This is a genomic window from Streptomyces sp. CNP082 (assembly GCF_059570535.1).
In genome coordinates this window covers 115,343-172,323 of the sequence record NZ_JCANSZ010000002.1, presented here as the reverse complement: position 1 = coordinate 172,323, position 56,981 = coordinate 115,343, and the positions used below count along the sequence as shown (strand labels likewise).

Sequence of the window (56,981 nt, the reverse complement as noted above, 5' to 3'; positions counted from 1 at the left end):
GCCGGGACCCGGGGTCGCCGCAGCGCGGCGCGAGCGCGCGGCCGGGCGGCGGCTCTCCCGTCACGGCAGACGCCGCGGCGCCGGCCGAGACGGCGCCGCCCGAGGCGGGGGCGGCGGGTGCGACAGGTGAGAGGACGAGGGCTGCGGCGGCGGACATGAGGGCGAGTGCGGAGCGCGGTCCCATGCTCGCGACCGTGCCACGGCCTCCGTGCCGGCGATCGGCGAGGCGGCTCCGAACGGCGCAAGGCCCGCGCGCAGAACGCCCGTCCGGCGGAACCGGCCCGTACGGCGCCTGCCGGTCACCACCCGCCCGCCCCCGCCCCGCCGTGGCCCGTGTGGTTGAGTGACGGCCATGGATGGCACCCCTGGCACCCCCCTGCGCGTCGGTCTCTTCGGCTACGGACTCGCCGGGGCCGTCTTCCACGCCCCGCTCGTCGCGGCCACGGACGGGCTCGTCCTCGACACCGTCGTCACCGGCGACCCCGAGCGGCAGCGGCAGGTGCGTGCCGCGTACCCGGGCGCCACCGCCGTCGCCACCGCCGACGACCTCCTCGCCCGCGCCGACCGCCTCGACCTCGCCGTCGTCGCCTCCCCCAACCGCACCCACGTGCCGCTGGCCACCGCCGCGCTGGAGGCCGGGCTGCCGGTCGTCGTGGACAAGCCGCTGGCCGCCACCGCCGCCGAGACCGACGAGCTGGCCGCCCTCGCCGACGCCCGCGGGCTGCTGCTCTCCGCCTTCCACAACCGCCGCTGGGACAACGACTTCCGTACGCTCGCCGCACTGCTCGCCGACGGCGCCCTCGGCGACGTCCACCGCTTCGAGTCCCGCTTCGAGCGCTGGCGCCCCGCGCTGCGCGGCGGCTGGCGCGACTCGGCCGACCCGGCGGACGCCGGCGGGCTGCTGTACGACCTGGGCAGCCACCTCGTGGACCAGGCGCTGACCCTCTTCGGCCCGGTGACCTCCGTCTACGCCGAGTCCGCCGCGCGGCGGGCGGGCTCGCAGGTGGACGACGACGACTTCGTCGCGCTGGAGCATGCCGGGGGAGTCCGCTCGCACCTGTGGATGACCGCGATGGCCCCGCAGCTCGGGCCGCGCTTCCGGGTGCTCGGCAACCGCGCCGGGTACGTGAAGTACGGGCTCGACCCGCAGGAGGCGGCGCTGCGCGACGGCCGCCGCCCCGGGGACGGCGCGGGCGGGACCTGGGGCGCGGAGCCGGACGACGCCTGGGGCCGCCTCGGTGCCGGGGAATCCCCGCTCACCGGCGGCGGCGAGCCGGTCCCCACCCTCCCCGGCGACTACCCCGCGTACTACGCCGGCATCGCCGAGGCCCTGCGCACCGGCACGCCCCCGCCCGTCACCGCCGCCGAGGCCGCGGCGACGCTGCGGGTGCTCGAGGCGGCCCGCCGCTCGGCGGCGGAGGGCCGGGTCGTACGGCTCACGGAGGGTGACTGAGCACGCCGGGGGAGCCGGTATGATTGACAACGTCGTCCGAGACGGCACCTGCGCCGCTAGCTCAGTTGGTCAGAGCAGCTGACTCTTAATCAGCGGGTCCGGGGTTCGAGTCCCTGGCGGCGCACACATCCCGAAGAGCCCGGGCCGGTGTACACCGGCCCGGGCTCTTCGCCTGTCTGCGCTAGCCGAGCCGGTACGTACCGGCCGCGACCGCCTCGCGCACGGCCGCGGCCGTCGCCTCGGGCGGCTGGCCGCCGGTGTCCAGCGCGTGGGTCTCGTACGGGCCGAGGTCGGCGAACTCCCGGTGCATCGCCCGTACGGGCCCGGGGTCGGTCAGCGCGTCGGGGCCGGTGCGGGCGGTGGCGCGGGCCAGGGTCGTCTGCTCGTCGGGGCGGAGGACGACGTAGTGCAGGGGGACGCCGGCGGCGCGGGCGGCGGCGCGGTAGGCGTCGACGAACCAGGGGCCGACGACGCCGTCGAGTACGACGCGGTAGCCTCCGGCGGCGTACCGGGCGGCGGCACCGGCGGCGACGGCGACGACGGTCTCGTTCTGGCGCTGCGCGGCGGGGAGGTAGGGAGCGATGCCGCCGCGGGTGATGAAGGCCCAGAAGTCGTCGGTGTGGAGGTGGACGCCGGGGTCGTGCTCCCGGGCGAGTAGACGGGCGACGGTGGTCTTGCCGGCACCGGGCGGGCCGCTGAGGACGAGGACGTCCCCGTGGCCGCCGACGGCGGTGTCCGGGGTCTTCTCCTCTCCGGGGCCCTCGAACGCCACCACCCGGTCGCACCGGCCCCGCGATGCCTTCACCACGTCCGCGTTGGGCGCGTCGTTCGCGTCTATCCAGGCGCGGGAGGCGGCTGCCGTACGGCCGAAGCCCACGTGCCGCGCCATCAGCCGCGCGTCGCGCACCGCGTCGGGGGCGTCCACGTACCAGACCTGCGCCATCAGCTCCCGCGCCGTGCGCCAGCCCGGCAGGTCGCAGGCGAGGTAGTTGCCCTCGGTGACGATCAGCCGGGTGCCGGGCGGGACGTGGTGCCGGGCGGCGACGGGCTCGTCCAGCGCGCGGTCGAAGTCCGGTACGTACACCTCCGCGCCGGGCTCCTCCGCCAGCCGGCGCAGCAGCGCCGCGTAGCCGCCGGCGTCGAAGCTCGGCTCGGAGCCCTTGCGGTCGCGCAGGCCGAGGCGGTCGAGCTGGGCGTTGGAGAGGTGGAAGCCGTCGAGCGGCACATACGCGGCGGCGCCGTCCCCGTGCCGTGCGCGCAGCGCGGCGACGAGCGCGCGGGCCAGCGTCGACTTCCCGGCCCCCGGCGCCCCCGCGAGCCCCAGCACGGCCCGGCGGCCCCCGCGAAGGAGCGCCCACGCCTCGTCGGCCAGCAGATCGGTACGCATTGCCGCACCCTACGACGCGACGGCCCCCGCGGGACGGCCGGGCCCAACACGCCGTATCCGGGCCGTGATCCGGGGCCGGGTAACATGCCGGGCGAGCGGCGGTGGCGCAATGGCTGACGCAGCAGACTTAGGATCTGTGGCCCCTGACAGGGCTTGAGGGTTCGAATCCCTCCCGCCGCACGCGTGTCCGCTGCGCGGGGCGCGGCGGGTGGGGCGGCGCCGTGGTACGGGGCTACGCGGTGCCCGCGGCGCGGGGCAGGGGTGAAGTGGGCGGACCGCCCGGGGTGTTTTGGGTGGGAGGGCCCGGGGCCGTCGTCGCCGCCGCGCGGCGAAGCCCGGCGGCGGGCGGGATCGGTGGCGGAAGGCGCCGGTGTCCGCGTGTCCGTGCGGCGGGTGGGGCGGCGCCGTGGGGCGCGGCGCCTGCGGCGCGGGCGCGGGGTCTGAAGCGGGCTGCGCGGTGCCTGCTGTGCGGAGTGCCGGGCGAGGGCGGGCCCGGGCGGTCCACGCCGCCGGCACCGGGCCTGCGCGGCCCCGCGGTGCGATCCGCGGCCTCGTCTCGCGGTGTCCGCGGGCTCGTTCCGGCGGTTCCCGCAGCCGCGTCCCCCGGCCCTCGCGGAGCGGTCCCCCGGCCCTCGCGGAGCGGTCCCGCGGCGCCCGCGGGCCCGGTCCGGCGGTCCTTGCTTTCCCTCCCCGGCCCCGCGGAGCGGTCCCGCGGCACACCCCCTACAGCGACAGCGCCAGCAGGAGGCTGCCCGCCTCGGTGTTCAGTCTGTCCGCCGCCGCGCGGAGGCGGTGCGTCTGGTGGGCCGGGAGCGACAGCGCCACGCAGCCCACCTTGCGGCCCGCCGTGAGGGGGACCGCCGCGCAGACCGTGCCCACCGCGTACTCCCCCAGGTCCAGGGTCGGGACCGTGGCCACCTGGCGGTCCAGCGCCGCCAGCACCGCCTTCTCGCTGGTGATCGTGCGGGACGTCAGGCGGGCCGCGCGGTGGCGGGAGAGGTGTTCGCGGCGGGCGTCGTGGTCCAGCTGGGTCAGCAGGCACTTGCCCAGCGCCGTCGCGTGCGCCGCCGAGCGGAAGTCCACCCACTCGTTCACCCGCGGCGTCCCCGGCGCGTCCGCGACCTGGGTGACGCGGACCTCCCCGTCCTCGTAGCGGCCCAGATAGATCGCCGCCCGCGTCGCCTTCCGCAGCTCGTTCATCCCCCGCTGCAGCTTGTCGTGGACCGCCCGCGTGCGGCTCTCGCCCGCGCTGAGCAGCGCCACGGCCTCGCCGATCGTGTACGAGCCGTCCTCCAGCCGCTCCACGTAGCGCTGCTTGCGCAGCGTCAGCAGCAGGTGCGCCAAGTGCCCCGGCGGCAGGCCGGTCTCGCGGGCGAGCCTGGCGACGGGCACCCCCTCGCGGTGCCGGGCGGCGGACTCCAGGACGCGGAAGGCGTGCTGTACGGAGTGGAAGGGCGCCGCGGGTCCGTCCGTCGGCTCGGGTCGCCGGCCCGGGGGCTGGTCCCCCGGAGGCGGGCGCAGGACCGCCACGTGGTCTCCCTGACAGGTCTTCCGGGCTTCCCCCGACAGCCGCCCGTAGTCGGGCCGTCACCCACCATAGCGGGCCAACGCTCCGCCGCCCCCCGTACGTTCATACGCCGGCGGGCGCCCTCCGGTTTCGGAGGGCGCCCGCCCGATGGCCGTCGGCGCCGGCGTACGGCGTCGGCCGCGCCGTCAGAGGATCGCGTTCAGGAACTGCTGCGTCCGCTCGTGCTCCGGCTCGCTGAAGATCTTCTCCGGCGGCCCGGACTCGATGATCTTTCCGGCGTCGAACATCAGCACGTCGTCGGAGATGTCCCGCGCGAAGTTCATCTCGTGGGTGACGCACAGCATCGTGATGTCCGTCGTCCGCGCGATGTCCCGCAGCAGGTCCAGCACGCCCGCCACCAGCTCCGGGTCCAGCGCCGAGGTGACCTCGTCCAGCAGCAGTATCTGCGGTCGCATCGCCAGCGCGCGGGCGATCGCCACGCGCTGCTGCTGGCCGCCGGAGAGCTGGCTCGGGTACTTGTCGATGTGCTCGGTGAGCCCCACCAGCTCCAGCAGCTCCCGCGCCCGGGTCTCCGCCTCCTCCTTGCCCAGGCCCAGCACGTGCACCGGGGCCTCGGTGATGTTCCGCATCACCTTCATGTTCGGGAAGAGGTTGAACTGCTGGAACACCATGCCGATGTTCTTGCGCACCTCGCGGACGTGGTTCTCGCCCGCCGGCTCCAGCTTGCCGCCCCGCTCCTCGTGGAAGAGGTAGTCGCCGCTGACCTTGATGGTGCCGCTGTCCGGCTTCACCAGGGTCATCAGCAGCCGCAGGATCGTGGTCTTGCCGGAGCCGGAGGGTCCGATGAGCGTCACGTGCTTGCCCGACGAGACGTCGAAGCACAGGTTGTCCAGGACGACGTTGTCGCCGAACCGCTTGGTGACGTTGTCGAAGCGGATCAGCTCGCTGCCGTCCACGGGCGGGTTCTCGGGGGTGGGGTCAGTCGTTGACAAGGCGACGCTCCAGGACTCGGATCAGAAGGGAAGCGGGGTAGGCGATCACGATGAACGCCACGCCTACGACGGTGATGGCCTCGGTGGTGAAGGTCTCGTTGCTGAACATCCGGGCCTCGCCGAGCATGTCCAGCGCGCCGATGACCGCGATCATCGGCGAGTCCTTGAGCATCGCGACCACGTAGTTGCCCAGCGCGGGCACCACCCGGCGGATGGCCTGCGGCAGGATCACGGACGTCCAGGTCCGGCCGCGCGACAGGCTCAGCGCCTTCGACGCCTCCCACTGGCCGACCGGCACGCCGTCGATGCCCGCGCGGTACACCTCGGCGGTGTACGTCGAGTAGTGCAGGCCCAGGCCGACGATGCCGGTGGTGAGCGGAGACATGGACGGGCCCCACTCGGGGACCACGTAGAACAGGAAGAACAACTGCACCAGCAGCGGGGTGTTCCGGATGAACTCGGTGACCGCGGTCACCGGCCAGCGGACCCACCGCTGCGGCGCGCGCTGCGCCATGGCCCAGACCAGGCCCAGCGCGAAGGCGATCAGCGTGCCGAGGGCCAGGGCCTGGAGCGTGACGAGCACGCCGTCCCAGAACCGCGGCATGAACTCGTCGACGACATCCCAGTCGAACGTCATCCCACACCTCCGGCGGCTTGGGCGCTCGCCTGCACGGCCTCGCCGCGGCCGGAGAGCTTACGGGTGAAGAGACCGCTCTTCTTCTCCGGAGCCCGGCCCACCCCCGCTTTGGCCCGGCGCTCCAGCATCCGCATGAGGCGGGTGAGGATGAACGCGAGAACGAAGTACAGCACCAGCAGCAGCGTGTAGATCGGCGCGCTCTCGTTCTTCGCCAGCCGCAGCAGGTTCCCGGCGAACGTCATGTCGGCGACGGCGATGACCGACACCAGCGACGTGCCCTTCAACAGCTCGATCAGCAGGTTGTTGAACGGCGGGATCATCTCGGGCCACGCCTGCGGCAGCTCTATACGGCGCAGCCGCTGCATGCGGGTGAAGCTGAGCGCGATGCCCGCCTCCCGCTGCGCCGCGGGCACCGCCGCCAGCGCGCCGCGCACGATCTCGGAGCCGTACGCGCCGTAGGTCAGGCCGAGCGCCAGGGTGCCGGACCACAGCGGCACGAACTGCCAGCCGAGCATCAGCGGCACCGCGAAGGCCATCCAGAACATGAAGATCAGCGCGGACATGCCGCGGAAGATCTCGAAGTACGTGCCGGCCAGGAACCGCACGATCCAGAACCGCGAGGTCCGCAGCGTGCCGACGACGAACGCCACGACGGCGGCCAGCACCGTGCTGTAGACCAGCACCTGGATCGTGACCCAGATGCCCGGGAGGAACCACTCCCGGAAGAACTCCCAGCTCATCATCAGGGGCACAGCTCCTTCACCGTCATGTCCGTCATCTCGTTCTCGGTGAAGCCGAAGGGCTTGACGAGACGGAGCAGCTCGCCGCTCTCCTTGAGCTTGTGCAGCTCCGCGTTGAAGGCGTCGCGCAGGTTCTTCTCCGAGAGCCGGAAGGCGAAGCCGCCGGCGCCGTACTGCGGCTCGCCGTCGACCATCGGCTGGAAGGGCTCGGACGACTCGGCCCGCTTGGAGCCCTTGACCGCGTTCTGGACGGTGACGTTGGTGCCGGCGAAGGCGTCCACGCGGCCCTGCTCGACCGCTTCGAGCCCCGCCACCTGGTCCGGCAGGACCAGGACCTCCTTCACGCCGTTGGCCTTGGCGTAGTCGATCTCGGCGTACGCGGTGCCGCTCGCGAGCTTCAGACCCTGCTCGGAGATGTCCTTGTAGCCCCTGATGTTGTGGGGATTGCCCTTCTTGACAATGAACGCGTCCAACATCAGATAGTCGGGGTCGGCAAAGAGTACCTGCGCACATCTGTCCGCGTTGATGTACATTCCCGCGGACACGACGTCGAACAGCGCCACCTTCAGGCCGGGGATCAGCGCCCCGAACTCCACGGGCACCGGTTCGATCTTCGGGATCCCCAGCCTCTTGAACACCACCTCGGCGATGGCGGGTGCCTCGCCGACCGCGTCGCCGTCCTCGTTGATATAGCCGAAGGGCACCTCGCCGGCGATGCCGACCTTGACGACACCCCGGTCCCGAAGCTGTTCGAGCAGGTCACCCCCTTCGACGGTGCCCTCCGCCTCGGCGGTCCGGCTGCAGCCGGCGGCGCCGCCGACCGCGCCGGCCGCGCCGGCGGCGGCGGCCGATGCGAGCAGCGTGCGGCGCCTCAGCCCGCCCGGCCCGCTTCTCGTCTTGTTCTCACCACGTAGAACCATGGGCGCGCGGCTACCCGTCCCCGCCGAAGTTATGCGGGTCGGTTCCGGCCGGTGATCCTCCCGTTATCGTGGGATACACCGAACGAGGGAGTGGTACATGTCTGCACGATTTGTCGAAGTCTCTCTGGCCAAGCGGGGCGTCCGCTGCACGGCGAAGCTCCTCGACGACAGAGCGCCCGTGACCTGTGCCGCGGTCTGGAACGCGCTCCCGCTCGGCGGCGACGTCTACCACGCGAAGTACGCCCGCAACGAGATCTACGCCCTGCTCCCCGCGTTCGCGCCCGCCGAGCCGCCGCTGGAGAACCCGACGGTCACCCCCATCCCCGGGGACCTGTGCTACTTCAGTTTCACCGACACCGTGCTCGGCACCGCCAGCTACGGCTACGAGGTGGACGCCAAGCACCAGGGCCGTGCGAGCGTCGTCGACCTCGCGCTCTTCTACGAGCGGAACAACCTGCTCATCAACGGCGACGCCGGCTGGGTCCCCGGCATCGTGTGGGGCTCGGTCGTCGAGGGGCTGGAGGAGATGGCCGCCGCCTGCCAGGACCTGTGGCGCGGCGGCGCGCTCGGCGAGACCCTCAACTTCCGCCGGCTCTGACGCCCGGCCGCGCTGCGGGCCGTGGCCTGCGGCCCGCAGCGCGGCAGGTCAGCCGGCGGGTGAGCCGGCAGATGGGACGGCAGATGGGACGGCAGATGGGACGGCGGTTCAGCCGGCGGGCGGCTCCGGCGGCCGGATGCCGTCCGCGATCCCCGACTCGTACAGCGCCTGCGCCGTGCGCAGCACCAGCGTGTCCCGGTGCCGCGCCGCGACGATCTGCAATCCCACCGGCAGCCCCGCCCCGTCCACCCCGCAGGGCAGGCTGACGGCCGGCTGCTGCGTGAGGTTGAAGGGGTACGTGAACGGGGTCCACCCGGTCCACCGGGTGTGGCCCGAGTCCTTCGGCACCTCCGCGCCCGCCTCGAACGCCGTGATCGGCACGGTCGGGGTGACCAGCACGTCGTACGTCTGGTGGAAGCGCCCCATCGACTGCCCGAGCGCCATCCGTACGTCCACCGCGGTCAGGTAGTCCAGCGCGCTGTACCGCTCGCCCTGCGCCACGATCTCCGCAAGGCCCGGGTCCAGCAGCTCGCGGGCCGCGGGACCGTAGGGCTGCACCACCCGCGCGGCGCCGCTGTACCACAGCGTGTGGAACGCCTCCTGGCACGGCGCGAGCCCCTCGCACAGCAGCGGGTCGGCCTCCTCCACGTACGCGCCGAGGTCGGAGAGCCGCTCCACCGCGGCCCGCACCACCGCGGCCACCTGCCGGTCGACGGCCACCTCTCCGCCGAACGACGCGCTGTACGCCACCCGCAGCCCCCGCAGGCTCTCGGCCGCCCCGTCCAGGGCGTCGACGAAGCCGCCCGCGGGCGGGCCGAGCTGCGACCAGTCCCGCGGGTCCGCGCCGCTGACCACGTCCATCAGCAGCGCCGTGTCCCGGACGTCCCGCGTCATCGGGCCGACGTGCGCCAGCGTGCCGAACGGGCTCGCCGGATACAGCGGCACCCGCCCGTACGTGGCCTTCAGCGCGACGATCCCGCAGAACGCCGCGGGGATCCGCACCGAGCCGCCGCCGTCGGTGCCCAGGCTCAGCGGCCCCGCGCCCAGCGCCACCGCCGCGGCGCTCCCGCCGCTGGAGCCGCCGGCGGTGCGCCCCGTGTCGTACGGGTTGACGGTGGCCCCGCTCAGCGGGCTGTCCGTGGTGCCCTTCCAGCCGAACTCCGGCGTCGTGGTCTTGCCGAGGAACACCGCCCCGTGCTCGCGCAGCCGCGCCACCGACGGGGCGTCCTCGTCCCACTCGCGGTCCGGGCTGACCAGCCGGGAGCCGCGCAGCGTGGGGGTGCCGCGCTGCAGGATCATGTCCTTGACGGTCACCGGCACGCCGTCGAGCAGCCCGGCGGGCTCCCCGCGCTGCCAGCGGCGCGCGGACGCCTCCGCGCGGGCGAGCGCCGCGTCCCGTACGCCCTCGTCGAGGGTGACGAAGGCGTTGGTCAGCTCCTGTGCCCGGGCCGCGCGCGCGAGTGCCGCGCGGGTGGCCTCCACGGGCGACAGCTCGCCCGAGCGGTAGCCGCGCAGCAGCTCCACCGCCGTGAGATCCGCCGGATCCGTACTCCCCGCCATCCACCCGCCTCCTCGGTCGTCCGTCCGTCACCTTCTCCGCCGGCTCGCCGCCGGGTACTGCGCCGGCACTCCGCCGGTGTTCCTGCCGGCGTTCAGCCGGCATTCTGCCGGTTTACGTCACCGTACGTAGCCGAGCTGCTTGTCCACGACGTTGAACAGCGGCCGGCCCGCCTCCCACAGGTCGAACAGCTCCAGGAACTGGTCCGACAGATCCCCGCGCCAGCCGACCGTGTCGCCGCTCATGTGCGGCGAGACGAACAGCCCCGGCACCTGCCACAGCGGGTCCTGAGGCCCCAGCGGCTCGGTCTCGAAGACGTCCAGGGCCGCCGCCGCGATCTCCTGCTGCTCCAGCGCCGCGACCAGCGCCGTGGTGTCGACCAGCGGACCCCGGCCGACGTTGATGAACCGGGCCCGGTCGGGCATCGCCGCGAACGCGTCGCTGCCGAACATCCCGCGGGTCTCCGGCGTCAGCGGCGCCGCGCAGACCACCCAATCGGCCTCCACCAGCAGCGCCGGCAGCTCCGCCTGCCCGCGTACGCCGTCGCGCGCGGTCCGGCCCACGAGCTCCGTACGCACCTCGAGGCACCCCAGCGTCTGCGCGATGGCCCGCCCGATCGGCCCCGCGCCCACCACCACCGCCCGGGTCCCCGCCAGCCGCAGCGTCTCGCGGTGGTGCCAGCGGCGCTGCCGCTGCCGCTCCCAGGTGCCGGTCAGGTCCTTGGCCATCGCCAGCACCAGCCCGGCCACGTACTCCGCGATGGGCTGGTCGAAGATCCCGCGGGCGTTGGTCAGCACCGTGTCCGAGGCGGCGAACTCGGGGGAGAGCACATGGTCGACGCCGGCGCTCGGCGTGTGCACCCACCGGGGCCGCGGGCCGGACCCGGGCCAGGCTCTGCGCACCGCGGGCGAGGTGAAGTCCCACACCAGCACCACGTCGGCGGAGGGCAGCAGCCCGGCGAGCCCGTCCTCGTCCGTGCTGATCACTTGGGCCCGTCCCCGGAGGCGGTCCAGGTCGGGCGGCGGATCGTCATCGAGGACGAGCACGCGGATATCGGACATAGGAAGGAAACCGTCCCGCAATGTGGCGCTGCTGCACTGGTCTCCGGTACCGCCGTGCGGTACCGGATGTAGCCTGATAGAGAAGGCGGAAAAACGTCGGAGATGCGAGGATTGACCACGCTAGGGGTGTGCCTCTACCTTCGTCAATAACCGCATCTGCACCTGCGTCCCGGTCGCTCACCGGCTGCTCCAGATGATTCACCTTCCCCCAGCCCTCCGTATGAACGGGGCATCCTCATGGACGTCTCTTTTCTGGGCGGACCACAGCCACAGCGTGGTGTCGGTGTCGTAGCCCCTTTTGATTTCGCCCTCGACCGCGAGCTCTGGCGCTGGGTGCCGGACGATGTCTCCCTGCACCTGACGCGTACCCCCTACGTCCCGGTCGAGGTCAGTCTCGACCTGGCCAGGCTCGTGAGCGAGCACCAGACCCTGCGGGAGGCGGTACGCGCCCTGACCGCCGTCTCGCCCGAGGTCATCGCCTACGGATGCGCGTCCGGCAGCTTCGCGGACGGCCGCATGGGCGAGCGCGCGATGACCGCCGCCATGTCGTCCGCCGCCGCCGTGCCGGCGCTGACGGCCTCCGGCGCCATGCTCGCGGCGCTGGACGAGATCGGCGCCCGCCGCGTCGCCATCGTCACGCCGTACACACCGTCCGTCACCGGAGCCCTGGAGGAGTTCCTCGAAGAGGGCGGCATTGAGGTCACGGGGCGGGCCAGCCTCGGCCTGACCCGGCACATCTGGCGGGTGCCGTACCGGGAAGTCGTCGATATGGCCCGGATCGCCGTGGCGGAGGGCTCCCCGGACGCACTTTTCATCAGCTGCACCAACCTCCCGACGTACGACGCCATCCCGCAGCTCGAAGCGGAGCTGCGGATGCCGGTGCTCTCGGCGAACCAGGTCCTGATCTGGGCCGCGCTGCAGCGCATCGGCAAGGAGGCCGTAGGCCCTTACCAGGCGCTGCTGGATCCCGCGGCGCGGCTCGGCTGGGCGTCGATGGCGCCGCCGGACGCCACGGTGCTCCCCGACGTCACGGTGCTGTCGGCGGAGCCGCCGGCCCGGCCGCCCGAGGTCCCGGCCCGGTCCGCGGACGTGCCCGCCCCGCCGCCGCCCGAGGCGGCGCTGGCCGGCTCGGCGCAGGCGCAGGAGGCCGACGCGGGGGACGTGTCGGAGCCGCTGTGGCCGGACGACCCGGGGCAGTGGCCGGCGTAGACCGGCGCGGACCACCGGAGTCCCGGCGCGGGGGAGGACCCGCGCCGGCAGACGCACGTTCACAGGACGGAGGCAGTGTGCAGCAGAACGTGAAGGCGACCGTCGGTTTCCTCTACCCCGGATACTCAGCCGAGGACGACTACCCGCGCATCCAGGAGATGCTCGGCGGCGACACCGCGCTGCCGCTCGTGCACACCGACATGGGCGAGGACGCGCACCGCGTGGACGCCCTGCTGGAGATGGGTTCCGCCGGCCGGCTGGCCGCGGGCGTGGGGGAGCTGAAGGCGCAGGGCGCGCAGGCGGTGGTCTGGGCGTGCACCAGCGCCAGCTTCGTCTACGGGCCCCAGGGCGCGGCGCAGCAGGTGGCCGAGCTGTCCGAGAACGCCGGGCTGCCCGCGTCCAGCACGTCGATCGCCTTCGCGCACGCGGTGGCGGAGCTGGGCGTGCACCGGGTGGCGGTGGCGGCGACGTACCCCGAGGACGTGGCGGAGCTGTTCACCGTGTTCCTCAAGGCGGCCGGCGCCGAGGTCACGTCGACCCGGGGCAGCGGCATCATCACCGCCGCCGAGGTGGGCACCTGGGGCCGCGACGAGGTGCTGCACCTGGCCCGCGCGGGCGACCACGAGGACGCCCAGGCGGTGCTGCTGCCGGACACGGCGCTGCACACGGCGGCGTACGTCGCGGAGCTGGAGGAGGCGCTCGGCAAGCCGGTGCTCACGGCGAACCAGGTCACGGTCTGGGAGGGCCTGCGGCTGCTCGGCCGCCGCGCGGTGCAGCCGTCGCTCGGGCGCCTCTTCGCCGAGCGGGACTGACCGGGCGCACGCGGGCGCACGCGGGCCTACGGGCCGGGCGTACGGGCCGTACGGCCCTTGCGCCTCCGGGACGTACGCGACGGCCGGAGGGAGCCGCCCTCCGGCCGTCCTACAGCAGCCGCTCCACCCGCTCTGCCGGCACGGCCCGGGAGTAGAACCAGCCCTGCGCCGTGTCGCAGCCGATCCGGCGCAGCCGCTCGGCCTGCTCGCCGCTCTCCACGCACTCCGCGGTGACGCTGATGCCCAGCCGGTGCGCCAGGTCGACCAGCGCCTCGACGATCGTCTCGTCGGCCGGACTCGGGTGCTCCGCGGAGCTGAAGCCCCGGACAAACGATCCGTCGAGCTTCAGCGCGGACACCGGCAGCCGGCTGAGGTACGCGAGGTTGGAGTAGCCGGTGCCGAAGTCGTCGATCGCGATGCCCACGCCCATCTCGCTCAGCTCCTGCAGCGCCTGCAGCGGCCGGCCCGCCGAGCCCATCACGGCCGACTCCGTCAGCTCCAACTGCAGCAGCCGCGGCGGCAGGCCCGTCTCCTGGAGGATCTGCGCGACGTCGGCGACCAGGTCGGAGTCCCACACCTGCCGCACGGCGACGTTGACGCTGACGAACACCGGGTCCCCGGGGCGCAGCCGGCGCCAGCCGGCCGCGCGGCGGCAGGCGGTGGCGAGCACCCAGCGGCCCAGCGGCACGATCGCGCCGTTCTCTTCAGCCAGTCCGATGAACCGATTCGGCGTCAGCGTGCCGAGCTTCGGGTGCTGCCAGCGCACCAGCGCCTCCACGCCGCGCACGCTGCCGTCGCCGAGGTCGATGAGCGGCTGGTAGTCGAGCGTGAACTCGTCGCGCTCGATGGCCGGGCGCAGCGTGGAGGACAGCGCCTGCCGGGTCATCCGGTGGGCGTTGCGCTCGGGGTCGAAGAGGGTCCAGCGGGCCTTGCCGTCGGCCTTCGCCCAATACAGCGTGGTGTCGGCGGCCTGCATCAGCGCCGTGGCCGTCTGCCCGCTGGCCGCGCGCTCGACGACGCCGATGCTCGCCGAGACCGCCAGCCGCTGCCCGGCGAGGTCGAACGGCTCCTGCAGCGCGTCGAGGAGCTGCTGCGCCAGCTCGCCGAGCTGCTCCGTACCGGCGGAGCGGGCCACCAGCACCGCGAACTCGTCGCCGCCGAGCCGGGCGACCGTGATGCCGTGCTTCTCGGCCTTGCCCGCCTCGGCGGTGCAGGCCACCAGCCGGCGGGCGACGGCGGCGAGCAGGCGGTCGCCCACCCGGTGGCCGAGGGTGTCGTTGACGGCCTTGAAGCCGTCGAGGTCGAGATAGGCGAGTCCGACGCGGCCGGGCGCACCCGGCGCCGGCGCCGCCCCCCGCGAGCGCGACCGCGAACCGCCCTGCGCGCGGCCACGGACCGCGGCGCCGTGCTCGGCCGTGGGCTCCTCGGCCTGCCGGGCCTCCTGAAGGGCACCGGTGAGCCGCTCGAAGAACAGCTCCCGGTTCGGCAGCCGGGTCACCGGGTCGTGCATCTTCAGATGGCGCAGCTTCGCGCGCAGCTCGCGCTGCTCGGTGACGTCCGTCAGCGACAGCAGCGCCCGCCCGCCGGACAGCGGCGTGAGGGTCATCTCGACCGACAGCGACCGCCCGCCCGCGTCCTTCATCCGCCGCGTACAGCGCAGCGAGGCACGCCTGCCCTGCAGCACGTCCACGAAGCCGGCCCAGCTCCACGGCTCCTCGCGCAGCCCGGTCAGCTCCGCGGCCGAGGCGCCGGCCAGCCCGCCCTCGCCGGCGCCGACCAGCTCCAGCATCCGGCTGTTCGCGGCCCGGACGAGCCCGTCGCCGCCCACGACGGCCATCGCGAGCTGTGCCCCGTCGAAGGCGGCGCGGAAGTCGTCCACGGGCGCGCCCGCGGGAAGGTGACGTTCCGTGACCGCCTGGAGTGAGGTCCCGGACCCGTAGCCCGGCCCTTCGAGAGATACGCTCACCGCTCGCTCCCGCCCGTGGGGACCGCTCGGCTCCGCCGCTGCAGAGCCACAGCGCTGGAAATGTGCCCGATCATAGGGCTACCGGCTGTGTCGATCCAGTGACGCCGCTACGGCGCGGAAAGCGCTGAGCCGGATGGGGCCGGGAGTGATCGCACATGGCCGCCTCCTGCCGGGCGAATGACCAGATGTGACTTTGTGTTACCCGCACATGCTCCTGATCTCCCCTCCCGTCCAGCACCGGAGTCACCCGTGTGGGGCACTGGAACAGGACGGGCGGGAACGAACACGAACAAAGTGGGCTTTGTTCCCTACTCTTCCGAGCCGATGAGGTCGATGTGGCCCACCCATCCATACCCCCTGTGGAACAGGACCAGTCGCGCGCGTTGCACCGGGCCGCCGCCGTGGCCACCTCGCTGTCCGCCGTCATGGCCACTTCCCTCATCGCCGACCCGGTCGGCGCCCAGCCCGGCCACCCCTGTGCGCTGGAGCGCACCGCCGCCCACCACTCCGAGGGAGTCGCCGACTGGGACCCGGCCTACCCGCGGCCCGAGAAGCGTCTCGACGCGGTGATGGTGTATCTCTCCTTCCCCGATTCCGAGCCGCTGACCTCCCCGGACACGCTGACCGCGGACCACTTCCCGGCCACCGCCGAGTTCTTCGAGCGCGCCTCGTACGGCAAGTTCCGGCTGCGGGTCGACGCGCGCGAGCGCTGGATACGCATGCCGTCGGACTCCCTGTCGTACGGCATCGCCCGCGACTGGGATCCGGCGGCTCGCAGCAGATTCCTCAATGACGCGGTGTCCGCGGCCGATCGAAAAGTGAACTTCCGTGATTACGACGTGGTCTATCTTGTCGCCGATCCGGATGCCCCCGGCGTGGACTCCGATGCCACCAAGGTGGTCAATTTCGAAACCCCGATGCGCGCGGACGGTACTGATCTGCACCGCATCGTCACCGTCTTCGAGCAACACCCGCCCGACCGCAATGTCCTGGCGCACGAGACCGGCCACGTCTTCGACCTCCCCGACCTCTACCACCGCCCGGTCGACGGCAAGGCCGACTGGGACACCCACGTCGGCGACTGGGACCTCATGGGCAGCCAGTTCGGGCTGGCCCCCGACCCCTTCGGCTGGCACAAGTGGAAACTCGGCTGGCTGGGAGACGACCAGGTCGGCTGCGCCGCCGACCCCGGGTCGGACCGCTTCACGCTGCACCCGCTGTCCGCCCCCGCGAGCCCGCGGACGCCCCCGCGCGGGACGACGGAGGCGGAAGCGGAGAACGATGCGGAGGAGGTCCGACGGCGCAGAGGCACGCAAGGTACGGGAGACACGGGAGATGCGGCGGAAGACGGCAAGGGGGCGGCGGCGCTGCGGCGCGACACCCGGCTGGTCGTCGTGCCCACCGGCGCCACCGGCGCCATCGCCGTCGAGGCCCGCGGCCGGTACGAGAACGACCGGTACGCCTGCACCGAGGGGGTCCTCGTCTACCGCGTCCACACCGGCACCGACTCCGGCGCCGGCCCCGTCGAGGTCATCGACGGCCACCCACGCTCCCGCGCCTGCCACGACACGTCCGTCTACCCGCCGCTCGCCGACGCCCCGCTGGGGGAGGGCGAGAGCCTGTCCCTCGGGCGGGAGGGCGTGCGGGTGGAGGTGACGGGACGGACGGCGGACGGGGGCTGGGACGTACGGATCGTACGGGGGGCGGCGCGCGGATGACGTGCGGTTGCACGGGCGCCGGAACCCGGCCGGAAACGCGGACCGGGCGCTCTCGGAGATCCGAAAGCGCCCGGGTCGACGGTCCTGCGTGCTGTACGCCGTCAGGGACTCGAACCCCGGACCCGCTGATTAAGAGTCAGCTGCTCTAACCAACTGAGCTAACGGCGCCTGTCGACGTGGACGACCTTAGCACTCGGGCGCCTGAGATCGAAAATCGGTATTCCGGAGCGCCACGGAAGCCCGGACGCCGGGGGGCGGGGTTCGGTAGGGAGGGCGTGGGGGCTGGGGCGGAGCCCCGCGGGGGGTTGGGGGGGAGTCCCCGGTGGGGCTCGGGGCGCAGCCCCGATTTCGGGAAGTGGGGGTACCGCCCACGCCCGCAGGGCGTAGGGGGAGGGTACGGGGATCCCCCTCCCGCCCGCCGCGGCAGCCCGTGCCCGGGCTACGGCTCCGACGGAGACCCTGTCCCGCCGCCCGCAAGCAGGTCCCGCCCGAACTCGACCATCCGCTTCGCGTAGTCCTCCGTCCAGTCCGCCCGCTCCGCGATCGCCGCGGGCGTCAGCCGGTCGAACCGCTTGGGGTCTGCGAGCTGCGCCGCCGCCATCGCCTGGTACTCGATCGCCCGGTCCGTCGCCGCCCGGAACGCCAGCGTGAGGTCCGTGGCGCGGGCCAGCAGCTCGCGGGGGTCCTCCAGCGACTCCAGCCCGAAGAAGTGCTCGGGGTCCGGCTCCGCCAGCGGTGGTTCGAAGAGCAGCGCGGCAGGCCGCCGCGGCGTGCGCGGCTGCTCCGTCCTTCCTGGTCGAGCCGGGTCCGGCTCCGTCATGGGGGTCCTCCACTTGCCTCTGGGCCACCGCCCATTCTCCCCCGCCGCGCAACCCCGCCCCCGTACTGCACCGCAGGACCGCCCGTACGGACGTGTGCCGCGCCGGCTCTCATGCCCGTACCCGATGGTCCGCCAGGTGTGCCAGCACCGCCTGGTGCGCCTCCCAGCCGTCCGGGAACTTCACCACCGCGCCGAGCTGCACCGGCTCCGTCGACGGGTGCTCGTCCAGCAGCTCCGGCACGCCCGCCCGGCACACCACGACGCACGCGTGCCGGTGCCGCGAGGCGAGCACGCACAGCCGCCCGGTCTCCAGGTGGAACGCCGTCGCGTCCGGGCGGCCGGACAGCGGGTGCAGCACGACCGTGACGTCGAACTCCATGCCCTGCAGCCGGTTCGCCGTGTCCACCGTCACCGCGCCCGCCGCCTCGCCGGGCAGCGCCCGCGCGAGCGCGGCCCGTACCGCCGCGGCCTGGTCCCGGTGGGCGGTGCCCACCGCGACGCGGTCCGCGCTCAGCTCGCCCTCGCCGCGCTCCGACGCCGTCGTTCCGCGCCGCTCCAGCAGCCGCCGGACGACCTGCGCCACCGCCGCCACCGCCGCCGGGTCGGTCCGCGGCGTGTGCGCCGCGGGCAGCTCCAGCAGCCCCCAGCCGCTCGCCGCCGCCTCGTCCACCACCCGGTCGGCGCCCGAGCCGTCCGACGGTGCGGCGAACGTCAGCCGCCGCTCGCCCGGGCCCGTACCGCTGCGGAACGGCGTGAAGGGGTAGAACGCCCGCGACACCAGCGGCGCGGCCGACGCCGGGAGCCGCCAGGACACCGGCAGCCGGTGCTGCGGCAGCCCCGGGTGGTGCGCCAGCAGCGTCGTCACCGCGCTGGCCGCCGGGTCCCAGGCCAGCCCCGACCACTGCTCGGCGCCGACCGCGCTGAACGGGTCGAGCTGACCGGGGTCGCCCACGAACAGCGCGCGTTCGAAGAGCCCGCCGACCGAGAGCAGCGCGTCGGAGCGCATCTGGTACGCCTCGTCCACGATGGCGTGCTCCCACGGCTCGGCGTCGGCGCCCTGCTTGACCCGGGCCGCGGCGACGTAGGCCCACTTGGCGGCGGTGGAGGCGATGACGCCGAGGCCGGCGAGGTCGGTGAGGCTCGTGGCGGTACGCACGTGCGCGTGGCCGTCGAGTACGGGGTCGTAGGGCCGGGGGTCGCTGCTGTGCAGCCGGCCGACGGGGAGGTCGGGCTGCTCGCGGGCGAGGCGGTCGACGAGGTCGTCGACCTGCGCGTTGGTCTGGGCGACGAGGACGAGGCGGCGGCCGGCGGCGGCCAGCTCGCGGGCGGCGCGCACGACGAGGGTGGACTTGCCGGCGCCGGGCGGGGAGTCGACGAGGACGCCGCGGGAGTGGCCGTCGAGGGTGTCGCGGAGGATGGCGTCGGTAGCGAGCCGGGCGGCCGTGGCGGGGTCGGGCACCGCGGCTCCGTGCCCGGGCGCGCCCGTCTTCAGCTCCGCGGTCATGAGTGCAGGCTCCTTCCTGCGGCACCTGCGAGGGTGTGCGTCACAGGTAGTCCTCCGCCGTCACCCGGTCCGGCTCCTCCGCGGCCCGCCCCGCGGGGCTGCCGTGTGTCCACGGGGTGTCCTCCGGCTCCGGCAGCGCCGGACCGCGGCGGGCCGTGTGCTCGAACAGCGTCCACACCGCCCCGTCGCCCGGCTCCGGCACCGACCCCTCAGCGGGAGCGCGGGAGCGGCCCATCCCGTCCTGCAACTGCACCGTGACCCGCCCCTGTCCGACCCCGGCGACCAGCGCGCGCTGTGTGCGTCCGCCGGGCAGCTCGCGGTAGACCTTGGCGCCGTCCTCCAGGTGGGGTTCGTCATCCGTGACGACGGTGACCAGCGGGCGGGGCATCGGGCGGCGGCCTTCGGAGTACGCCATCTCCACCGACTCCGTACGGCACACGAACGCCTGCCCCGCGAGCCGCCGCTCGGCCATCGTCAGCGGGTCGTCCAGCGCCTCCTGGGCGTCGAGTTCGGTGAGCGCGCGCTCGCGCTGGGCCAGCTTGCGGGCGGCGGTCACCGCGTCGTCGCGGCGCGGCTGCGGGGGCTCGCCGGCGCGCAGCCGGTCGCGGTGGGCGGTGAACGACCACCTGTCGCCGAGCCACCGGCTGGGCACGTGCGCGCCCTCGGGCAGGGCGCGCAGCAGGTCGTACGCCTGCCAGACCGCGTCCCACGTGGGCCGCAGGCGGCTCTCCACGAGCCGGGCGACGGCATCTTCTGCAGCCGCCGCGGCGGCTGCGTCGCCGTCGGCGCGGGCGCGGTCGAAGCGGGCCATGGCGGGGGCGAGGAGGCGGTTGTCGAACGCGGGGTCGGTGGCGGGTCCTGCCGGGGGCACGAGCAGTTGCCCCTCGGCGTCGCGGCCGGTCTCGGCGCGCTCCGCGGCTTCGGCGCCGTCCGTGATCCAGGCGAGCAGGGCGCCGAGATGCTGGTCCTCGACGGTGCTCTGGCCGGTGGCCCAGTGCCGGGCGAGCAGTTCGGTGGCCGAGAGCAGGAGCGCGGCGCCGGGCACGCGCGCCCGCTCGCCGTAGTGCGACAGCCAGCGGCCGAGGAGCGGCACGCGCGGGGGCGCGGGGTGCGGGGTGTCGGGGTCGTCCTCGGCGGTCCTGCGGAAGCGCATCGAGCGGCCGAGGAGGCGCACGTACTCGACGCCGGCGCGGCTGGGGACGAGGAGCTGCGCGGCGTCGGCGCAGGGCTCGGCGGCGGGGCCGTCGCCGTCGCCGTCGCCGGCGCCGGGCCCGCCGTCTGCGCCGTCCGCGGCGTCTTCGGTGTCGTCGGCGAACGACTCGACGTACGGCAGCACCTCGGCCGCCAGCTCCGCGAGGAACGCGAACCGCAGGTCGCGGTCGCGCGGCTGCGGTACGACCAGCAGGCGCGGCCGGTCGCGGTCGCGGCCGACGAGCGCGCCGAGCGGGGCGGCGGCCTCGCCGGCGGCGGTCATCGGCACGAGGACGAGCGGCCGGTCGGACAGGTGGCGGTGCCGCACGGTCGCGAGCGGGGTGGCCCGCCCGGCGACCACGGCCTGCGCACGGGCGAGGGTGACCATGAGACTCACGCGGCCCCCCGACCACCGGCGGCGAGGGCCTCCGCCCGCAGCGCCGCGGCCCGCCGCAACGCCGCGACAACGGGATCCACCGCACCGTGACCGTCCGCCGCAGCCGGGCCCGGTTCCGGGGACGCCCCTGCGGGGTCGTGCGGTGCCCGCCCCGTCGCGGGCGTGGTGGCCGCTCCCGGGCCGGGCTCGGCGTCGCCCCGGGACGGGCCCTCCGCCCGTGCTGCGGTTCCAGGTCCGGCCGTCCCCGGAGCCGACGCCGCCGTCACGACCTCCGCCACCGTGCGCAGGCCGCCCAGCTCGCTGCGTACGCCGCGGCCCAGCGCCGTCACGTCGCCGCGCTCCCGGGCCCGGGAGCGGCAGTGGAACGCCAGCTCGCAGGCCGCCAGGCACTCCGGGGCGTACGCGGCGTCCACCGCCTCCACCGCCGCCGTCAGGCGCTGCGGGGGCTGGCGGACGTCCAGGGTGAGGTCCGCCGGGAGGGCGGCGGCGATTGCTTCGAGGCGGGTGAGGCGGGCGAGCTGGCGGCGGGTGGCGGCCAGTTGCCTGCGTACGTCGACGGGTTCGGCGACCGGCTGGTTGGAGAAGTCCTTGGGGCACACCAGCAGCACGTGGTCGTCGACCTCGCAGTGCGGCTGGAGCGCCAGCACGTACACCGCCGCCTGCCGGGCGGCGGCGCCGACCTTCGCCGGGTCGGCGGATCCGTCGAGGATCGGGAAGGACTTGATCTCGGCCACCGTGCAGCGCCCGTCCGGCCTGATGACCGCCGCGTCCGGCTCCAGGTACACCGGTGCCCCCGCGGCCTCCAGGCTGACCATCGGGTGCCGCAGCAGCGTCCAGCCGCCCGCCGCCACCGCCTCGGCGATGGCCAGCCGCGTGCGTTCGGTGCGTCCGCGGGGGCCGGGGGCGGCGAGGTCGGGGACGTGGACCGCGGCGGGTTCCGGCGGGGTCTCGCCGGTCCGTTCGGCGAGGAGGGCCAGCAGTTCGGCGCCGTCGTCGGCGGTGATGCGGGCCTCGAAGGCGTTGCCGCGGGCGAACGCGAACTGCGACTGGCCGAACGGCGCCGGTCTGCCCAGCGCCTCGGCGAGCGCGCCCTTGTCGATACCGGCGCCGTCCAGCAGCGTCCGGCGGCGGCACCCGGGGTTGGCCGCCAGCGCGGCGAGCGCCCGCGCGTCCAGGGCGCGCGGCTGCACGTCCGCGCCGCGCAGCGCGTCCAGCCGGTGGCGCAGCGAGGGTGCCGGCGCCTCGGCGGTCCCGCGCTCCGCGGGGCGGGCGCCGGTGCCGGCGGGGGTCATCAAGTCGCCCGTAGCGGTCGTACGTTCCACGCGCCGCAGTCTGGCACGCCCCACCGACACCGGGGCGGCGGCGGGCGCGGTACGGCGTGCGGCCTGCGGGGCGTGCGGTACGCCGGGGACGGGCTGCCGGGGGCGGGCCGCCGGGGGCGATACTCCGGGGCCCGGGGAGCCTGCTGCCGGGGCCCGCTGCCGGGCGGCCCCGTCCGCGCCGCGTCGTCGCGTGCGCCGGTGCGAGGCGCGTACGCCGCCGCCTGCCGTGTCAGCCTGCCGTCAGAACGCCAGCCTCCGGCACATCACCTGGGCCGCGCCCCCGCGCTGCTCCGCCGGTGCCCGTCTGCCGTCCGGCTGCGTCGGCGGGTCGCCCAGGGCGGGGTTGTCGCGCGTGGCGCGCGGGCCCGGGATAGCGGGCGGGTCCGGGGTGTCGCCCGGGGGGCCGCTGCCCGCTCCGGTGCGGACCTTCTCCGGGGCGCGGTCGTCCGCCGGTTCTCCGGCGTCGTCCGCGTGGTCCGCGTCGTCGGTCCGCGGGCCGCCCACGGCGACCACGCCCGCGCCTGTGCCCGCCGCCGTGCCGCCGCTGCGGATGCGGGAGCCGAGGCGGTACACCTGGCGGCGGATGCCGTCCGCGGTGCCCAGGGCCGGGCGGAGCAGCAGCCAGCCGAGGCCCATGACGGCGGCGCCGGCGACGGCGTCGAGGAAGTAGTGGTTGGCGGTGCCCATGACCACGATGGTGGTGACGAGCGGGTACGCGACGCCCAGCAGCCGCACCGGCGTGTACGGCGCGTGCCGCCACAGCACCACCGCGCACCACAGGGCCCAGCCCACGTGCAGGCTCGGCATCGCCGCGTACTGGTTGGTCAGCCCGCCGAGCCCGCGCGGCGCGCTCGCCTCGCCGCCCCACCAGCCGTAGGACGAGTACTGCGCCATCGTGTCGACGAACCCGTACGCCGGGTCCAGCAGCCGCGGCGGGCAGGTCGGCATGAGGATGAAGCCGATGAGGGCGGCGACGGTGGAGAGCAGCAGCCAGGTACGGTAGCGCCGGTAGTGCACGCGGTGGCGGAGCCAGACCCACACCAGGACGACGGGCGTGACGAGGTAGTGCAGGGACGCGTAGATGAAGTCGGCGGGGACGCCGAGTGCCGCGTGGGCGGTGAACAGTCTGTTGAGCGGGTCCTCGAAGTTGATGTGCAGCGTCTTCTCGATGTCGAGCAGCGCGAGGCCGTTGTCGACGGCCATGGTCACGTCGCCGCGGGCGAGCAGCCGGCCCATCGAGTACGCCACATACACCACGACGACGAGCAACAGCTCCGTCCACCAACGCTGCCTCAGTCGCATGGTCCAGGCACTCCGTCTCCGCTTCCCCGTTTCGGGCCGACACCCACGTGGACCACATGGCCCACGGACAACCGTACGGTGTACGTCAGCCCACTGCACGGTGTATATACCCGCCACCGTTCGGTGGAGGGAGCCAGAAAGACGCTGAATGATCCGGAAAGGTTGCCCCGCACGGCAGGATCAGGCGGAAATCAGCCGCAGATTCGTCAGGAACGCATCCACCTCGGCGCTTCCCGACCAGCGCCGCAGCCGCTCCGCCGTGCCGTCGAGCATGGCCCGTACCCGAGCCGAGTGCACCTCCGCCAGGAGCGCGAGCGCGCTGCCGCCCGCGGCGGCGGCCTCGTCGGGCCGGCCGGCGGCGGCGAGGCAGGTGGCCAGCTCCGCGGTGAACAGGGCGGTGTTGCGGGCGAAGTGCGGGTCCTGCCGCAGCACGGCGTGGCGGGCGCACTCCACGGCGCGCGGGTGGTCGCCGAGCGCCGCCCAGCACTGCGCCTCCAGGCCGGTCAGTTCGGCCTCGCCGTAGAACGACATCCACTCCGGGCCCGCGTCGGCCGCGCCCCGGGCGAACAGGTCGCGGGCTGCGGCCAGCGCCTCGCGGGTCGCGGCACGGTCGCCGAGCAGCGCCCAGCCGCCGGCCTCGCGGGCGGCGAGCAGCGAGCGCAGCCGGTCGGAGCCGAGTGCGGCGGCGGCCCGGTGGCCGGCCTGGGCGGCGCGTACGGCCTCGTGGGCGCGGCCGGTGTCGCGGGCCAGGAAGGCGGTGTTGGAGAAGGCGTGCGCCTCCAGGGCGGGGTCGTCGGCGAGCCGGGCGGTGGCCAGGGCTTCGGCGTAGTGCGAGCGGGCGTCGGCGCAGCGGCCGGAGTCGTGCGCCAGCCAGCCGACCGAGAGGGCCAGTTCGCCCGCCGCGGTGTGCAGGTGCCCGGCGCCGGAGCCGGCGCGCAGGGCGGTCTCGGGGAGCAGGGCGCGGGCGGTGCGCAGGGTGCAGCGTGCGCGGGCGTAGAGGTCGTCGGCGCCGTGCCGGTCGTCGTGCAGCCGGATGCGGCGTACCGCCTCGGCGACGGCGGCCTCGGGGAACTCGGGCGTACGGGCCCGGGCGGGCATGAGCGCCGGAAAGGACGCCAGCGGCGGGGAGGATGCCAGCGGCGGGGAGGACGGCAGCGGCGGGGAGGATGCCAGCGGCGGGGGGCCGTCCGCGGGGGTGGCCGGCTCTTCGGGGGGCGCAGGGCGTACCGATGTACGTGGGGGCGCATCGACGCTGCCGCGCGCCCCTCGGCCCCGTACCGCGGCCCGCGGCTCGAACCCCAGATCGCTCAGCGAGCGGCCCGGGAACATGTAGAGAAATACGCGCTCATACGCGTAATTCGGGCACCGGATCTCGCCGGACTCGACGCGGCCCACGTAGCGCGCGTCACACGAGACCTGCTCGCCGATCTCCCGTGCGGCCCGCCGCACCGCGGCGGCGAACTCGCCCGGCGAACGGCTGCCGCGCAGCCCGCGGAAGGCGGCGTTGGGGCGCAATCGGTCGGGTGGGGGAGCCACGTCGGCTGTTCCTCCCTGATGCTGCTCGACAACTACTGTTCCGCGACAGCCCGATCGGCAACTACTGCACTGCCCACCGCAGGTGCCGCGCGCCGGCCCGATCGCACCCGCGGTGCGCGCGCCGCCACGGAGAGTCTGCCGACCTGAGCGGCCCGGCGCCCCCGATCCGCTATAAAACGCCATCCTTTGCGGCGAGTTCGTGCCGTGCCGTTGACGGCATCCTGGCGTTGGATGTGCAGAGGACCGGGGGAACGACGACGGGGACTGGATGAGGAGGGGTTCCTGTGCCGGACACCGGCGGGGAGGCCACTGTCGGTACGAGGCCCGCCGCGGACCTGTGTGACCTGGTCACCGTCCCGGCCAGACACGGACTCGAAGCGGTCGACATCCTCCGGCTGCGCACGGCCGTCGGGCCCGTGCTGCACGACGGCGGGGTCGACACCCTCGGCTTCCTCGTGCCGCCGGGCACGGCGGCCCGCTGGGACCTGCCCGGCAGTGCGTGCACCCCGACGCTGTACCGCGGGGCCGGTGCGCCGCCGGTGGCCGGGACGTACTGGCTGGTGCCGCCCGAGGAGGCGGCGCCGGTGACCGACCCGGTGCTGCTGGCGGCGGCGCTGTGCGAGGCGGCCCGGACGATCGAGGCCGCCGACCGCTTCTGAGCGCCGGCCCGCCCGCCGCCGGCCCCCCGCGGGGCGCGGCCCCGGCCGCGGCGGGGGATACTGGGCGCGTGGCCAGGCAGAGGTCGCGCGGCGGGCGCAGCCCCGTCGTGGTGGACGTGGACGGCGGCACCGCGGAACTGCGTCCCGACCCCGACCGCCCGCGGGCCTGGATGCTGCTCCTCGACGGCGCCCCGCAGTCCCACGTCGACCTCGACGACCCCGCGCACCTGGAGTTCGAGTACCAGCGCCGCCTCGGTCACGCGGCCGACCTCGTCGCCCCCGCCGGCCGCCCCGTGCACGCGCTGCACCTCGGCGGCGGCGCGCTGACCCTCCCGCGCTACGTCGCCGCCACCCGCCCCCGCTCCGTCCAGCAGGCCGTCGAGATCGACGGCGGCCTCACCGCGCTGATACGCGCCGAACTGCCGCTGCCCGAGCGGGCGCGGATCCGGGTGCGGCAGGGAGACGCCCGCGCGGTGCTCGCCAGGGTGCCGGACGACTGGGCGGACCTGATCACCGGCGACGTCTTCCGCGCCGCGCGCACGCCCGCGCACCTGACGACCACGGAGTTCCTGGGCGAGGTGCGCAGGGTGCTGCGCCCCGGCGGCGTCTACGCCGCGAACCTCGCCGACGGGCCGCCGCTGGCGTACCTGCGGGCCCAGACCGCGACCGCCGCCGCGGTCTTCCCCGAGCTGTGCGTCATCGCCACCCCCGCCGTCTGGCGCGGCCGGCGCTTCGGCAACGCGGTGCTCCTCGCCTCTGCCGCCCCACTGCCGGTCGCCGAGCTGACCCGCCGGTCGGCCACCGACCCGCGGCCCGGCCGCGTCGAACACGGCCGCGCGCTAAGGGACTTCGCCGCCGGCGCCCGGCCGGTGACCGACGCCACCGCGACGCAGTCGCCCGCGCCGCCGCCGGAGGTGTTCACGTAGCGCGCAGGCGTACACGGCGGCCGTCAGGTGGCGTACGCGTTCGTCTCCACCCGCGGCGCGCTGTCGTGCCAGGTGCAGATCACCGACGTCCGCCGGCCGTCCGTGACGAAGTCGACGCGTATCCACGTCGTCTGCTCCCACGTCTGCATCTGCCACCCGGCCTCCGGCGCGGCCGACACCAACTTCGCCGCGTCCGCGGCCATCTCCAGGGTCACCCGCCCGCCGGGGACCGGATACGTCTGTACGTCCCCCGCCGCGCTCGCCGGCGGCAGGTCCTGCTGCGCCGCGGCCCCGGCGTCGGCTCCGGCGCTTCCGTCAGCGCCCTCTCCCGCGTTCTCTCCGGCGCTGTCCGAGCCGCGCGGACTCTCCGTACGCCCCGGCGGGTCCTGCGAACTCTCCGCCGCCGACGGGGTCTCCGACGCCCGCGTCGGGGAGGGCGGTGCGGGCCGGTCCGTCGCCGTGCCGACCAGCGGCGGCTGGGCCGGCGACGGCGCCCGGCCCGACAGCGGCACCGTGTGCGGCCGGTCGGAGGTGCTGTCCAGCATCAGCCTGACCCCGAACCACGACACGGTCACGGCCGCCAGTGTCGTCAGGGTCCACGCGAGCGCGTGCACAAGCCTTCGACGCATCAGCCCTATCCTGCCCCAACCGCCCCGCCGGAGGGCACACCGGCCGGAACCGCCCGCCGCCGGTTGTCCACAGGCAGGGTTATCCACAGGGGGCCGCGGGCGGGGCGGCGCGCACCGCGCTTTTGGCGTACGTTGCCGGACATGGCAAGTGTGCTGCTGGTGGAGGACGACCAGTTCGTGCGCTCCGCGCTGATCAGGCATCTGACGGACGCGGCCCACACCGTGCGCAGCGTGGGCACGGCGCTGGAGGCGCTGCGCGAGGTCGCGCACCACGGCTTCGATGTCGTGATCCTCGATCTCGGGCTGCCCGACCTCGACGGCGCCGAGGCGCTGAAGATGCTCCGCGGCCTCACCGACGTGCCCGTCATCGTCGCCACCGCGCGGGACGACGAGTCCGAGATCGTCCGCATCCTCAACGACGGCGCCGACGACTACCTCGTCAAGCCCTTCTCCGTCGAGCACCTCCAGGCCCGCCTCGGCGCCGTGCTGCGCCGCGCCGGGGGCCGTACGGCCGCCGCCCCGCCGCGGCACCTGCGCGTCGGGGGCCTGGCCATCGACCTGCGCAGCCGCCGGGCGGAGCTGGACGGCCGCGAACTGGACCTGACCCGCCGCGAGTTCGACATGCTGGCGTTCCTCGCCGAGCGGCCCGGCGCCGTCGTGCCGCGCCGCGAGCTGCTGTCCGAGGTGTGGCGGCAGTCGTACGGCGACGACCAGACCATCGACGTGCACCTGTCCTGGCTGCGCCGCAAGCTCGGCGAGACCGCCGCCAGACCCCGCTATCTGCACACCCTGCGCGGTGTCGGCGTGAAGCTCGACCCGCCGGCCGGGATCCCGCCCGCATGAGGTGGGCGCTGGTCAAGGTGTGCCTGGCGGTCACGGTGATGGTCGTGGTCGCCTTCGCGGTGCCGCTCGGGCTGGTCGTCAGGGAGATGGCCCGCGACCGGGCGCTGACCAACGCCGAGCGGATCGCCGCCGGCATCGGCCCGGCGCTGGCGATCACCACCGACGCCGCGCAGTTGGAGCGCGCGGTCGGCAGCACCAGGGCCGGCGCGCGCGGGCGGATCGCGGTGCACGTGCCGCGCGGCAGCGGCGAGGGCATGTCGGCGGTCCGGGTCGGAGAGCAGCGCGCCGGCGCGGCCGACGTGCAGCGCGCGTCCCGCGCGGGCACGTCGTCGCTGGTCGAAGTCGCCGACGGGCACGCGCTGCTGGCGCCCATCGCCGTCGAGGGCGACCGCGTCGCCGTCGTGGAGGTGTTCGTGCCGGCGGGGGAGCTGACCGAGGGCGTGGCGCAGGCGTGGCTGGTGCTGGCGGGCGTCGGGCTCGCGCTGGTGGCCGGCTCCGTCGCCGTCGCGGACCGGCTCGGCACCCGGATGGTGCGGCCCGCGCGCCGGCTCGCGGGCGCGGCGCACGACCTGGGCGAGGGCCGGCTCGGCGTCCGGGTCGAGGAGTCGGGCCCCTCCGAACTGCGCTCGGCGGCCGTGGCGTTCAACTCGATGGCCGACCAGGTCGCGCTGCTGCTGGCCAACGAGCGCGAGCTGGCCGCCGACCTCTCCCACCGGCTGCGCACCCCGCTGACCGTGCTGCGGCTCAACGCCGCCTCCCTCGGCGACAGCGGCGCCGCCGAGCAGACCCGGCAGGCCGTGGCCCAACTGGAGCGCGAGATCGACCAGATCATCGCCACCGTGCGCGCCCAGCGCGACCGGCCCGCGGGGCAGCAGGCGGCGGTGGCCGGCTGCGACGTCTCCGCGGTCATCACGGAGCGGATGGCGTTCTGGTCGGCCCTGGCCGAGGACGAGGGCAGGCCCACGCGGCTGGCGGGGGTGGACCGGCCGGCCCAGGTGCCGGTGGCGCGCGCCGAGCTGGTCGCCGCGATCGACGCGCTGATCGGCAACGTCTTCCGGCACACCCCGGAGGGCACGGAGTTCTCCGTCGACGTGCACCACGCCGGCGACGCCGTCATCGTGCTCGCCTCCGACGCCGGGCCCGGCATCCGTGACCCCGAGGCGGCGCTCGCCCGCGGGCAGGGGCAGGGCGGGCCGGGGTCGACGGGGCTGGGGCTCGACATCGTGCGGCGGGTCGCGGAGTCGACGGGCGGGGACGTGCGGGTCGGCCGGTCGGTGCTGGGCGGGGCGGAGATACGGCTCTGGCTGGCGCTGCGCGGCGGGCCGGCCGAGGCCGGCGAGCGGCGCCGGCACCGGGTGGTGCGCGGGCGGCGCGGCCGGGCGGCGGAGGGGGCGGCGGCCGGGACGTACCGGAAGGACGGGAAGGGCGGGCGAGTCGGGAAGGACGGGGAAAGCGGGAGGGGCGGGAAGGACGGGGAGAGCGGGAGGGGCGGGAAGGACGGGGAAAGCAGGAGGGGCGAGCGGGACGGGGAAAGCAGGAGGGGCGAGCGGGACGGGGTGTACGGGGAAGACGGGATTGGCAGGGGGTACGGGGTGGACGGGACGTACGGGAAGGGCGGGGCGGCGGGTACGGGGGCCGCTGCGGGCACAGGCGCGGGTGCGCGGCGCGCCTAGCCCGGGCGGCGGCCCCCGCCCGCAGAGGCGACGGCTCGTCGCGCCGGCCGGAGCAGCCCCCGCCCGTCACGCGGTGGCCTCCGTCCGGCCGCGACAGCCCTCGCCCGTCCCGGTGGCATCCGGCGATCCCCCCGGCCCGCCGGATGCCGGCCTGTCAGCCGTCCCGTGGACGTCCGCCAGGCGTCTCTTGCGTCAGAGGTCGAGCGCCGGCAGCGCCCCCGCGCGGATCACGTCCGCGTACCAGCGGGCGCTGGACTTCGGGGTGCGCTTCTGCGTCGTGTAGTCCACGTGCACCGCGCCGAACCGCTTGGCGTAGCCGTACGCCCACTCGAAGTTGTCCATCAGCGACCATAGGAAGTAGCCGCGCACGTCGGCGCCTTCGGCCATGGCGCGGTGCACGGCGCCGATGTGCCCGTGCAGGTACGCGATGCGCTCCGGGTCGTGCACCGAGCCGTCGGCCTGCTGCTTGTCGTCGTACGCCGCGCCGTTCTCGGTGATGTACAGCGGCAGGTCCGGCGCGTCCGCGGTGAACCGCAGCAGCAGGTCCGTCAGCCCGGTGGGATCGACGGTCCAGTCCATCGCGGTGCGCTCGCCCGGCGGCTGGTGGAAGGAGATGTGGTCCGCGGCCGGCCACGGCGACTGCGTGCCGCCGCCGTGGCCGTCGGCGCGCTCGGGCTTGGCGTCGCCGGAGACGGCGGAGACGACGGTGGGCGTGTAGTAGTTCAGGCCGAGCGAGTCCAGCGGCTGGCGGATGAGCCCCAGGTCCCCGTCCCGTACGAACGACCAGTCCGTCAGCCGGACGGTGTCGTCGAACAGGTCCGGCGGGTACGCGCCGTCGAGCATCGGGCCGGTGAAGATGCGGGTGGCCAGCGCGTCGACCTGGCGGGCGGCGTCCCGGTCCGCCTCGGAGTCCGTACGCGGGCGTACGGCCGCGGGGTTGAGGCTGACGGAGACCTGGGCGCGGGCGGGCAGCGCGGTGCGCAGCGCGTCGGTGGCGAGCCCGTGCGCGAGGTTGAGGTGGTGCGCGGCGCGCAGGGCGGCGACCGGGTCGGTGCGGCCGGGGGCGTGCACCCCGGCGGCGTAGCCGAGGAACGCGCTGCACCAGGGCTCGTTGAGCGTGGTCCACAGCTCGACGCGGTCGCCGAGGGCGTCGGCGACGAGGCGGGCGTAGTCGGCGAACCGGTACGCCGTGTCGCGCTCCGGCCAGCCGCCCGCGGTCTCCAGCTCCTGCGGCAGGTCCCAGTGGTAGAGCGTGAGCACCGGCTTGATGCCGGCCGCCAGCAACTCGTCGGCGAGCCCGCGGTAGAAGTCGAGCCCGCGCTGCACGGCCGGCCCGCGGCCGGTGGGCTGGACGCGCGGCCAGGAGACGGAGAAGCGGTACGCGCGCAGGCCGAGTTCGGCCATGAGCTGCACGTCCTCGGTGCGCCGGTGGTAGTGGTCGACGGCGACGTCTCCGGTGTCGCCGCCGGCGGTCTTCCCGGGGGTGTGCGAGAAAGTGTCCCAGATGGAGGGCGTGCGGCCGTGCTCCCGCGCGGCGCCCTCGACCTGATAGGCCGCGGTGGCCGTGCCCCACAGGAAGTCCTCGGGGAAGGTGGCGGTGGAATCGGACATCTGGGAGCGCTCCCAATCTAGGCGGTGTCGAACGTCGTGGACATCGAGGGTCGGTCGTATCTCATCGCCCCCCGGGCGGTGCGCGGGTCGTACCCCGGCGGGGTGAACGGGTCACGGGCGCTCAGCCCTTGACCGCGCCGTGCATGATGCCGCCGACGATCTGCTTGCCGAACAGCAGCAGGAGCAGCAGCAGCGGCAGCGTGCCCAGCAGTGCGCCCGCCATGATCACCGACTGGTCGGGGTTATGGCCGCGCGGCAGCCCGGTGAGCGCCACCTGCACGGTCGGGTTCTCCTGGGTCAGGGCGATGATCGGCCAGAAGAACTCGTTCCACGCGAAGACGAAGGTGAGCATGCCGAGCACGGCCATGGCGGGCCGCGCCGCGGGGAAGACCACGTGCCAGATGACGCGCAGGCTGCTCGCCCCGTCCACCCGGGCGGCCTCGATCAGCTCGGTCGGCAGCGCCTGGATCAGGTACTGCCGCATGAAGAACACGCCGAAGGCGCTGACCAGGAACGGCAGGATCACCGTCTGCAACTGGTCGATCCAGCCGAGCTCCGCGATCGCCATGTACAGCGGCACGACGCTCAGTTGCGGCGGCACCATCATGGTGCCGATCACGAGCAGCAGCAGCAGGTTCTTCAGGCGGAACCGCAGCTTGGCGAAGGCGAACCCGGCCAGGGTGCCGAAGAGCACGGTGCCCGCCGCGACCGACGCGGCCACGATGGTGGTGTTCAGCAGCGCCAGGTCCATGTTGGCGTCGGTCCACGCCGTCTCCATGTTGGAGAAGAGGTTGCCGCCGAACCAGAGCGGCGGGGGCGTCTCCGCCAGCCGCGTGTTGGTGCGGGAGGCCGCGATCGCGGTGTAGATGAGCGGGCCGATCGAGATGGCCGTGAAGAGCGCCAGGATGGCGTACGTCAGCTTGCCGGCCCGCTGCTGCCCGCCGGCTTCGCCGGCCCGCGGCCGGCGTCGGGAGCGGGTGGCCGCGGGGGGAGCTTCCGTCTTGAGCAGTGCCATGAGCTCTCCTTCAGCTCTTCCGCAGACGGCGTGCGATCAGGGCGTTGATGACGCCGATCACCACCAGGATCAGGAACATCACCCAGGCGATGGCCGCGGCCCTGCCCAGGTGCAGATTGCGCCAGCCCTGCTCGTACATGTACAGGCCCAGCGTCTGGAACTGGTGGTCGGCGCCGCCGGTGGCTCCCTTGGTCTCGTCGAACAGCAGCGGCTCGCCGAAGAGCTGTACGGAACCGATCGTCGACACCACGACGGTGAACAGGATCGTGGGCCGCAGCGACGGGATCGTGACGTGGAGGAACTGCTGCCAGCGGGACGCCCCGTCGAGCGAGGCCGACTCGTACAGGTCCTGGGGCACGGCCTGCATCGCGGCCAGGTAGATCAGGGTGTTGTAGCCGGTCCAGCGCCAGATCACGATGCTCGCGACGGCGATCCGCGAGGTCCAGTCGCCGGCCTGCCAGTCGATCTCACCGACGCCGAACTGCCCCAGCACCCAGTTGATGATCCCGTAGTCGCGGCCGTAGAGCATGGCGAAGACCAGCGTCGCCGCCGCCACGCTGGTGGCGTACGGCGCCAGCATCGCCACCCGGAAGAACGCGGAGGCGCGCATCTTGTAGTTGAGCAGGTGCGCGAGTCCGAGCGCCATGAGCAACTGCGGGACAGTGGAGATCACGGCGAGGACGAAGGTGACCCACAGCGAGTTCCAGAAGAAATCGTCTTCCAGCAGCCGGCTGTAGTTGTGCAGGCCGGCCCACTCCATGTCGGTGGGTGCGGTCAGCTCTACCCGGTGCAGCGAGGCCCACGCGGTGTAGAGCAGCGGAAAGAGGCCGAACGCGACGAAGAACAGGAAGAACGGCGAGATGAAGGCGTACGGGCTGAACTTGGCGTCCCACCGGTAGCGCCTGCTGCGCCACGTCTTCCGCGGGTCGCGGGCGGCGGCCCGCCGTGCGGGCGGGGCCGCGCCCCCCTCCGCTGAGGGGGGCGCGGCCGCGGTCGATCCTGTCTGGGTCATGGATTCCGTCTCACCGGTCCAGTGCGTTGTCCACCGCGTCGGCGGTCGAGTCCCAGGCGCCGTCGGCGTCTTCCTTGCCCTGCTCGACCAGCCGCAGCCCGTTGGCGATGTTCTCGGCGATGACCTGGTCCTTGGGGCCGATGATCTGTACCGGGGTGCCCTCGGCGGCAGTGGCGAAGATCTCCCCGATCGGGGCGTCGCCGAAGTACTCGTTCGTGGCGCTCTTGACCGAGTCCATCTCGTACGCAGACGGAGTGCTGGGGAAGCTGCCGCGCTCGGCGAAGAGCTTGGCCTGCTGCTCGGGCGCGAACAGCCAGGCGACGAACTCGGCCGCCTCCTCCTTGTTCTCCGCCGCTTCGGGGACGCCGAAGAAGGAACCGCCCCAGTTGCCCGGGACGGGCGCCTGGGCGACGTCCCACTTGCCCATGGCCTTCTCGCCGCCCTTGTCGGCGATGTAGCCGAGCATCCACGGCGGGCAGGAGACGGTGGCGAAGTCGCCGTTGCTCATCGCCTGGTCCCAGCCCTTGGTGAACTGCTGGAGGTTGCCCGTCAGCTTCTCCTCCGCGGCGGTGGAGGCGATGTCCCAGGACTCCTGCACGCCCGGGCTGTCGTCGTAGATGACCTCGCCGTCCTCGTCGTAGTACCGGGTCTCGTTGGACGACACGGCCGCGTTGTACACGCCGCCCGCGGCGTCCGCCCAGGCCACGCCGTCGGGGGCCTTCTTCTGGAAGTCGCGGCCGACGTCGAGGTACTTTTGCCAGTCGCCCTCCCACAGCTTCGAGACCTCGTCGCGTTCGGTGGGCAGCCCGGCCGCCTTGAAGTGGTCCTTGCGGTAGCAGACCGCCATCGGGCCGATGTCGGAGTCCAGGCCGACGAGCTTGCCGTCGGAGGTGGAGCCCATCTGCCACTTCCAGGGCAGGTAGTCCTCCTCGGAGACACCCTTCACCTCGGAGAGGTCCATGAACTTGTCGGCCTGGGTGTCGACGATCTCGGCGATGTTGGCGACCTCGATCGCCTGGACGTCCGCCAGGCCGCTGTCGCTGGTGAGGTGGTTCAGCAACTGCGGGTAATAGTTCTCGTTCCGCTCGATCACCGTCTCCTTGATGGTGATGTCGGGATTGAGCTTCTCGTACTCGTCGTAGAGCCCGGCCTCCTTGAAGCCGAAGGTGCCGAAGAGCCCCATCGTGATGGTGGTCTTTCCGCCGCCACCGTCCCCGGAGTCGGCCTTCGAGCCGCCGTCGTCGTCATCGCTCGCGCACGCGCTGAGCAACCCGGTGCCCAGAGCGGCTGCGGCCAAAAGGCCCACGGCCCGTCGGGTCGTGCGGTAACTGCGCACTGCATCCTCCTAGCGCCCTGACGCGTGCCGCTCCTGCCGGAGGTGTACGAGGGGGATCGGGAGAGTGGCGGCTCGGGTGGGCTTTCGTGCGGGTTCTCTATGGGTCGAGTAGAGTGGGAGCGCTCCCAGAAGTGATTGGTTGAAGGGTGGCCTGTCGGTGACGGGGGTGTCAAGGGACCGGACATCTCGACTGGCTCCCGTTACGCGGCTGTTAGCTTCGGTGCGGGCCGCGGACCGGGGCCGGGGGCGAGAATCGGACAGTCAGCAGACAGCCATAACGCGGGAGGGTGGAATGGCGGTCAGGGATCGGCGTACGCCGGTGGCGCGCGGCGGGCGCGGTGGAAGACCGACGCTGGAGCAGGTCGCCGCGCGAGCCGGGGTCGGCAGGGGGACGGTGTCCCGGGTGATCAACGGATCGGACCAGGTCAGCGAGCAGGCGCGGACAGCGGTCGAGAGGGCGGTCGCGGAGTTGGGCTACGTGCCCAACCGCGCGGCGCGGGCGCTGGCGGCCGGCAGCGCGGACGCGGTCGCGCTGGTGATTCCGGAGCCGGAGACCCGGCTGTTCTCCGAACCGTACTTCTCGGACATCGTCCGCGGGGTGAGCGCGGAGCTGGCGGAGACGGACAAGCAGCTCCTGCTGACGCTCATCCGCTCGCCCCGGGAACGGGAGCGGCTGGCGGCGTATCTGAGCGCCGACCGCGTCGACGGCGTGCTGCTGGTCTCCGTGCACGAGGGCGACCCGCTGCCGGAGATGCTGGCGGCCATGGGGCTTCCGGCGGTGCTCAACGGCCGCCGGGCGGCGAGCGAGGCCGTCCCGTACGTCGACTCGGACAACACCGGCGGCGCCCAGGCCGCCGTCGAGCACCTGATCGGCCGCGGGCGCGAGGCGATCGCGACCATCACCGGCCCCTCCGACATGTACGTCGCGAGCTGCCGGCTGGACGGCTACCGTCAGGCGTTGAAGGCGGCGGGCCGCGAGGAGGACCCCGGTCTGGTCGCGGTCGGCGACTTCACCGAGGAGGGCGGCCGGCGTGCGATGGAGGAGCTGCTGGAGCGGCGGCCCCATCTCGACGCGGTCTTCGCCGCCTCGGACGTGATGGCGGCGGGCGCGCTGCAGGTGCTGCGCGCGGCGGGCCGTACGGTGCCGGACGGCGTGGCGGTCGTCGGCTTCGAGGACTCGCCGGTGGCCAGGCACACCGACCCGGCGCTCACCAGCGTCCGGCAGCCCACGGAGGAGATGGGCCGGGCCATGGTGCGGGTGCTGCTGGAGGGCATCGACGCCAAGGACGGCGCGCAGGGGCGGCACGTGGTGCTGCCGACCGAGCTGGTGGTGCGCGCCTCGGGCTGACCCGGCGGCCCCGCCGGGGCCGCAGCACAAGCGGGGCGGGCCCGTCGCGGGCCCGCCCCGTCCGCGTGTGCGGGCCCGCCCTGCGGGCCCCGTACCGGGCAACGGACGTGTCTCCGGGGCGACTTCTGTCCCGAGGGGTTGACAGGTGCATAACCCTTCGGGAGATTGGGAGCGCTCCCAAGCTTCAAGACTTGCACCACCCTCCACCAGACGAGGACGGGGGCGTACCACGCCCGGCCCCCCGTCCGGCCTGCTCAGCCGGGCCGTGCGCACAAAGGCCCCGTGCGCCCGGCCCGGCTGTTCCCCCCTGTCGTCCGCCTGCGCGCCCGTACGCCCGAACACCTTCCCGTTCAGGAGGATTCGTGCCCGCACCCCGCACTTCCCCCGAGCCCGCACGGCGGTGGCGCAGGCCGTTCACCACCGCCGGCGCGCGCCCCGGCGCGCCCTGACGCCGGCACGACCGCGGGTTGCACCCGCACCGAGGGGGCGCGGCCGTGACGACGAGGGGAGCGGCCGCGCCCCGCCCCCCACCCCCGCCCCCTCAGCCGAAAGGACGTCATCAGTGAGACGGCACATACCCCGTGCCCTCGCCGCCGCGCTGGTCGCCGGAGCGCTCGCCGCGCCCGGCGCCGCCGCGGCCGACGAGGGCCCCGAGCTGATCGTCAACGGCGGCTTCGACGCCGGCACCGACCCCTGGTGGTGGACGCCGGACAGCCCCGGCACCGTGGTCGACGGGCGGCTCTGCGCCGACGTGCCCGCGGGCACCGCCAACCCGTGGGACGCCATCATCGGCCAGAACGACGTGCCGATCGCCGCCGGCGAGACCTACGCCCTGAGCTACACCGCCACCGCCACGGGTTCTTCGGGTCCTGTGACCATCCGCACCAACGTGCAGCAGGCCGTGGAGCCGTACGGCCAGTTCTTCTCCTCCGCGGACCAGGTGACCGACACCGCGCAGACCTTCGAGCACGTCTTCACCGCCACCGCCGCGGACGACGCCGCCCAGCTCGCCTTCCAGATCGGCGGCAGCGACGCGGCGTACACCTTCTGCGTCGACGACGTCTCGCTGCGCGGCGGCGCGGAGCAGCCCCCGTACGACCCGGACACCGGCTCGCCGGTGCGCGTCAACCAGGTCGGCTACCTCACCGAGGGCCCGAAGAACGGCACCTTCGTCACCGAGGCCGCCGAGCCGCTCGCCTGGACGCTCAACGCCGCGGACGGCACCGAGAAGGCGAGCGGCACCACCGTGCCCGCGGGCACCGACCCGACCTCGCTGGAGAACGTGCACACCTTCGCCTTCGGCGACTTCACCGAGGCCGGCGAGGGCTACACCGTCACGATCGACGGCGAGACCAGCGAGCCGTTCGCCATCGGCGACGACATCTACGGCACGCTGCGCACCGACGCGCTCGCGTACTTCTACCACAACCGCAGCGGCATCGAGATCGACGCGGAACTCGTCGGCGAGGAGTACGCGCGGCCCGCCGGGCACGTGGGCGTCGCGCCCAACCAGGGCGACGACGACGTCCCGTGCCAGCCGGGGGTCTGCGACTACACCCTGGACGCCGCGGGCGGCTGGTACGACGCGGGCGACCACGGCAAGTACGTCGTCAACGGCGGCATCGCCGCCGCGCAGGTGATGAGCGTGTACGAGCGCACGCTGACCACCGACGGCGCCGACGGCGAGCCGATCGGCGACGGCAAGCTGGCCGTGCCCGAGCGCGGCAACGGCGTGCCCGACGTGCTCGACGAGGCCCGCTGGCAACTGGAGTTCCTGCTGAGCATGCAGGTCCCGGCCGGCGAGGACCTGGCCGGCATGGCCCACCACAAGCTGCACGACGCGCAGTGGACCGGCCTGCCGCTGGCGCCGCACGAGGACCCGCAGCCGCGCGAGCTGCACCCGCCGTCCACCGCCGCGACGCTCAACCTGGCCGCCACCGGCGCGCAGTGCGCGCGGCTTTACGCGGGCTATGACGAGACAGCTGCGTTCGCCGACCGCTGCCTGTCCGCGGCCCGTACCGCGTACGACGCGGCCCAGGCCCACCCGGACATGCTCGCCGACCCGAACGACGGCACCGGCGGCGGCGCGTACAGCGACGGCGACGTGAGCGACGAGTTCTACTGGGCCGCCGCCGAGCTGTACCTGTCCACCGGCGAGGACGCGTATCTGCAGGACGTGCTCGGCTCGCCCCTGCACGGCGACGCCGAGGCGGTCTTCCCCGGCGGCGGCATGTCGTGGGCCGCCACCGCCGGGCTCGGCGCGCTGGACCTGGCCACCGTCGACAGCGGGCTGACGGACGAGCAGCTCACCGCCGTACGCGGCATGGTCACCGACGCCGCCGACGGCTACGCCGCCGACGCCGCGAACGCCGCCTACGGCGTCCCGTACGCCCCCGACGGCGGGCGCTACGTCTGGGGCTCCAACAGCCAGGTGCTCAACAACATGGTCGTCCTGGCCACCGCGCACGGCCTGACCGGCGAGGCGGGCTACCGCGACGCCGTCCTCACCGGCCTGGACTACCTGCTGGGCCGCAACCCGCTGAACCAGTCGTACGTCACCGGCCACGGCGAGCGCGACTCGAAGAACCAGCACCACCGGTTCTGGGCCAACCAGCTCGACCCGAGCCTGCCGAACCCGCCCGCGGGCGCGCTGGCCGGCGGCCCGGACTCGCAGTTGGAGGACCCGGTGGCGCAGCGGGAGCTGACCGGCTGCCCGCCGGCGATGTGCTACATCGACCACATCGAGTCGTACTCGACCAACGAGGTCACGATCAACTGGAACGCCCCGCTCGCCTGGATCGCCGGCTACGCCGACGACCTCGGCGGCGGCGCCGGCCCGGACCCCGGTCCCGGCGAGGAGTGCGCCGCGGCGTACTCGGTGCCCAGCCAGTGGCCCGGCGGCTTCACCGGCACGGTCACGCTCTCCTGTGACGGTGCCTCCCTCGACGGCTGGACCGCGGAGTGGGACTTCCCCGACGGACAGCGCCTCCAGAACGCCTGGAACGCCGTCTGCACCCAGTCCGGGTCCACCGTGAGCTGCCGTAACACGCCGTACAACGGTGCGGTGCCGGACGGCGGCTCGGTCTCCTTCGGGTTCAACGCCGCGTGGAGCGGCAGCAACGGCGCGCCGCAGGAGGTGAAGCTCGGCAGCGGGACCTGAGGCTGCTTGGTCCGCGCGCCGCCGCGGTGGTTCCTCCGGCCCCCGGCGGCGCGCGGATTAAGTGCTTCCGATGCGTTCCTCAAGAGAGCCTTAAGCCTCGCGCCCCGTGCCCGGGTCGGGTGTTTTGCCCGAGTCGCGGCCACTAGCGTGCGTAGCGTCCTCGGGACGGCGCGGAGGCCCCGGTCTCCAGCCGTGCCGAGCGGTGCGGGCCGTCCCCCCACCGCCTCCCCTCCGCGGGCTCCGCGGCCCCGCCGCGGACCGGCAGCCGCCGGGGGGAGGCGGGCCCGTGCCCCTGACCCGGGCCGGTCCGGGTCAGCCCCGGGTCACTACCGGGTCAGTCCCGGGTCACTACCGGGTCAGTCCCGGGTCACTCCCAGGGCACCTGCGTCGAGCGGTAGAAGTCGATGCCCATCGCCTCCCACCGCGGCCCCTGCGCCACCAGCCGGTCGCGGTAGCCGTCCCAGCCGAGTGCCGCGGCCGGGGACCAGCCCAGTTCGGCGGCGCCCGCGGCGCGCGGGAAGGCCATGAACTCGATCTGGTCGCTGGTTGACAGCGTCTCCGACCACAGCGGTGCCTCGACGCCGAGGATCGCGCTCTCCGGCACGCCGCCCTGCATGTACGCGCCGGGGTCCCAGTCGTAGGACTGCCGCACCTCGACGTACCCGGCCCAGCTCAGCCCGAGGGGCGTCCCCTCGTGGTACTTCATGTCCAGATAGGTCCTGTTGGCGGGCGAAAGCACCAGCGGCGTGCCCGCCTTGGCGGCGTCGATGACCTCCTGCTCGCCGCCGCTCGTGCCCCAGTACTGGGCGACGGCCCCTTCGACCGGGTCCGCGCCGGCGAGCTGGTGCCAGCCGACGACGGTCTTGCCGTACCTGCCGACGATCTCCTGCGCCCGTTCCATGAAGGCGACGTAGTTCTCGTGCGAGGTGGAGTGGGCTTCGTCGCCGCCGATGTGGAGGTACTTCCCGGGCGTCAGCTCGGCCAGCTCGCGGACGACGTCGTCCACGAAGTCGTACGTGACCTCCTTCGGCACGCACAGCGAGCTGAAGCCGACGCCCGTGCCGGTGTACAGCGGCGGGGCGACGCCGTCGCAGTTCAGCTCGGCGTACGAGGCGAGCGCGGCGTTGGTGTGGCCCGGCATGTCGACCTCGGGCACGACGGTCATGTGGCGGCTTTCGGCGTACGCGACGATGTCGCGGTACTGGTCCTTGGTGTAGTAGCCGCCGGGCCCGCCGCCGACCTGCGTGCTGCCGCCGTACTCGGCGAGATCCGGCCAGGAGTCGATCGCCAGCCGCCAGCCCTGGTCGTCGGTGAGGTGCAGGTGCAGGGTGTTGTACTTGTACAGCGCGAGCTGGTCGATGTAGCGCTTGACCTGCTCGACGGTGAAGAAGTGCCGGGCCACGTCGAGCATCGCGCTGCGGTACGCGAAGCGGGGCTCGTCGGTGATCCGCCCGCCGGCCACCGGCCACGGCCCGTCCTGCGGGGTGTCCGCCTCCACGGCCGCGGGCAGCAACTGGCGCAGGGTCTGCACGCCGTGGAAGAGCCCGGCGGGCTCGGCGGAGGAGATCACCACCCCGTCGGCGCCGGACGTCAGCTCGTAGCCCTCGGCGCCGACGGACTTCTTCAGCCCGGCGCTCAGCCGCAGCTCGACGTCGCCGGACGTGCTGCCGACGGGCAGCTCGAAGCCGGTCGAGGGGCGCAGCACGCCGGCCAGGTACTCGCCGGCGTCGCGGGCGGCGTCGGCAGCGGCGGAGTCGCCGGGCGGCACCCGGATGCCGGTGGCGGCGGTGATCTCGTACGGGCTGCCCCCGGGGTCGACGGCGGCGGGGGCGGGGATGACGGAGTCCAGCGCGGCCGGCTCGGCGGCGGCCTGTGCCCGCGCGCCGGCCGCCGCGGTGGCCGGCGCCGCCGCGCCGCCGGCACCGAGGGCCGCAGCGACGGTGAGCAGCAGCGCGCCGCCGAGGCGGGCGAGGGGGCGCGGGGAGCGGTGTGGGGGGTGACGTCTCACGGTGGTCCCTTCGGGGTGCGGAGGGTACGGGGCGTGACATGGACATTCCTGACGTACCGCCGGGAGGGAACCGCGGTCAAGGGTGTAGACCAATCCGCGTACGGAAGTCCATGAGAATGTCCGGGGGAAGGGGTGATCCCTGCCCGGTTCCGGGCAGATTTCTTGCGTAAGTGAAGATCATCAAGCAGTATCGACGGGTGCACGACGACCTCATCGACCACCTGATACGCAGCGCGCCGCTCACCCGCGGCGAAGCCGTGCGGGTCGTGCAGGACGTCCTGGCCTACTTCGACGAGACGACGCCCGCATTCGTCCGCCGGCGCCACCGCGAGCTGCAGGCGAGCGGCCTGGTGAACGACGAGATCTTCGACCGGATCGGCCGCGAGCTGGCGCACCGCGCGGTCGCGCCCCCCGAGCTGACCCCGCGGCAACTGCGCCGCATCGTCTACGGCTAGCCGCGCCACCCTCCTGCCTCCCCACCCTCCCCTCCCGACAGGAAGCGAACGATATGTGCGGAATCGTTGGTTACATCGGCAAGCGCGACGCGGCGCCCCTGCTGCTCGAAGGGCTTCAGCGGCTGGAGTACCGGGGCTACGACTCCGCCGGCGTGGCCATCGCCGCCCGCTCCGGCGCGCTGCGGACCGTCAAGGCCAAGGGCCGGGTACGGGACCTCCAGGCCCGGCTGCCCAAGCGCTTCGCCGGCGCCACGGGCATCGCGCACACCCGCTGGGCCACCCACGGCGCCCCCAGCGACGCCAACGCCCACCCGCATCTGGACGAGGCGGGCAAGGTCGCCGTCGTCCACAACGGCATCATCGACAACGCCGCCGACCTGCGCGCCAAGCTCGCCGCCGACGGCGTCGAGCTGGCCTCCGAGACGGACACCGAGGTGCTGGCCCACCTCGTCGGCCGCTCCGCCGCCGCCAGCCTGGAGGAGGCCGTCCGCGAGACGCTGCGGCTGGTGGAGGGCACGTACGGCATCGCCGTCATGCACGCCGACCACCCCGACCGCATCGTCGTCGCCCGCAACGGCTCGCCCGTCGTGCTCGGCATCGGCGAGCGGGAGATGTTCGTCGCCTCCGACGTCGCCGCGCTGGTCTCGCACACCCGCCAGGTCGTCACCCTCGGCGACGGCGAGATGGCCATCGTCAAGGCCGACGACTACCGCACGTACACCACCGAGGGCTCGCGCACGTCGTCCTCGCCGGAGACCGTGGAGTGGTCGCCCGAGGCGTACGACATGGGCGGCCACGACACGTACATGCACAAGGAGATCTGCGAGCAGGCCGACGCCGTCGACCGCGTGCTGCGCGGGCGCATCGAGGACCGGTTCTCCACCGTCCACCTCGGCGGCCTCAACCTGGACGCGCGCGAGGCGCGCGCGGTGCGCCGCGTGAAGATCCTCGGCTGCGGGACCTCGTACCACGCGGGCATGATCGGCGCGCAGTTGGTCGAGGAGCTGGCGCGGGTGCCCGCGGACGCCGAGCCGGCCAGCGAGTTCCGCTACCGCAACCCCGTCGTCGACCCCGACACGCTCTACGTCGCCGTCTCCCAGTCCGGCGAGACGTACGACGTGCTGGCCGCCGTGCAGGAGCTGAAGCGCAAGGGCGCGCGGGTCCTCGGCGTCGTCAACGTCGTCGGCTCGGCCATCGCCCGCGAGACGGACGGCGGCATCTACGTGCACGCGGGCCCGGAGGTCTGCGTGGTGTCCACCAAGTGCTTCACCAACACCGTCGTCGCCTTCGGCCTGCTCGCCCTCCACCTCGGCCGCATCCGCGACCTGTCCGTCGCCGACGGCCGCCGCCTCATCGAGGGGCTGCGCCGGCTGCCGGAGCAGATCGCCGGGATGCTGCGCGGCGAGGACGAGATCCGGGCGCTGGCCAAGGAGTACGCGCACGCGAGGTCGATGATGTTCATCGGCCGGGTCCGCGGCTACCCGGTGGCCAGGGAGGCGGCCCTGAAGCTGAAGGAGGTCAGCTACATCCACGCCGAGGCGTACCCGGCCTCCGAGCTGAAGCACGGCCCGCTGGCGCTGATCGAGCCGGAGGTGCCGACCGTGGCGATCGTGCCGGACGACGAGCTGCTGGAGAAGAACCGCGCGGCGCTGGAGGAGATCAAGGCCCGCGAGGGCCGCATCCTCGCGGTGGCCCACCGGCGGCAGGAGAAGGCCGACCACACGATCGTGGTGCCCCGCAGCGAACCGGAGCTGGACCCCATCCTGATGGGCATCCCGCTGCAACTGCTCGCCTACCACACGGCGCTGGAGCTGGGCCGCGACATCGACAAGCCCCGCAACCTGGCGAAGTCGGTGACGGTGGAGTAGCCCCGGCGGTCAGGCCGGGTCCCGCCGGGGGCTCCCGCAGGCGGGGCAGTCGGGGCGGCGCGGCAGCCGGAGGGTCACCTCGTCGCCGGGGACCATCAGGTTGAACCCGAAGCGGACGCCCGGTTCGAGCGGGGGCACGCCGGTCAGCAGCGCCAGGGCGCCGTACGCGACGAGCGCGCCGGATAAACCCGCGGTGACGGCGTTCGCCGGGTTCCACGGCAGGTGGGCGGAGGCGCCGGGCACCTCGGCCCCGGCGGCGAGGCCGAGGTCGGCCCGCTGCGTCGCTTGGTCGTGCAGGCACTCCCAGCACGCGCCGGTGCCGGGCCGGTGGACGCCCGCGGTCACCAGCGGCCCGCTGTAGCCGCCGTCCACCCAGGGCAGGCCGGCGGCCAGACAGGCCCGGTTCGCCCAGCGGCGTATCTGCGGCGGGCCGTCGGCGCCCAGCACGAACAGGTCGTAACCGGGCGAGGACGCCAGGAGCGCGGCGAGTTCCGCCGCGGTGGTGACGCGGCGCACCTCGCCGGTGACGCGGACGTCGGGATTGGCCTGGGTGAGCCTGCGTACGGCCGCGTCCGCCTTGGCCGAGCCGAGGTCCGCTTCGGCGTAGAGCAACTGCCGGTTGAGATTGGACAGTTCCACCCTGTCGTCGTCGACCACGTGCAGACGGCCCACTCCCGAGGCGGCCAGGTGCCAGGCGGCGGCGCCGCCCGTACCCCCGACCCCCAGGACGAGCACGCGGGACTCCTTCAGCCGCAGTTGCGCCTCCCACCCGCTGGCGTGCGCGCCGAGGTCCATCCAGCGCAGCAGCGGCACGCCCCGGCTGTAGCGCTCGGCCTCCCGGGGCGAGAACTGCGCGGGGAGCGGCGCCGCCGCGTCGTCGAGGAAGCCCTCCGCGGCGAGCCGGGCCAGCGCCGCTCTGACGTCGCCCGGCTCGACGCCGTCGTGGCGATCGCGCACGGCGGTGACGATGTCCTGCGCGCTGCGGGTGCCGTCGGCGGCCTCGACCAGCGTCCAGAGCCAGCCGTGCGGGTCCTCGATCTCCGCGCCGACGCCGTAGATCACGCTGCCGATACGAATATTTCCGGCCACGGTGCGATAGCCGCGGTGCTCCGGTTTGACCCGTGGCCGCGCCCACCGTCCCACCGCCATACCCAACTCCAGGATGCCGCGCCAGGGAGCCTTGCACCGACGTGGCCCAATGTGCACTACTGATTGAGTCGTTTCAAGCACACAGAGTTGACCCCGTGGAGGGAGGCGCGATGCAGGAGATCAGGATCCGTCGTCTCGACAAGAAGGAGACGACAGGCGACAGCAACCCCAGCGGCGAGTGAGGCCGGTCGGCGTCCCCGCGTTGGCCCGTCACCGTTACCCCACCGTGGACGACCTCACGCGGACGGCCCGCGATCTGGCACGGCGCCATCCGTCCCGCTGCCGGCTGCGGCAGGTCGGCGAATCACGCGCGGGGGAGCCGCTGTGGCTGCTCTCCGTCGGCCACGGTCTCCGCAACGTCCTGGTGGTCAGCGGCGCGCATCCGAACGAGCCCGCCGGGGGCGCCGCCGTCGCCGACCTGGCCTACCGTGCTGTACGCGGCGGGCGTGCCGGGCGCGACCGCCGGCCGGACCGCGACACCGCCTGGCACTTCCTGCTGTGCCTGGACCCGGACGGCGCCCGCCACACCGAGCCCTGGACCCGCCACCCCGGCACCCTGGAGCGGCAGCTCCGCCACTTCTACCGGCCCGCGGCGGACCAGCAGCCCGAGTGGCTGCCCGCGCCCGGCGGGGGCGCCGCGCCGCTGCCCGAGACCCGGGCCCTGCTGACCGTGCTGGACGAGCTGCGCCCCGCGGTCCAGTTCTCCCTGCACGCGAACGACGTCGGCGGCGCCTGGGTGCAGCTCACCGACGACCTGCCGGGCGCCCCCGCGGCGCTCGCGGACGCCGCCGCCGGCCTCGCGGTCCCGCTGGCCGCCGCGCCGGTGGACACCCTGCACATGCCCGGCGCGGGCCCGGGCGTCTTCCTCATGGCCGGGGCCGGGCTCGACGCCAACGTCGTCCACCGCGACTGGCTGACCCGGTCGACCTGGTTCCATCCGCTGCGGTACGGCACGGTCACCGCGGTCGTCGAGACGCCCGCGTGGGAGGTGGAGGCCGTCGCCGACCTCCGGCCCACCGCGGCGCCGCACCTCGTCGTCGAGCGGGCCGTGCAGCAACTGCGTGCGCAGGCCGACCAGTTGGCGCTGCTGCTGGACGCGGCCCGCAGCGGACGCGCCGCCCCCGGGCCGCTGCTGGACGCCGCGGCCTGGCTGACCGCTGCCTGCGTCACCAACGCCGCGCAGTGGTCCGCGCCGCCCACCCCGGGCAGCCCTCCGCCCGGCGCGACCGAGGGCGGTGCCCTCGCGCTGCGCATGGCTGCCCGCCGGCTGCCGCTGCGGGCCGCGGCCATGCTCGCCCGCGCGACCGACGGCCACCGGCTCGGCCCGGCGGCCGAGGCGCTGCTCACCCGCTGGCGCTGCCGCTACGCCGCCGACTTCGGGCCCCGCTGGATCCCCGTACGCGACCAGACCGCCCTGCAGACCGAGTTCATCAGCCGCCTCGCCCGCCTGGCCCTCAACGCCGGGCAGTACGCGGGCGGGGCACCCGCGCCGCACCACCGCGACCGGTGACCCGGGGCCCGCGGCCCGGGGCCCCCGGGCAGGAGACGAAAGAGCGGCCCTCTGCGCGTGCCACCACGTCGCGCAGAGGGCCGCCTCCCCTGTGCCGGCGTCGCCCAATACGCCGGCGGTGCCGCTGCCGTACCGGGGACCGTCACCTCCCGGTCGGCAGCGCGTCGTCGTGTCCCCTATATGCCCCTCACAAATTCACAACCCACATCTACCCACGAGTAGATTTCTACGGAGGGGCGTGACCGCGCGTGCGCCCGGCGCGAGCGGCATAAACGCGCGCGGGGAGCGGCTACGGCACGACGACGACGGGGCGTTGCGCCCGCCGGGCGAGGCGGCCCGCCACCGAGCCGAAGATGCGGCCCACGATGCCCTGCGTGGAGCCGACCACGATGGCGTCGGCCTCGTACTCCCGGCCGACTTCCTCCAGTTCGTGGCAGATGTCGCCGCCGCGCTCGACGAGGATCCAGGGCACGTCGGACAGGTAGTCGGCGCAGGCGAGTTCGAGCCCGAGCACCTCGGTGCGGTGGTCCGGGACGTCCACGAAGACGGGCGGCTCGCAGCCGGCCCAGACGGTGGTGGGCAGCCGGTTGGCCACGTGCACGATGATCAGGCCGCAGCCCAGCCGCCGCGCCATCCCGACCGCGTAGGCCAGGGCGCGTTCACTGGACGTGGACCCGTCGAAGCCGCAGACGACGCCGTGCTTGAACGCCGGATCGCAGCCTTGGCGCGGCTCGGCCGCCGCTTCCAGGTCCGCCGTGGGGTCGGCGACCGGCTTGCGGTCCGCGGGTTCGGGGATTTCGTGACCGGCCATCGGTGTCTCGGCGAAGGGAATCCTCGTGGCTGGAGGGACGCGTTCTGCTGCGTCCGGGCTTGCTGTGTCCGGGAATCATCTTCCCAATCCCGTACAACAAGGGTACGGCGACACTACCTCCCTTGCCCAGGGGTGGACGGTGGTATGCCAGGTGGCCCCGGTGAACGGTTCACAGGAGCATGCCGCAGTGCGGCGTCCCGCGCAACGCCGGCAGGGTGCGCGACGGTGCCCCGGCGACCGCCCGCGGGTGCTCTCGGGGGGCGCACGGCGGCGGCGCTCACGAATCCAGTGTCCGCCCCCTGTGCCGCCCCCCACGCTTCCGTGCGCTGCCGCCGCGCCCCCTGGGCGGGCCGTCACCGCCGCGAAGGTGAACGCGCCGCGTGCGCCGGGGCCGCGCCGCAGGACACGGCGGGGGCGGCGGGCTCACCGGCGTTTACGCGGCTGGGCGCGGGCGTACACCCGTGGTTGAGGGGACAACCTCATGTGACCCGATCTTTTCGGCCAACTTCCCTTCTGCACACCGGAGTTGCGAGACTTAAGGCTGGAACGTTCCGGGCTCGGGGGGCTGGGGGCGCAGTCGGGGCGCACGAGCCGTGCACGTCGGAGAACCGGAGGGGGTGGCCTTCCCTGTTGTGCGAACCAGTGGAACCGTTCGCGATCGAAAGCTTCACGCCAGGTTTCCATGTCGGCATCGAGGTAGGTCCGAACCTGCCACGCGTGTCACACAAGACCGGCTTTACGTGTCCTTATAGATGCGGGGCTGAACCTGTCCGGTGCATCGGACAACACACAGTAGATTTGATCTTGGCCGAGAGACCGAGATCGTTCCGGGGGTGTAGGTGCAGGACGCAGAGGAAGAGAGAAGCGAGGGGGCTTAGCGTCATGAGCCAGGACTCCACCGGAGCGGGCGCAACGATCCGGTCCGGCGGGCCGCGCACACCCGAGGTGGCGGGAGCCACGGTGCGAGGCGAGGCACCACGCCCGCCACGGCGCCGCCGCGAGGTCGTCGCCGTGCTGCTGTTCAGCGGCGGCCCCGTCTTCGAGAACTCCATCCCCCTCTCCGTCTTCGGAGTCGACCGGCAGGACGCCGGCACCCCCCGGTACCGGCTGCTGGTCTGCGCCGGCGAGGACGGCCCGCTGCGCACCACCGGCGGCCTGGAGCTCTCCGCTCCGTTCGGTCTTGAGGCGCTGGCCCGCGCCGGCACCGTCGTCGTACCCGCGTGGCGCTCCATCACCCAGCCGCCGCCCGCCGCGGCGCTGGACGCGCTGCGCCGGGCCCACGAGGACGGCGCCCGCGTCGTCGGGCTGTGCACCGGCGCGTTCGCGCTCGCCGCGGCCGGGCTGCTCGACGGCCGCCCGGCCACCACGCACTGGATGTACGCGCCGACGCTCGCCAAGCGCTACCCGTCGGTCCACATGGACCCGCGCGAGCTGTTCGTCGACGACGGCGACATCCTGACCTCGGCGAGCACGGCCGCGGGCATCGACCTGTGCCTGCACCTCGTGCGCCAGGACCACGGCGCAGAGGCCGCCGCCGCGCTCTCCCGGAGGCTGGTGGTGCCCGCGCGGCGCGGCAGCGGCCAGGAGCGCTACCTCGACAGGTCTTTACCCGAGGAGATCGGCGGAGACCCGCTGGCGGAGGTCGTGGCCTGGGCGCTGGAGAACCTGCACGAGCAGTTCGACGTGGAGACTCTGGCGGCCCGCGCGTACATGAGCCGACGCACGTTCGACCGGCGGTTCCGCTCGCTCACCGGCAGCGCACCGCTGCAGTGGCTGATCACCCAGCGGGTGCTCCAGGCACAGCGGCTGCTGGAGACGTCGGACTTCTCCGTGGACGAAGTGGCAGGCCGCTGCGGCTTCCGCTCGCCGGTCGCGCTGCGCGGGCACTTCCGCCGCCAGCTCGGCTCCTCCCCGGCCGCGTACCGGGCCGCCTACCGAGCCCGCAACCCCCAGGCCGTACCGCCCCCGCCCGAGCCCGCCGCGGTGCCCGCCCCCCGGCGCCCGCAGCCGCCCGGCCCCCCGGGCCCCGCCGGCGCCGGGAGCGCGGGGAGCGCCGCCGGCGGCGTGGACGGCGCCGAGAAACCGCAGTCCGACGTGTACGCGCCCGGCCACCCCGAGCCGCACCCGCCGCGGCTGCGGGGAGCGCTGGTCAGGCGCGCGACCGTACCGGGACAGCGGGACCGGCACGTAGGGTGAGGGCCATGAACGACCGGATGGTATGGATCGACTGCGAGATGACGGGCCTGTCGCTGACCGGCGACGCGCTCATCGAGGTGGCCGCGCTCGTCACCGACTCAGAGCTGAACGTGCTCGGTGACGGCGTCGACATCGTCATCCGCCCTCCGGCCGAGGCCCTCACCTCCATGCCCGACGTCGTACGCGCCATGCACACCGCCTCCGGCCTGCTCGACGAGCTGGCCGGCGGCACGACGCTGGCGGACGCGGAGCGGCAGGTGCTCGCCTACGTACGCGAGTTCGTCCCCGAGCCCGGCCGCGCCCCGCTGTGCGGCAACTCCGTCGGCACCGACCGCGGCTTCCTCAGCCGGGACATGCCGGACCTGGAGGGCTACCTGCACTACCGCATCGTGGACGTCTCGTCCGTCAAGGAACTGGCCCGCCGCTGGTACCCGCGGGCGTACTTCAACAGCCCCGAGAAGGCGGGCAACCACCGCGCGCTGGCGGACATCAGGGAGAGCATCGCCGAACTCCGCTACTACCGCGAGGCGGTCTTCGTCCCCCCGCCGGGCCCGGATTCGGACACCGCGAAGGCCATCGCGGCCCGCCACACCCTGGCGCCGGACGGCTCGTAACGGCCGCACCTGCGGCCCCGGCGGCGCGGGGAAAGCGGGAGGCGAGCACTGCCGGCGACCCTGTACACTTCTAGTCGGCCGGTGCGGAAGCATCAGCTCACGGTGGGTGTAGCTCAGCTGGTAGAGCACCTGGTTGTGGTCCAGGTGGCCGCGGGTTCAAGTCCCGTCACTCACCCTCGTTAATGCGCAGGTCAGGCCCGGTACTCGGTTGTCGAGTACCGGGCCTGACGGCTTTCCGGGAACGGTCGGGGAGCGCCTTGCCCGTGCGCGGCCCCGGTCAGCCGGAGCGGGCGGCTCGGCGGGCCGCGTAGGTGCGGGCCTTGGCGCGGTTGCCGCAGCCCTGCATCGAGCACCAGCGCTTGCTGCGGTTCTTCGAGGTGTCCCAGAAGACCTCGTGGCAGGTGTGCTCCGCGCAGCGCTTCAGGCGGGCGGCGTCGCCGGTGATCGTCAGCGTGCTCCAGGCGAGGGCCAGCTCCGTGACCGCCCGTTCCGCGTCCGTGAGGCCGGGGGGCGGGGTGAGGGTGCCGTCGGCGGCGATGTGTACCGGGAAGCGGGTCAGGGCCGTGTCGGCCGCCGTCGTGACGGCGGGGTCCGGGGTGTCGCCGACGTGGGTGCCCAGGTGTTCGCGGATGCCGGCGCGCAGGGCCACGGCCGCCGCGTGCAGGGCGTGGGCGGGGGCGGCGGTGGGGAGGTCGTGGGCCGTCAGCCAGGTGGCCAGCTCCTCCGGGGTGCTCAGCGTGTCCGTGCCGGCGTAGATGTCGAGGGTGTTGGCGAAGTCGGCCACCAGCTCGGCGGCCCGAGGCGGTGTGCGCATACGGACCACTTTACCGGCTATCGCGTTTGCTGGTAAGTTTCTCTCACCGGTAAACGGTTTTGCTGGTTAGGGGGTGTGGCGTGGTGGGTGCGTCCGGGGTGCTGGAGGGCGATCGGGTACGGGCCGGAGGGGACGCCGGGCGCCGCAACACCGCCGTGCTCGTCGCGTTCACCGCCGTGACGAACCTCGCCGACGGCGTCGTGAAGATGGCCCTGCCGCTGCTCGCCGCCCGCGCCGGCGGCTCTCCCGCGCAGGTCACCGGGGTGGCGCTGGCCATCTCGCTGCCCTGGCTCCTCGTCGCCCTGCACGCGGGCGTGCTCGTCGACCGGGTCGACCGGCGCCGGCTGCTGTGGATCGTCAACGTGCTGCGGCTGCTCGCGATGGTGCCGCTGCTCGCCGCCGCCGCCAGCGGCGGGCTGTCCATCGCCCTGCTGGCCGGCGCCGGTGCGGCCATCGGCGTCGCCGACGTCGTCGCCTCTACGGCGGCCACCGCGCTCGTCCCCGCCGCGGTGCCGCCCGCCGGGCGGGACCGGGCGAACGCGTGGATGGCCGGGGCGGAGACGGTGTTCAGCGAGTTCGCCGGGCCGTTCGTCGGCGGGCTGCTCATCGCGCTGGGCGCCGGGTACGCGCTGGGTGCGACCTGGGCCGCGTACGCCGCCGCGGTGCTCGTCCTGCTGCTGCTCGTCGGGCGGTTCCGGGGAGGGGCCGTACCGGACGGGGAATCCGTACCGGACGGGGAATCCGTACTGGACGAGGAAGGGGGAGAGGGGCGGGTGGCCCCCGCCACCACCGTCAACGGGCAGATCGCCGAGGGGCTGCGCTACCTCTGGCAGCACCGCCTGCTGCGCTCCCTCTCCCTCATCCTCACCGTGCTCTCCGGCACCTGGGGCGCCTGGCTCGCGCTCATCCCGCTGTACGCCACCCGTGACATGGGCCTGACCCCCGGCGAGTACGGCGCCCTGCTCAGCGCGCTGGGCGTCGGCGGGCTCCTCGGCGCCGTGACCGTGACCTGGCTGAACAAGCTGCTGGGCCGCCGCCGCGTGATGCTCGCCGACCTCTTCGGCACCGCCGTGATGGCCGCCGTCCCCGCCCTCACCGGCGACGCGCGCGCCGTCGCCGCGGCGGCGTTCCTCGGCGGGCTCGGCGGCACGCTGTGGACGGTCAACAGCCGCACGGTCATCCAGCGGGCGGTGCCGGACGCGATGCTCGGCCGGTTCAGCTCCGCCAACCGGATGTTCGCCTGGGGCGCGATGCCGCTGGGCGCCGGACTGGTGGGGCTCCTCGCCGAACTCGCCGGGCCGCGGGCGGCGTTCGGCTTCTTCGCGGTGGCCTCCGCGCTGACGGTGCCGTTCTTCCTGCGGGCGGCGGCCCGCGGCGCGGACGCGCTGCGCTGAAGAATTTTTTCCGGGGGATGTCGAGAAGCGGCGTGCGGCTGCGTCCCAGGGGCGAACGCGGCCCACAATGGGCCGTACCCGCTAAGGAGAAGATCATGGCCAAGTACCTGCTGCTCAAGCACTACCGCGGCGCGCCGGCGTCGGTCAACGACGTGCCGATGGCCCAGTGGGAGCCGGAGGAGGTCACGGCTCACATCCAGTACATGCGTGACTTCGCCGCCCGGCTGGAGACCACCGGTGAGTACGTCGGCGAGACGGCCCTCTCCCCGGAGGGCACCTTCGTCCGCTACGACGGCGAGGGGCGCCCGCCGGTCACCGACGGTCCGTTCGCCGAGACCAAGGACCTGATCGCCGGCTGGATGATCATCGACGTCGAGACCTACGACCGCGCGATCGAGCTGGCCGGCGAGCTGTCCGCGGCCCCGGGCGCGGGCGGGAAGCCGATCCACGAGTGGCTTGAGGTCCGCCCGTTCTACGGTGTGCAGGCCACGGCCGCCGAGTGAACGAGTCGCTGCTGCGGGAGCTCGTGCCCGAGGTCATCGGGGTCCTCGTCCGCCGCGGAGCCGATTTCGCGGCGGCCGAGGACGCCGTACAGGACGCCCTGGTCGAGGCCGTACGCGGCTGGCCGGACGATGCGCCGCGCGACCCCAAGGGGTGGCTGATCACGGTGGCCTGGCGCAAGTTCCTCGACGCCGTACGCGCCGACACCTCCCGGCGGCGGCGCGAGGAGCTGGTCGAGGCCGAGCCCGCGCCGGCCGCAGACCCGGGCGGGGCGGTGGACGACACGCTCCAGCTCTACTTCCTGTGCGCGCACCCGTCCCTGACGCCGGCCTCGGCCGTCGCGCTGACGCTGCGCGCGGTCGGCGGCCTGACCACGCGGCAGATCGCGCGGGCCTACCTGGTGCCGGAGGCGACCATGGGCCAGCGGATCAGCAGGGCGAAGCGGACGGTCTCCGGCGTGCGGTTCGACCAGCCCGGCGACCTCGGCACCGTGCTGCGCGTGCTGTACCTGGTCTTCAACGAGGGGTACTCCGGCGACGTCGACCTCTCCGCCGAGGCGATCCGGCTGACGCGGCAGTTGGCGGCCAGGACGCGCGCGGCGGCCTCGGCGGGCGCGGCGGGTGCGGCGGGTGCGGCGGGTGCGGCGGGTGCGGTGCGTGGGGAGCGTGCGGCGGGTGGGGGCGGTGACGGGCCTGCGAGGGGGGACGAGGAGGTCGCGGGGCTGCTGGCGCTCATGCTGCTCCACCACGCGCGGCGGCCCGCGCGGACCGGTCCGGACGGCGGTCTTGTGCCCCTCGCCGAGCAGGACCGCGGGCTGTGGGACACCGGGCTGATCGCCGAGGGCGTCGGGATCCTCCAGGCCGCGCTGGCCCGCGACCGCCTGGGGGAGTTCCAGGCGCAGGCGGCGATCGCCGCGCTCCACGCCGACGCCCCGACGGCGGGGGAGACGGACTGGGTGCAGATCGTCGAGTGGTACGACGAGCTGGTACGCCTCACCGACAGCCCGGTGGCCCGGCTCAACCGGGCGGTGGCGGTGGGCGAGGCCGACGGCGCGCGGGCAGGGCTGGCGGCGCTGGCGGAGCTCGACCCGTCGCTGCCGCGGTACGCGGCGGTGGCGGCGTACCTGCACGAGCGGGACGGCGACGCGGAGACGGCGGCCCGGATGTACGCCGAGGCGGCCCGTTCGGCACCGAACATCCCCGAACGGGACCACTTGACGCGGCAGGCGGCGCGGCTCAACACCCGGCTGCGGGGGTGAGGACGCGGCGTTCTGTCAGTGGGGCGGCCTACCCTAGGGAGGGCGTGTGGGGGGCTAGGGGGTTGCGTAGGGTTCCCACCAACTGGAGGGCCGCCGACGGGTCCGTCAGGTCCACCATCTGCCGGTTGTCCCGCAACTGCAGCCTGTTGAGGCACGACAGCGCGAACTCCGGCGCGAACAGGTCGTGCCGCTCGAACCTCTCCGCCAGCTCCGGCACCGCCGCCCGGTAGTCCCGTGCGCACTCCGCGACCGTGCGCCAGAAGTCCTCCTCGCCCAGCACCCCCGCCTCGTCCAGCAGCGGCGCCAGGAAGCGGAAGAAGCAGTCGAACACGTCCGTGAAGACGGACAGCAGTTGCATGTCGTCCGGGACCGCCGCGCGGATGCGCTCCGCCGCCGGCGGCAGCGGCAGATCCGGGTCCATGACCACGACCTCCTCCGCGATGTCCTTGAACAGCGCGCGCTGCACCACTCCCGCCTCGTCCAGCACGAGGATGACGTTCTCGCCGTGCGGCATGAACGCCAGCCCGTACGCGTAGAACGCGTGCAGCAGCGGCGTCAGATACGCGTCGAGATAGCGGCGCAGCCACCGCTCAGGCGCCAGCCCCGAGCGCTCGATCAGCGCCGCCGCCAGCGGCCGGCCGGCGCGGTCGGTGTGCAGCAGCGCCGCCATCGTCGCGAGCCGCTGCCCCGCGGCGAGCCGCGGCACCGGGCTCTCCCGCCACAGCGCGGCGAGCATCTTGCGGTACGGCGAGCCGGGGGCGGTGGCGGCCTCGTACGCCTCGTGGCGGTAGCCGACCGCGGCCAGCTCGCGCAGGATCCCCAGCCCCGTGCCGCGCAGCACCTCGTCCCGCTCGACCAGCTCCGCGACCCAGTCATTGATCGCCGGCGTGGGCTCCATGTACGCGGCCGAAAGACCGCGCATGAAGCCCATGTTGAGCACGGACAGCGCAGTCTTGACGTAGTGCCGGCCGGGCGCGGAGGCGTTGAAGAAGGTGCGTATCGACTGCTGCGGCTGGTACGCGTCCTCGCTCTCGCCGAGGTACACCAGCCGGCGCGTGGCGACCTCGCCCGCGAAGGTGACGGAGATCTTGTGCTCCCACTGCCAGGGGTGCGCGGGCATCAGCAGATAGTCGTCCGGGTCCAGGCCCAGGGCCCGCAGCCGGGCCGCGAAGCCTGCCAGCACCGCGGGCCCCAGCTCCGTGCGCAGCAGCGTGTCGTAGTCGAGGCCGGCGGCGCACGTGAAGGCGGCCCGGTCGCGGTGGGCGGCGAGCCAGGCGAGGCGGGTGCGCGCGCCGGTCTCGGGAGCGTACGCGCGGTAGTCCGCGGCGCCCAGACCCAGGCGGCCGTTGTTGGCGACGAAGCAGGGGTGGCCCTCCGTCATCCCCGCCTCGATCTGCTGGAAGTCCGCCGTCGCCAGGTCCGCGTCCTCGGGGCCGGTGAGCTTGTACGCGGTGCTCGCCAGCGTCGAGGTGATCTCCTCCAGATAGACCGGCAGTACCCCGTCGCTCAGCCCCAGGGGCTCGCGGAGTTCGGTGAAGAACCGCAGGGCGTCGAGCCCGGAGCCCTCCGGCGGGTCGCCGGGGGCGTGGCGGGTGACGGTGCGCGGGTCGACGCGCCAGTGGTCCAGCGCGTAGCGCCGGGCCTCGAAGCGGTATTCGGCGTCCCCCGCCCGTAGCGCGTACGCACCCACCCCCCGCGGCTCGGGCGTCAGCAGCCGCTCGTGGGTGAACTCCCCGATGGCCTTGGCCAGCAGCCTGCGGGTGGCCTCCGCCCAGTGGCCGGGGGTGAGGTGCCCGGTGACGTCGGGGGGCCCGGCCGCCTGCGAGGCCGCGAACTGCTCGCGGGTGCAGAAGCTCAGCAGCGCCTCCTTGCCGGGCGTCCCCCCGGCGCCCGGCAGGCGCACCCGGCGCGCGACGCGGAAGCCGACGGCCGTGTTCAGCGCGTGCACCGCGGTGTTGCGCGCGTCGGGTTCGACCACGACCCGGCGCACCGCCGGGTCGGCGAACAGCCACTCCATCACCGCCGTGATCACCGCCCGGGTGAAGCCGTGCACCGGGGTGTCGGCCGGTGCGGTGAGGAAGTGCATCCCGACGTCGCCGCCCTCGGCGTCGTACACGCCGGTCAGCTCGCGGTGCGCCGGGTCGTAGCGCTCGGCGAGGAAGGCGGGGACGCCGTCGGCGAGGCCGAGGAAGGCGTCGTGGTGCGGATCGGCGGCGATCCGCGCGTACTCCTTCTCGACCTCCTGCGGCGTGCACTCCTGCATCAGCCAGAACGCGGCCTTGGGGTGGGTGACCCAGGTGTGCAGAAGTGCGGCGTCGCGGACCGGGTCGAGGGGGCGCAGGGTGAGGTTCATCAGGCCGGCGCTCCGAACTCCTGGAAGGCGATGGACTTCTCGACGGGGTAGACCTCGCGGCCGGTCATCTCCCGGATGATGCAGGAGTTGCGGTACGCGGCCATGCCGAGGTCGGGGGCGGCGAAGCCGTGGGTGTGCAGCTCGGCGTTCTGGACGAAGACCTCGCGGCCCGCGTGGTCGACCGTGTAGTTGCGGGCGACCGCGAAGCGGCCCTGCTCGTCGCGGGCGAGGCGGTCGGCGATGCCGGCGAGGAACGCCGGCTCCGCGTAGCGGTAGCCGGTGGCCAGCACCAGCCCCTGGGTGGCCAGCTCGAAGTCCCGGCCCTGCTCCTCGTGGCGCAGGCCCAGGGTGTACGTGCCGTCCGCGTACCCGGCGGAGACGAGGGCGGTGCTGGTGAGCAGCCGGGTCGGCACCGGGCCGCGGCGGGACTTGACGTACAGCAGGTCGAAGATGGCGTCGACGAGTTCGGTGTTGATGCCCTTGTAGAGGTTCTTCTGCGCGGGGCCGAGCCGGTCGCGGACGGGCGCGGGCAGCGCGTGGAAGTAGTCGACGTACTCGGGCGAGGTCATCTCCAGCGTCAGCTTGGTGTACTCCAGCGGGAAGAACCGCGGCGAGCGGGTCACCCAGGTGAGGTGGCAGCCGTTGGGGGTGAGGTCCTGCAGCAGGTCGTAGTAGATCTCGGCGGCGCTCTGCCCGCTGCCGACGATCGTGATCGACTCCTTGCCCCGCAGGTGCTCCCGGTGCTCCAGATAGCGGCTGTTGTGGAGGACGTCGCCGCCGAGGCCGCGGCACGGCTCGGGCACGTACGGCGGTGTGCCGGTGCCCAGGACGAGCCGGCGCCCGCGGTACGTGCAGCGCGGGGTGCGGACGGTGTACGTGCCGTCCGCCGCGTCGCGTTCGACGGCGGTGACCTCCTCGCCGAAGCGGACGGCGGGGAGTTTGGCGGCGGCCCAGCGGCAGTAGTCGTTGAACTCCTCGCGCAGCGGATAGAAGCTCTCGCGGATGTAGAAGGAGTACAGCCGTCCGGTCTCCTTCAGGTAGTTGAGGAAGGAGTACGGGGACGTGGGGTCGGCCAGCGTGACCAGGTCCGACATGAACGGGGTCTGGAGCGTGCTGCCCTCGATGAACATCCCGGAGTGCCAGTCGAAGTCGGGCTTGCGCTCCAGGAAGACGCCGTCGAGGCCGTC

General features: G+C 74.0%; 46 protein-coding genes and 4 tRNA genes (2 of these 50 running past the window's edge). 22 read left to right on the top strand and 28 right to left on the bottom strand.

Annotation, left to right across the window (positions count from 1 at the left end):
- A protein-coding gene (locus B124_RS02290; RefSeq protein WP_496500890.1) for a hypothetical protein crosses the window boundary here: on the bottom strand, positions 1-184 show its beginning. It extends 1,142 nt beyond the left edge of the window; the window shows 184 of its 1,326 coding nt (coding positions 1-184); it begins with the start codon at positions 182-184; the stop codon falls past the left edge of the window.
- 168 nt (positions 185-352) lie between these two features.
- Here B124_RS02290 and B124_RS02285 point away from each other — a divergent pair, with 168 nt between their 5' ends.
- Positions 353-1,453 (top strand): Gfo/Idh/MocA family oxidoreductase, encoded by a 1,101-nt coding sequence (locus B124_RS02285; protein WP_496500889.1) that lies wholly within the window; start codon positions 353-355, stop codon positions 1,451-1,453.
- Positions 1,454-1,503: 50 nt separating this feature from the next.
- Positions 1,504-1,577, top strand: a tRNA-Lys gene (locus B124_RS02280).
- 57 nt (positions 1,578-1,634) lie between these two features.
- Here B124_RS02280 and B124_RS02275 read toward each other — a convergent pair.
- A complete protein-coding gene (locus B124_RS02275; protein ID WP_496500888.1) occupies positions 1,635-2,840 on the bottom strand; it encodes a nucleoside/nucleotide kinase family protein in 1,206 nt (401 codons plus the stop codon).
- Between the two features lie 95 nt (positions 2,841-2,935).
- On the opposite strand from B124_RS02275, the gene B124_RS02270 reads away from it, so the two are divergent.
- Positions 2,936-3,020: transfer RNA gene (locus B124_RS02270), tRNA-Leu, on the top strand.
- 543 nt (positions 3,021-3,563) lie between these two features.
- On the opposite strand, the gene B124_RS02265 is transcribed toward B124_RS02270, so the two are convergent.
- From B124_RS02265 to ehuB, 5 genes are all read right to left on the bottom strand, one after another.
- Positions 3,564-4,370: an IclR family transcriptional regulator gene (locus B124_RS02265; RefSeq protein ID WP_496500887.1), complete on the bottom strand. Its 807-nt coding sequence runs from the start codon at positions 4,368-4,370 to the stop codon at positions 3,564-3,566.
- A 183-nt stretch (positions 4,371-4,553) separates the two neighbouring features.
- Positions 4,554-5,324: an ectoine/hydroxyectoine ABC transporter ATP-binding protein EhuA gene (ehuA, locus tag B124_RS02260; RefSeq protein WP_496501031.1), complete on the bottom strand. Its 771-nt coding sequence runs from the start codon at positions 5,322-5,324 to the stop codon at positions 4,554-4,556.
- Positions 5,325-5,346: 22 nt separating this feature from the next.
- Positions 5,347-5,997 (bottom strand): ectoine/hydroxyectoine ABC transporter permease subunit EhuD, encoded by a 651-nt coding sequence (ehuD, locus tag B124_RS02255; RefSeq protein ID WP_496500886.1) that lies wholly within the window; start codon positions 5,995-5,997, stop codon positions 5,347-5,349.
- On the bottom strand, positions 5,994-6,740 hold the full coding sequence (ehuC, locus tag B124_RS02250) for an ectoine/hydroxyectoine ABC transporter permease subunit EhuC (protein ID WP_496500885.1): 747 nt from the start codon (positions 6,738-6,740) through the stop codon (positions 5,994-5,996). Before ehuC ends, ehuD begins: the two co-directional genes overlap by 4 nt.
- Positions 6,740-7,657 carry an ectoine/hydroxyectoine ABC transporter substrate-binding protein EhuB gene (ehuB, locus tag B124_RS02245; RefSeq protein ID WP_496500884.1) on the bottom strand — a complete coding sequence of 306 codons (918 nt, stop codon included), beginning with the start codon at positions 7,655-7,657 and terminating at the stop codon, positions 6,740-6,742. The genes ehuC and ehuB overlap by 1 nt, the downstream gene beginning before the upstream one ends.
- 97 nt (positions 7,658-7,754) lie before the next feature.
- Here ehuB and B124_RS02240 point away from each other — a divergent pair, with 97 nt between their 5' ends.
- The gene (locus B124_RS02240; protein WP_496500883.1) at positions 7,755-8,255 is read left to right on the top strand and encodes a DUF3830 family protein; all 501 of its coding nucleotides are present in this window, start codon (positions 7,755-7,757) and stop codon (positions 8,253-8,255) included.
- 108 nt (positions 8,256-8,363) lie between these two features.
- On the opposite strand, the gene B124_RS02235 is transcribed toward B124_RS02240, so the two are convergent.
- Both B124_RS02235 and B124_RS02230 read right to left on the bottom strand, forming a co-directional pair.
- Complete coding sequence (locus B124_RS02235) at positions 8,364-9,815, bottom strand: amidase (protein ID WP_496500882.1); 1,452 nt, start codon at positions 9,813-9,815, stop codon at positions 8,364-8,366.
- Between the two features lie 117 nt (positions 9,816-9,932).
- Complete coding sequence (locus tag B124_RS02230) at positions 9,933-10,874, bottom strand: D-2-hydroxyacid dehydrogenase (protein WP_496500881.1); 942 nt, start codon at positions 10,872-10,874, stop codon at positions 9,933-9,935.
- Between the two features lie 237 nt (positions 10,875-11,111).
- On the opposite strand from B124_RS02230, the gene B124_RS02225 reads away from it, so the two are divergent.
- Positions 11,112-12,083, top strand: coding sequence for a maleate cis-trans isomerase family protein (locus B124_RS02225; RefSeq protein ID WP_496500880.1), 972 nt, complete (start codon positions 11,112-11,114; stop codon positions 12,081-12,083).
- 77 nt (positions 12,084-12,160) lie between these two features.
- Positions 12,161-12,895 carry a maleate cis-trans isomerase family protein gene (locus B124_RS02220; RefSeq protein WP_496500879.1) on the top strand — a complete coding sequence of 245 codons (735 nt, stop codon included), beginning with the start codon at positions 12,161-12,163 and terminating at the stop codon, positions 12,893-12,895.
- Positions 12,896-13,004: 109 nt separating this feature from the next.
- Here the strand turns inward: B124_RS02220 and B124_RS02215 are convergent, their stop codons facing one another.
- Positions 13,005-14,774, bottom strand: a complete 1,770-nt coding sequence (locus tag B124_RS02215; RefSeq protein ID WP_496501030.1) for a putative bifunctional diguanylate cyclase/phosphodiesterase — start codon at positions 14,772-14,774, stop codon at positions 13,005-13,007.
- 446 nt (positions 14,775-15,220) lie between these two features.
- Between B124_RS02215 and B124_RS02210 the strand changes: the two genes are divergently transcribed.
- Entirely contained in the window at positions 15,221-16,579 is a 1,359-nt protein-coding gene (locus B124_RS02210) for a M6 family metalloprotease domain-containing protein (protein ID WP_496500878.1), read from the top strand.
- 94 nt (positions 16,580-16,673) lie between these two features.
- On the opposite strand, the gene B124_RS02205 is transcribed toward B124_RS02210, so the two are convergent.
- From B124_RS02205 to B124_RS02175, 7 genes are all read right to left on the bottom strand, one after another.
- A tRNA-Lys gene (locus B124_RS02205) sits at positions 16,674-16,747 on the bottom strand.
- Between the two features lie 271 nt (positions 16,748-17,018).
- A complete protein-coding gene (locus B124_RS02200; RefSeq protein WP_496500877.1) occupies positions 17,019-17,399 on the bottom strand; it encodes a DUF8844 domain-containing protein in 381 nt (126 codons plus the stop codon).
- Positions 17,400-17,508: 109 nt separating this feature from the next.
- Positions 17,509-18,903: an AAA domain-containing protein gene (locus tag B124_RS02195; RefSeq protein ID WP_496500876.1), complete on the bottom strand. Its 1,395-nt coding sequence runs from the start codon at positions 18,901-18,903 to the stop codon at positions 17,509-17,511.
- Between the two features lie 40 nt (positions 18,904-18,943).
- The gene (locus B124_RS02190) at positions 18,944-20,482 is read right to left on the bottom strand and encodes a hypothetical protein (protein WP_496501029.1); all 1,539 of its coding nucleotides are present in this window, start codon (positions 20,480-20,482) and stop codon (positions 18,944-18,946) included.
- A gap of 5 nt (positions 20,483-20,487) precedes the next feature.
- Positions 20,488-21,783, bottom strand: a complete 1,296-nt coding sequence (locus B124_RS02185) for a hypothetical protein (protein ID WP_496501028.1) — start codon at positions 21,781-21,783, stop codon at positions 20,488-20,490.
- 270 nt (positions 21,784-22,053) lie between these two features.
- The gene (locus B124_RS02180) at positions 22,054-23,115 is read right to left on the bottom strand and encodes a phosphatase PAP2 family protein (protein ID WP_496500875.1); all 1,062 of its coding nucleotides are present in this window, start codon (positions 23,113-23,115) and stop codon (positions 22,054-22,056) included.
- Positions 23,116-23,295: 180 nt separating this feature from the next.
- On the bottom strand, positions 23,296-24,630 hold the full coding sequence (locus tag B124_RS02175) for an NsdA family TPR-like regulatory protein (RefSeq protein ID WP_496501027.1): 1,335 nt from the start codon (positions 24,628-24,630) through the stop codon (positions 23,296-23,298).
- Positions 24,631-24,935: 305 nt separating this feature from the next.
- Between B124_RS02175 and B124_RS02170 the strand changes: the two genes are divergently transcribed.
- Both B124_RS02170 and B124_RS02165 read left to right on the top strand, forming a co-directional pair.
- On the top strand, positions 24,936-25,310 hold the full coding sequence (locus tag B124_RS02170; RefSeq protein WP_496500874.1) for a hypothetical protein: 375 nt from the start codon (positions 24,936-24,938) through the stop codon (positions 25,308-25,310).
- Positions 25,311-25,417: 107 nt separating this feature from the next.
- The gene (locus B124_RS02165; RefSeq protein WP_496501026.1) at positions 25,418-26,236 is read left to right on the top strand and encodes a spermidine synthase; all 819 of its coding nucleotides are present in this window, start codon (positions 25,418-25,420) and stop codon (positions 26,234-26,236) included.
- A 23-nt stretch (positions 26,237-26,259) separates the two neighbouring features.
- Here B124_RS02165 and B124_RS02160 read toward each other — a convergent pair whose 3' ends face one another.
- Positions 26,260-26,865 carry a hypothetical protein gene (locus tag B124_RS02160; protein ID WP_496500873.1) on the bottom strand — a complete coding sequence of 202 codons (606 nt, stop codon included), beginning with the start codon at positions 26,863-26,865 and terminating at the stop codon, positions 26,260-26,262.
- Positions 26,866-27,006: 141 nt separating this feature from the next.
- On the opposite strand from B124_RS02160, the gene B124_RS02155 reads away from it, so the two are divergent.
- Both B124_RS02155 and B124_RS02150 read left to right on the top strand, forming a co-directional pair.
- Positions 27,007-27,708 carry a response regulator transcription factor gene (locus B124_RS02155; RefSeq protein WP_496500872.1) on the top strand — a complete coding sequence of 234 codons (702 nt, stop codon included), beginning with the start codon at positions 27,007-27,009 and terminating at the stop codon, positions 27,706-27,708.
- Positions 27,705-29,381 carry a sensor histidine kinase gene (locus tag B124_RS02150; RefSeq protein ID WP_496500871.1) on the top strand — a complete coding sequence of 559 codons (1,677 nt, stop codon included), beginning with the start codon at positions 27,705-27,707 and terminating at the stop codon, positions 29,379-29,381. The genes B124_RS02155 and B124_RS02150 overlap by 4 nt, the downstream gene beginning before the upstream one ends.
- 192 nt (positions 29,382-29,573) lie before the next feature.
- Here the strand turns inward: B124_RS02150 and B124_RS02145 are convergent, their stop codons facing one another.
- From B124_RS02145 to B124_RS02130, 4 genes are all read right to left on the bottom strand, one after another.
- Positions 29,574-30,992: a GH1 family beta-glucosidase gene (locus B124_RS02145; RefSeq protein ID WP_496500870.1), complete on the bottom strand. Its 1,419-nt coding sequence runs from the start codon at positions 30,990-30,992 to the stop codon at positions 29,574-29,576.
- A gap of 121 nt (positions 30,993-31,113) precedes the next feature.
- Positions 31,114-32,007: a carbohydrate ABC transporter permease gene (locus B124_RS02140; RefSeq protein ID WP_496500869.1), complete on the bottom strand. Its 894-nt coding sequence runs from the start codon at positions 32,005-32,007 to the stop codon at positions 31,114-31,116.
- A 10-nt stretch (positions 32,008-32,017) separates the two neighbouring features.
- Positions 32,018-33,019 carry a carbohydrate ABC transporter permease gene (locus B124_RS02135; protein ID WP_225797884.1) on the bottom strand — a complete coding sequence of 334 codons (1,002 nt, stop codon included), beginning with the start codon at positions 33,017-33,019 and terminating at the stop codon, positions 32,018-32,020.
- 10 nt (positions 33,020-33,029) lie between these two features.
- Positions 33,030-34,202, bottom strand: coding sequence for an ABC transporter substrate-binding protein (locus tag B124_RS02130; RefSeq protein WP_496501025.1), 1,173 nt, complete (start codon positions 34,200-34,202; stop codon positions 33,030-33,032).
- A gap of 445 nt (positions 34,203-34,647) precedes the next feature.
- On the opposite strand from B124_RS02130, the gene B124_RS02125 reads away from it, so the two are divergent.
- Together B124_RS02125 and B124_RS02120 are read left to right on the top strand one after the other, a co-directional pair.
- The gene (locus tag B124_RS02125; protein ID WP_496500868.1) at positions 34,648-35,703 is read left to right on the top strand and encodes a LacI family DNA-binding transcriptional regulator; all 1,056 of its coding nucleotides are present in this window, start codon (positions 34,648-34,650) and stop codon (positions 35,701-35,703) included.
- A 562-nt stretch (positions 35,704-36,265) separates the two neighbouring features.
- Positions 36,266-38,863 (top strand): glycoside hydrolase family 9 protein, encoded by a 2,598-nt coding sequence (locus tag B124_RS02120; protein ID WP_496500867.1) that lies wholly within the window; start codon positions 36,266-36,268, stop codon positions 38,861-38,863.
- 367 nt (positions 38,864-39,230) lie between these two features.
- On the opposite strand, the gene B124_RS02115 is transcribed toward B124_RS02120, so the two are convergent.
- The gene (locus B124_RS02115) at positions 39,231-40,871 is read right to left on the bottom strand and encodes a beta-N-acetylhexosaminidase (protein WP_496500866.1); all 1,641 of its coding nucleotides are present in this window, start codon (positions 40,869-40,871) and stop codon (positions 39,231-39,233) included.
- 197 nt (positions 40,872-41,068) lie between these two features.
- Here B124_RS02115 and B124_RS02110 point away from each other — a divergent pair, with 197 nt between their 5' ends.
- Both B124_RS02110 and glmS read left to right on the top strand, forming a co-directional pair.
- A complete protein-coding gene (locus tag B124_RS02110) occupies positions 41,069-41,326 on the top strand; it encodes a hypothetical protein (RefSeq protein WP_496501024.1) in 258 nt (85 codons plus the stop codon).
- Between the two features lie 53 nt (positions 41,327-41,379).
- Complete coding sequence (gene glmS, locus B124_RS02105) at positions 41,380-43,194, top strand: glutamine--fructose-6-phosphate transaminase (isomerizing) (RefSeq protein ID WP_496500865.1); 1,815 nt, start codon at positions 41,380-41,382, stop codon at positions 43,192-43,194.
- 9 nt (positions 43,195-43,203) lie between these two features.
- Here glmS and B124_RS02100 read toward each other — a convergent pair whose 3' ends face one another.
- Complete coding sequence (locus B124_RS02100; RefSeq protein ID WP_496500864.1) at positions 43,204-44,343, bottom strand: HesA/MoeB/ThiF family protein; 1,140 nt, start codon at positions 44,341-44,343, stop codon at positions 43,204-43,206.
- A 226-nt stretch (positions 44,344-44,569) separates the two neighbouring features.
- On the opposite strand from B124_RS02100, the gene B124_RS02095 reads away from it, so the two are divergent.
- On the top strand, positions 44,570-45,853 hold the full coding sequence (locus B124_RS02095; RefSeq protein WP_496500863.1) for a M14 family zinc carboxypeptidase: 1,284 nt from the start codon (positions 44,570-44,572) through the stop codon (positions 45,851-45,853).
- Positions 45,854-46,142: 289 nt separating this feature from the next.
- On the opposite strand, the gene B124_RS02090 is transcribed toward B124_RS02095, so the two are convergent.
- Entirely contained in the window at positions 46,143-46,664 is a 522-nt protein-coding gene (locus tag B124_RS02090; RefSeq protein WP_018834110.1) for a universal stress protein, read from the bottom strand.
- Between the two features lie 882 nt (positions 46,665-47,546).
- Between B124_RS02090 and B124_RS02085 the strand changes: the two genes are divergently transcribed.
- From B124_RS02085 to B124_RS02075, 3 genes are all read left to right on the top strand, one after another.
- A complete protein-coding gene (locus B124_RS02085) occupies positions 47,547-48,860 on the top strand; it encodes a helix-turn-helix domain-containing protein (protein WP_496500862.1) in 1,314 nt (437 codons plus the stop codon).
- A gap of 5 nt (positions 48,861-48,865) precedes the next feature.
- Positions 48,866-49,474, top strand: a complete 609-nt coding sequence (orn, locus tag B124_RS02080; protein ID WP_496500861.1) for an oligoribonuclease — start codon at positions 48,866-48,868, stop codon at positions 49,472-49,474.
- 102 nt (positions 49,475-49,576) lie between these two features.
- Positions 49,577-49,649 (top strand) — tRNA-His (locus B124_RS02075).
- Positions 49,650-49,751: 102 nt separating this feature from the next.
- Here B124_RS02075 and B124_RS02070 read toward each other — a convergent pair.
- Positions 49,752-50,288: a CGNR zinc finger domain-containing protein gene (locus B124_RS02070; protein WP_496500860.1), complete on the bottom strand. Its 537-nt coding sequence runs from the start codon at positions 50,286-50,288 to the stop codon at positions 49,752-49,754.
- Between the two features lie 83 nt (positions 50,289-50,371).
- On the opposite strand from B124_RS02070, the gene B124_RS02065 reads away from it, so the two are divergent.
- The 3 genes from B124_RS02065 (at position 50,372) to B124_RS02055 (ending at position 53,441) form a co-directional block, all read left to right on the top strand.
- Positions 50,372-51,682: an MFS transporter gene (locus B124_RS02065; RefSeq protein ID WP_496501023.1), complete on the top strand. Its 1,311-nt coding sequence runs from the start codon at positions 50,372-50,374 to the stop codon at positions 51,680-51,682.
- Between the two features lie 95 nt (positions 51,683-51,777).
- Positions 51,778-52,185 carry a YciI family protein gene (locus B124_RS02060; RefSeq protein ID WP_496500859.1) on the top strand — a complete coding sequence of 136 codons (408 nt, stop codon included), beginning with the start codon at positions 51,778-51,780 and terminating at the stop codon, positions 52,183-52,185.
- On the top strand, positions 52,182-53,441 hold the full coding sequence (locus B124_RS02055) for an RNA polymerase sigma factor (RefSeq protein WP_496500858.1): 1,260 nt from the start codon (positions 52,182-52,184) through the stop codon (positions 53,439-53,441). The genes B124_RS02060 and B124_RS02055 overlap by 4 nt, the downstream gene beginning before the upstream one ends.
- Positions 53,442-53,469: 28 nt before the next feature.
- Here the strand turns inward: B124_RS02055 and B124_RS02050 are convergent, their stop codons facing one another.
- Positions 53,470-55,794, bottom strand: coding sequence for a GNAT family N-acetyltransferase (locus B124_RS02050; protein WP_496500857.1), 2,325 nt, complete (start codon positions 55,792-55,794; stop codon positions 53,470-53,472).
- Positions 55,794-56,981 carry the 3' portion of a lysine N(6)-hydroxylase/L-ornithine N(5)-oxygenase family protein gene (locus B124_RS02045; RefSeq protein ID WP_496500856.1) on the bottom strand. Its footprint extends 165 nt past the window's final position, so only the last 1,188 of its 1,353 coding nucleotides appear in the window; the start codon falls outside the window, past its right edge; it ends in the stop codon at positions 55,794-55,796. The genes B124_RS02050 and B124_RS02045 overlap by 1 nt, the downstream gene beginning before the upstream one ends.

What these genes read in the sequence shown, in the direction of transcription:
- B124_RS02085 (WP_496500862.1), top strand. Translation starts at nt 47,547, where the DNA reads ATGAGCCAGGACTCCACCGGAGCGGGCGCAACGATCCGGTCCGGCGGG.
- B124_RS02060 (WP_496500859.1), top strand. Translation starts at nt 51,778, where the DNA reads ATGGCCAAGTACCTGCTGCTCAAGCACTACCGCGGCGCGCCGGCGTCG.
- B124_RS02200 (WP_496500877.1), bottom strand. Translation starts at nt 17,399, where the DNA reads ATGACGGAGCCGGACCCGGCTCGACCAGGAAGGACGGAGCAGCCGCGC.
- B124_RS02125 (WP_496500868.1), top strand. Translation starts at nt 34,648, where the DNA reads ATGGCGGTCAGGGATCGGCGTACGCCGGTGGCGCGCGGCGGGCGCGGT.
- B124_RS02155 (WP_496500872.1), top strand. Translation starts at nt 27,007, where the DNA reads ATGGCAAGTGTGCTGCTGGTGGAGGACGACCAGTTCGTGCGCTCCGCG.
- B124_RS02140 (WP_496500869.1), bottom strand. Translation starts at nt 32,007, where the DNA reads ATGGCACTGCTCAAGACGGAAGCTCCCCCCGCGGCCACCCGCTCCCGA.
- B124_RS02235 (WP_496500882.1), bottom strand. Translation starts at nt 9,815, where the DNA reads ATGGCGGGGAGTACGGATCCGGCGGATCTCACGGCGGTGGAGCTGCTG.
- B124_RS02135 (WP_225797884.1), bottom strand. Translation starts at nt 33,019, where the DNA reads ATGACCCAGACAGGATCGACCGCGGCCGCGCCCCCCTCAGCGGAGGGG.
- B124_RS02100 (WP_496500864.1), bottom strand. Translation starts at nt 44,343, where the DNA reads ATGGCGGTGGGACGGTGGGCGCGGCCACGGGTCAAACCGGAGCACCGC.
- B124_RS02130 (WP_496501025.1), bottom strand. Translation starts at nt 34,202, where the DNA reads ATGGGGCTCTTCGGCACCTTCGGCTTCAAGGAGGCCGGGCTCTACGAC.
- B124_RS02090 (WP_018834110.1), bottom strand. Translation starts at nt 46,664, where the DNA reads ATGGCCGGTCACGAAATCCCCGAACCCGCGGACCGCAAGCCGGTCGCC.
- B124_RS02190 (WP_496501029.1), bottom strand. Translation starts at nt 20,482, where the DNA reads ATGGTCACCCTCGCCCGTGCGCAGGCCGTGGTCGCCGGGCGGGCCACC.
- glmS (WP_496500865.1), top strand. Translation starts at nt 41,380, where the DNA reads ATGTGCGGAATCGTTGGTTACATCGGCAAGCGCGACGCGGCGCCCCTG.
- B124_RS02225 (WP_496500880.1), top strand. Translation starts at nt 11,112, where the DNA reads ATGGACGTCTCTTTTCTGGGCGGACCACAGCCACAGCGTGGTGTCGGT.
- B124_RS02050 (WP_496500857.1), bottom strand. Translation starts at nt 55,794, where the DNA reads ATGAACCTCACCCTGCGCCCCCTCGACCCGGTCCGCGACGCCGCACTT.
- B124_RS02160 (WP_496500873.1), bottom strand. Translation starts at nt 26,865, where the DNA reads ATGCGTCGAAGGCTTGTGCACGCGCTCGCGTGGACCCTGACGACACTG.
- B124_RS02195 (WP_496500876.1), bottom strand. Translation starts at nt 18,903, where the DNA reads ATGACCGCGGAGCTGAAGACGGGCGCGCCCGGGCACGGAGCCGCGGTG.
- B124_RS02240 (WP_496500883.1), top strand. Translation starts at nt 7,755, where the DNA reads ATGTCTGCACGATTTGTCGAAGTCTCTCTGGCCAAGCGGGGCGTCCGC.
- B124_RS02070 (WP_496500860.1), bottom strand. Translation starts at nt 50,288, where the DNA reads ATGCGCACACCGCCTCGGGCCGCCGAGCTGGTGGCCGACTTCGCCAAC.
- B124_RS02275 (WP_496500888.1), bottom strand. Translation starts at nt 2,840, where the DNA reads ATGCGTACCGATCTGCTGGCCGACGAGGCGTGGGCGCTCCTTCGCGGG.
- B124_RS02180 (WP_496500875.1), bottom strand. Translation starts at nt 23,115, where the DNA reads ATGCGACTGAGGCAGCGTTGGTGGACGGAGCTGTTGCTCGTCGTCGTG.
- ehuB (WP_496500884.1), bottom strand. Translation starts at nt 7,657, where the DNA reads ATGGTTCTACGTGGTGAGAACAAGACGAGAAGCGGGCCGGGCGGGCTG.
- ehuC (WP_496500885.1), bottom strand. Translation starts at nt 6,740, where the DNA reads ATGATGAGCTGGGAGTTCTTCCGGGAGTGGTTCCTCCCGGGCATCTGG.
- B124_RS02150 (WP_496500871.1), top strand. Translation starts at nt 27,705, where the DNA reads ATGAGGTGGGCGCTGGTCAAGGTGTGCCTGGCGGTCACGGTGATGGTC.
- B124_RS02230 (WP_496500881.1), bottom strand. Translation starts at nt 10,874, where the DNA reads ATGTCCGATATCCGCGTGCTCGTCCTCGATGACGATCCGCCGCCCGAC.
- orn (WP_496500861.1), top strand. Translation starts at nt 48,866, where the DNA reads ATGAACGACCGGATGGTATGGATCGACTGCGAGATGACGGGCCTGTCG.
- ehuD (WP_496500886.1), bottom strand. Translation starts at nt 5,997, where the DNA reads ATGACGTTCGACTGGGATGTCGTCGACGAGTTCATGCCGCGGTTCTGG.
- B124_RS02285 (WP_496500889.1), top strand. Translation starts at nt 353, where the DNA reads ATGGATGGCACCCCTGGCACCCCCCTGCGCGTCGGTCTCTTCGGCTAC.
- B124_RS02145 (WP_496500870.1), bottom strand. Translation starts at nt 30,992, where the DNA reads ATGTCCGATTCCACCGCCACCTTCCCCGAGGACTTCCTGTGGGGCACG.
- B124_RS02185 (WP_496501028.1), bottom strand. Translation starts at nt 21,783, where the DNA reads ATGACCCCCGCCGGCACCGGCGCCCGCCCCGCGGAGCGCGGGACCGCC.